General features: G+C 69.5%; 55 protein-coding genes (2 of these 55 only partly in view). 25 read left to right on the top strand and 30 right to left on the bottom strand.

Annotated elements, in window-relative coordinates; all coding sequences use genetic code 11:
- The 3 genes from ACQPY0_RS16995 to ACQPY0_RS16985 all read left to right on the top strand — a co-directional run.
- On the top strand, positions 1 to 559 hold the 3' portion of the coding sequence (locus tag ACQPY0_RS16995; RefSeq protein WP_432989830.1) for an ABC transporter permease. It extends 212 nt beyond the left edge of the window; 559 of the gene's 771 nt are visible here — the last part of the coding sequence; its start codon lies beyond the left edge, outside the window; it ends in the stop codon at positions 557 to 559.
- Positions 559 to 1,368, top strand: coding sequence for an ABC transporter ATP-binding protein (locus tag ACQPY0_RS16990; RefSeq protein WP_432989828.1), 810 nt, complete (start codon positions 559 to 561; stop codon positions 1,366 to 1,368). The genes ACQPY0_RS16995 and ACQPY0_RS16990 overlap by 1 nt, the downstream gene beginning before the upstream one ends.
- Positions 1,369 to 1,462: 94 nt before the next feature.
- Positions 1,463 to 2,428, top strand: a complete 966-nt coding sequence (locus ACQPY0_RS16985; protein WP_432989826.1) for an amidohydrolase family protein — start codon at positions 1,463 to 1,465, stop codon at positions 2,426 to 2,428.
- 214 nt (positions 2,429 to 2,642) lie between these two features.
- Here the strand turns inward: ACQPY0_RS16985 and ACQPY0_RS16980 are convergent, their stop codons facing one another.
- Both ACQPY0_RS16980 and ACQPY0_RS16975 read right to left on the bottom strand, forming a co-directional pair.
- Positions 2,643 to 3,368, bottom strand: coding sequence for an SDR family NAD(P)-dependent oxidoreductase (locus ACQPY0_RS16980; RefSeq protein ID WP_432989824.1), 726 nt, complete (start codon positions 3,366 to 3,368; stop codon positions 2,643 to 2,645).
- A 39-nt stretch (positions 3,369 to 3,407) separates the two neighbouring features.
- Entirely contained in the window at positions 3,408 to 4,226 is an 819-nt protein-coding gene (locus ACQPY0_RS16975) for a 3-keto-5-aminohexanoate cleavage protein (RefSeq protein ID WP_432989822.1), read from the bottom strand.
- Between the two features lie 160 nt (positions 4,227 to 4,386).
- On the opposite strand from ACQPY0_RS16975, the gene ACQPY0_RS16970 reads away from it, so the two are divergent.
- The 3 genes from ACQPY0_RS16970 to ACQPY0_RS16960 are packed head-to-tail and all read left to right on the top strand — an operon-like array spanning position 4,387 to position 8,129.
- On the top strand, positions 4,387 to 4,917 hold the full coding sequence (locus ACQPY0_RS16970) for a (2Fe-2S)-binding protein (protein WP_432995278.1): 531 nt from the start codon (positions 4,387 to 4,389) through the stop codon (positions 4,915 to 4,917).
- Positions 4,910 to 5,893, top strand: a complete 984-nt coding sequence (locus tag ACQPY0_RS16965) for an FAD binding domain-containing protein (protein ID WP_432989820.1) — start codon at positions 4,910 to 4,912, stop codon at positions 5,891 to 5,893. Before ACQPY0_RS16970 ends, ACQPY0_RS16965 begins: the two co-directional genes overlap by 8 nt.
- Entirely contained in the window at positions 5,880 to 8,129 is a 2,250-nt protein-coding gene (locus ACQPY0_RS16960) for a xanthine dehydrogenase family protein molybdopterin-binding subunit (protein ID WP_432989818.1), read from the top strand. Before ACQPY0_RS16965 ends, ACQPY0_RS16960 begins: the two co-directional genes overlap by 14 nt.
- A 308-nt stretch (positions 8,130 to 8,437) precedes the next feature.
- Here ACQPY0_RS16960 and ltrA read toward each other — a convergent pair whose 3' ends face one another.
- A complete protein-coding gene (ltrA, locus tag ACQPY0_RS16955; RefSeq protein ID WP_432989816.1) occupies positions 8,438 to 9,697 on the bottom strand; it encodes a group II intron reverse transcriptase/maturase in 1,260 nt (419 codons plus the stop codon).
- Between the two features lie 680 nt (positions 9,698 to 10,377).
- Here ltrA and ACQPY0_RS16950 point away from each other — a divergent pair.
- Positions 10,378 to 11,610, top strand: a complete 1,233-nt coding sequence (locus tag ACQPY0_RS16950; protein ID WP_432995276.1) for an IS4 family transposase — start codon at positions 10,378 to 10,380, stop codon at positions 11,608 to 11,610.
- 191 nt (positions 11,611 to 11,801) lie between these two features.
- Here the strand turns inward: ACQPY0_RS16950 and ACQPY0_RS16945 are convergent, their stop codons facing one another.
- The 3 genes from ACQPY0_RS16945 to ACQPY0_RS16935 all read right to left on the bottom strand — a co-directional run bounded on the left by ACQPY0_RS16945 (position 11,802) and on the right by ACQPY0_RS16935 (position 13,925).
- Positions 11,802 to 12,359, bottom strand: a complete 558-nt coding sequence (locus ACQPY0_RS16945; RefSeq protein WP_432989814.1) for a DUF1963 domain-containing protein — start codon at positions 12,357 to 12,359, stop codon at positions 11,802 to 11,804.
- 149 nt (positions 12,360 to 12,508) lie between these two features.
- Positions 12,509 to 13,384 carry a phytanoyl-CoA dioxygenase family protein gene (locus ACQPY0_RS16940; protein ID WP_432989812.1) on the bottom strand — a complete coding sequence of 292 codons (876 nt, stop codon included), beginning with the start codon at positions 13,382 to 13,384 and terminating at the stop codon, positions 12,509 to 12,511.
- Positions 13,385 to 13,409: 25 nt separating this feature from the next.
- Entirely contained in the window at positions 13,410 to 13,925 is a 516-nt protein-coding gene (locus ACQPY0_RS16935; protein WP_432989811.1) for a hypothetical protein, read from the bottom strand.
- Positions 13,926 to 13,988: 63 nt separating this feature from the next.
- Here ACQPY0_RS16935 and ACQPY0_RS16930 point away from each other — a divergent pair, with 63 nt between their 5' ends.
- Entirely contained in the window at positions 13,989 to 14,483 is a 495-nt protein-coding gene (locus ACQPY0_RS16930; protein WP_432989809.1) for a SigE family RNA polymerase sigma factor, read from the top strand.
- On the top strand, positions 14,480 to 15,823 hold the full coding sequence (locus ACQPY0_RS16925; protein WP_432989807.1) for a hypothetical protein: 1,344 nt from the start codon (positions 14,480 to 14,482) through the stop codon (positions 15,821 to 15,823). Before ACQPY0_RS16930 ends, ACQPY0_RS16925 begins: the two co-directional genes overlap by 4 nt.
- A 36-nt stretch (positions 15,824 to 15,859) precedes the next feature.
- On the opposite strand, the gene ACQPY0_RS16920 is transcribed toward ACQPY0_RS16925, so the two are convergent.
- On the bottom strand, positions 15,860 to 16,522 hold the full coding sequence (locus ACQPY0_RS16920) for a response regulator (RefSeq protein ID WP_432989805.1): 663 nt from the start codon (positions 16,520 to 16,522) through the stop codon (positions 15,860 to 15,862).
- Positions 16,519 to 17,646, bottom strand: coding sequence for a sensor histidine kinase (locus ACQPY0_RS16915; RefSeq protein ID WP_432989803.1), 1,128 nt, complete (start codon positions 17,644 to 17,646; stop codon positions 16,519 to 16,521). The genes ACQPY0_RS16920 and ACQPY0_RS16915 overlap by 4 nt, the downstream gene beginning before the upstream one ends.
- 288 nt (positions 17,647 to 17,934) lie before the next feature.
- Here ACQPY0_RS16915 and ACQPY0_RS16910 point away from each other — a divergent pair, with 288 nt between their 5' ends.
- On the top strand, positions 17,935 to 18,801 hold the full coding sequence (locus tag ACQPY0_RS16910; RefSeq protein WP_432989801.1) for a CPBP family glutamic-type intramembrane protease: 867 nt from the start codon (positions 17,935 to 17,937) through the stop codon (positions 18,799 to 18,801).
- 45 nt (positions 18,802 to 18,846) lie between these two features.
- Here ACQPY0_RS16910 and ACQPY0_RS16905 read toward each other — a convergent pair whose 3' ends face one another.
- Together ACQPY0_RS16905 and ACQPY0_RS16900 are read right to left on the bottom strand one after the other, a co-directional pair.
- The gene (locus ACQPY0_RS16905; protein WP_432989799.1) at positions 18,847 to 19,101 is read right to left on the bottom strand and encodes a cellulose binding domain-containing protein; all 255 of its coding nucleotides are present in this window, start codon (positions 19,099 to 19,101) and stop codon (positions 18,847 to 18,849) included.
- Between the two features lie 333 nt (positions 19,102 to 19,434).
- Complete coding sequence (locus ACQPY0_RS16900; protein WP_432989797.1) at positions 19,435 to 19,806, bottom strand: DoxX family protein; 372 nt, start codon at positions 19,804 to 19,806, stop codon at positions 19,435 to 19,437.
- Between the two features lie 89 nt (positions 19,807 to 19,895).
- Here ACQPY0_RS16900 and ACQPY0_RS16895 point away from each other — a divergent pair, with 89 nt between their 5' ends.
- From ACQPY0_RS16895 to ACQPY0_RS16875, 5 genes are all read left to right on the top strand, one after another.
- Complete coding sequence (locus ACQPY0_RS16895) at positions 19,896 to 20,384, top strand: MarR family winged helix-turn-helix transcriptional regulator (RefSeq protein WP_432989795.1); 489 nt, start codon at positions 19,896 to 19,898, stop codon at positions 20,382 to 20,384.
- 427 nt (positions 20,385 to 20,811) lie between these two features.
- Positions 20,812 to 21,162, top strand: coding sequence for an MFS transporter (locus ACQPY0_RS16890; protein WP_432989793.1), 351 nt, complete (start codon positions 20,812 to 20,814; stop codon positions 21,160 to 21,162).
- A complete protein-coding gene (locus ACQPY0_RS16885) occupies positions 21,156 to 22,109 on the top strand; it encodes an MFS transporter (RefSeq protein WP_432989791.1) in 954 nt (317 codons plus the stop codon). Before ACQPY0_RS16890 ends, ACQPY0_RS16885 begins: the two co-directional genes overlap by 7 nt.
- Positions 22,110 to 22,249: 140 nt before the next feature.
- Positions 22,250 to 22,573: a PadR family transcriptional regulator gene (locus ACQPY0_RS16880; RefSeq protein ID WP_432989789.1), complete on the top strand. Its 324-nt coding sequence runs from the start codon at positions 22,250 to 22,252 to the stop codon at positions 22,571 to 22,573.
- A 1-nt stretch (position 22,574) separates the two neighbouring features.
- Complete coding sequence (locus ACQPY0_RS16875; protein WP_432989787.1) at positions 22,575 to 23,465, top strand: hypothetical protein; 891 nt, start codon at positions 22,575 to 22,577, stop codon at positions 23,463 to 23,465.
- A 116-nt stretch (positions 23,466 to 23,581) separates the two neighbouring features.
- On the opposite strand, the gene ACQPY0_RS16870 is transcribed toward ACQPY0_RS16875, so the two are convergent.
- On the bottom strand, positions 23,582 to 24,265 hold the full coding sequence (locus ACQPY0_RS16870; RefSeq protein ID WP_432989785.1) for an ABC transporter ATP-binding protein: 684 nt from the start codon (positions 24,263 to 24,265) through the stop codon (positions 23,582 to 23,584).
- Positions 24,262 to 25,350: an ABC transporter permease gene (locus tag ACQPY0_RS16865; protein ID WP_432989783.1), complete on the bottom strand. Its 1,089-nt coding sequence runs from the start codon at positions 25,348 to 25,350 to the stop codon at positions 24,262 to 24,264. The genes ACQPY0_RS16870 and ACQPY0_RS16865 overlap by 4 nt, the downstream gene beginning before the upstream one ends.
- Positions 25,351 to 25,497: 147 nt before the next feature.
- Here ACQPY0_RS16865 and ACQPY0_RS16860 point away from each other — a divergent pair, with 147 nt between their 5' ends.
- Both ACQPY0_RS16860 and ACQPY0_RS16855 read left to right on the top strand, forming a co-directional pair.
- Positions 25,498 to 26,700 (top strand): sensor histidine kinase, encoded by a 1,203-nt coding sequence (locus ACQPY0_RS16860; RefSeq protein WP_432989781.1) that lies wholly within the window; start codon positions 25,498 to 25,500, stop codon positions 26,698 to 26,700.
- Positions 26,697 to 27,332, top strand: coding sequence for a response regulator (locus ACQPY0_RS16855; RefSeq protein ID WP_432989779.1), 636 nt, complete (start codon positions 26,697 to 26,699; stop codon positions 27,330 to 27,332). The genes ACQPY0_RS16860 and ACQPY0_RS16855 overlap by 4 nt, the downstream gene beginning before the upstream one ends.
- 43 nt (positions 27,333 to 27,375) lie before the next feature.
- On the opposite strand, the gene ACQPY0_RS16850 is transcribed toward ACQPY0_RS16855, so the two are convergent.
- The gene (locus tag ACQPY0_RS16850) at positions 27,376 to 28,197 is read right to left on the bottom strand and encodes a TetR/AcrR family transcriptional regulator C-terminal domain-containing protein (protein WP_432989777.1); all 822 of its coding nucleotides are present in this window, start codon (positions 28,195 to 28,197) and stop codon (positions 27,376 to 27,378) included.
- Here ACQPY0_RS16850 and ACQPY0_RS16845 point away from each other — a divergent pair.
- Positions 28,105 to 29,256, top strand: a complete 1,152-nt coding sequence (locus ACQPY0_RS16845; protein ID WP_432989775.1) for an FAD-dependent oxidoreductase — start codon at positions 28,105 to 28,107, stop codon at positions 29,254 to 29,256. The genes ACQPY0_RS16850 and ACQPY0_RS16845 overlap by 93 nt on opposite strands.
- Before the next feature lie 151 nt (positions 29,257 to 29,407).
- Here ACQPY0_RS16845 and ACQPY0_RS16840 read toward each other — a convergent pair whose 3' ends face one another.
- The 4 genes from ACQPY0_RS16840 to ACQPY0_RS16825 all read right to left on the bottom strand — a co-directional run bounded on the left by ACQPY0_RS16840 (position 29,408) and on the right by ACQPY0_RS16825 (position 33,461).
- Entirely contained in the window at positions 29,408 to 30,433 is a 1,026-nt protein-coding gene (locus ACQPY0_RS16840; RefSeq protein ID WP_432989773.1) for a TAXI family TRAP transporter solute-binding subunit, read from the bottom strand.
- Positions 30,388 to 31,782 carry a sensor histidine kinase gene (locus ACQPY0_RS16835; RefSeq protein WP_432989771.1) on the bottom strand — a complete coding sequence of 465 codons (1,395 nt, stop codon included), beginning with the start codon at positions 31,780 to 31,782 and terminating at the stop codon, positions 30,388 to 30,390. Before ACQPY0_RS16835 ends, ACQPY0_RS16840 begins: the two co-directional genes overlap by 46 nt.
- 4 nt (positions 31,783 to 31,786) lie before the next feature.
- Complete coding sequence (locus tag ACQPY0_RS16830) at positions 31,787 to 32,497, bottom strand: response regulator transcription factor (protein ID WP_432989769.1); 711 nt, start codon at positions 32,495 to 32,497, stop codon at positions 31,787 to 31,789.
- A 73-nt stretch (positions 32,498 to 32,570) separates the two neighbouring features.
- Entirely contained in the window at positions 32,571 to 33,461 is an 891-nt protein-coding gene (locus ACQPY0_RS16825) for a glutamate ABC transporter substrate-binding protein (protein ID WP_432989767.1), read from the bottom strand.
- Between the two features lie 673 nt (positions 33,462 to 34,134).
- On the opposite strand from ACQPY0_RS16825, the gene ACQPY0_RS16820 reads away from it, so the two are divergent.
- Positions 34,135 to 36,810: a M14 family zinc carboxypeptidase gene (locus ACQPY0_RS16820; RefSeq protein ID WP_432989765.1), complete on the top strand. Its 2,676-nt coding sequence runs from the start codon at positions 34,135 to 34,137 to the stop codon at positions 36,808 to 36,810.
- Positions 36,811 to 36,869: 59 nt separating this feature from the next.
- Here the strand turns inward: ACQPY0_RS16820 and ACQPY0_RS16815 are convergent, their stop codons facing one another.
- Positions 36,870 to 38,051: a cytochrome P450 gene (locus ACQPY0_RS16815; protein WP_432989762.1), complete on the bottom strand. Its 1,182-nt coding sequence runs from the start codon at positions 38,049 to 38,051 to the stop codon at positions 36,870 to 36,872.
- Positions 38,052 to 38,099: 48 nt separating this feature from the next.
- Here ACQPY0_RS16815 and ACQPY0_RS16810 point away from each other — a divergent pair, with 48 nt between their 5' ends.
- Genes ACQPY0_RS16810 through ACQPY0_RS16790 form a run of 5 tightly spaced genes read left to right on the top strand, consistent with a single transcriptional unit; the run spans position 38,100 to position 43,444 of the window.
- Positions 38,100 to 39,122: a 3-oxoacyl-ACP synthase III family protein gene (locus tag ACQPY0_RS16810; protein WP_432989760.1), complete on the top strand. Its 1,023-nt coding sequence runs from the start codon at positions 38,100 to 38,102 to the stop codon at positions 39,120 to 39,122.
- On the top strand, positions 39,119 to 39,871 hold the full coding sequence (locus ACQPY0_RS16805; protein ID WP_432989758.1) for a glycosyltransferase family 2 protein: 753 nt from the start codon (positions 39,119 to 39,121) through the stop codon (positions 39,869 to 39,871). The genes ACQPY0_RS16810 and ACQPY0_RS16805 overlap by 4 nt, the downstream gene beginning before the upstream one ends.
- Complete coding sequence (locus tag ACQPY0_RS16800) at positions 39,868 to 41,043, top strand: cytochrome P450 (RefSeq protein ID WP_432989756.1); 1,176 nt, start codon at positions 39,868 to 39,870, stop codon at positions 41,041 to 41,043. Before ACQPY0_RS16805 ends, ACQPY0_RS16800 begins: the two co-directional genes overlap by 4 nt.
- The gene (locus ACQPY0_RS16795) at positions 41,040 to 42,572 is read left to right on the top strand and encodes a class I adenylate-forming enzyme family protein (protein ID WP_432989754.1); all 1,533 of its coding nucleotides are present in this window, start codon (positions 41,040 to 41,042) and stop codon (positions 42,570 to 42,572) included. The genes ACQPY0_RS16800 and ACQPY0_RS16795 overlap by 4 nt, the downstream gene beginning before the upstream one ends.
- Positions 42,557 to 43,444 (top strand): NAD-dependent epimerase/dehydratase family protein, encoded by an 888-nt coding sequence (locus tag ACQPY0_RS16790; protein WP_432989752.1) that lies wholly within the window; start codon positions 42,557 to 42,559, stop codon positions 43,442 to 43,444. The genes ACQPY0_RS16795 and ACQPY0_RS16790 overlap by 16 nt, the downstream gene beginning before the upstream one ends.
- A 22-nt stretch (positions 43,445 to 43,466) precedes the next feature.
- On the opposite strand, the gene ACQPY0_RS16785 is transcribed toward ACQPY0_RS16790, so the two are convergent.
- The 6 genes from ACQPY0_RS16785 to ACQPY0_RS16760 all read right to left on the bottom strand — a co-directional run bounded on the left by ACQPY0_RS16785 (position 43,467) and on the right by ACQPY0_RS16760 (position 50,156).
- Positions 43,467 to 43,871 carry a VOC family protein gene (locus ACQPY0_RS16785; RefSeq protein WP_432989750.1) on the bottom strand — a complete coding sequence of 135 codons (405 nt, stop codon included), beginning with the start codon at positions 43,869 to 43,871 and terminating at the stop codon, positions 43,467 to 43,469.
- The gene (locus tag ACQPY0_RS16780) at positions 43,871 to 44,944 is read right to left on the bottom strand and encodes an ABC transporter permease (RefSeq protein ID WP_432989748.1); all 1,074 of its coding nucleotides are present in this window, start codon (positions 44,942 to 44,944) and stop codon (positions 43,871 to 43,873) included. The genes ACQPY0_RS16785 and ACQPY0_RS16780 overlap by 1 nt, the downstream gene beginning before the upstream one ends.
- A gap of 12 nt (positions 44,945 to 44,956) precedes the next feature.
- Complete coding sequence (locus ACQPY0_RS16775) at positions 44,957 to 46,051, bottom strand: ABC transporter permease (protein WP_432989746.1); 1,095 nt, start codon at positions 46,049 to 46,051, stop codon at positions 44,957 to 44,959.
- Positions 46,048 to 47,604, bottom strand: coding sequence for an ABC transporter ATP-binding protein (locus ACQPY0_RS16770; protein ID WP_432989744.1), 1,557 nt, complete (start codon positions 47,602 to 47,604; stop codon positions 46,048 to 46,050). Before ACQPY0_RS16770 ends, ACQPY0_RS16775 begins: the two co-directional genes overlap by 4 nt.
- Positions 47,605 to 47,607: 3 nt before the next feature.
- Positions 47,608 to 48,603 carry a BMP family ABC transporter substrate-binding protein gene (locus ACQPY0_RS16765; protein ID WP_432989742.1) on the bottom strand — a complete coding sequence of 332 codons (996 nt, stop codon included), beginning with the start codon at positions 48,601 to 48,603 and terminating at the stop codon, positions 47,608 to 47,610.
- Positions 48,604 to 48,752: 149 nt separating this feature from the next.
- The gene (locus ACQPY0_RS16760; protein WP_432989740.1) at positions 48,753 to 50,156 is read right to left on the bottom strand and encodes an amidohydrolase family protein; all 1,404 of its coding nucleotides are present in this window, start codon (positions 50,154 to 50,156) and stop codon (positions 48,753 to 48,755) included.
- 119 nt (positions 50,157 to 50,275) lie between these two features.
- Between ACQPY0_RS16760 and ACQPY0_RS16755 the strand changes: the two genes are divergently transcribed.
- Entirely contained in the window at positions 50,276 to 50,470 is a 195-nt protein-coding gene (locus ACQPY0_RS16755) for a hypothetical protein (protein WP_432989738.1), read from the top strand.
- Positions 50,471 to 50,480: 10 nt separating this feature from the next.
- Here ACQPY0_RS16755 and ACQPY0_RS16750 read toward each other — a convergent pair whose 3' ends face one another.
- From ACQPY0_RS16750 to ACQPY0_RS16725, 6 genes are all read right to left on the bottom strand, one after another.
- Positions 50,481 to 51,122 carry a GntR family transcriptional regulator gene (locus ACQPY0_RS16750; RefSeq protein WP_432989736.1) on the bottom strand — a complete coding sequence of 214 codons (642 nt, stop codon included), beginning with the start codon at positions 51,120 to 51,122 and terminating at the stop codon, positions 50,481 to 50,483.
- 162 nt (positions 51,123 to 51,284) lie between these two features.
- Positions 51,285 to 52,259, bottom strand: coding sequence for a hypothetical protein (locus tag ACQPY0_RS16745; protein ID WP_432989734.1), 975 nt, complete (start codon positions 52,257 to 52,259; stop codon positions 51,285 to 51,287).
- Position 52,260: 1 nt separating this feature from the next.
- The gene (locus ACQPY0_RS16740) at positions 52,261 to 53,253 is read right to left on the bottom strand and encodes an LLM class flavin-dependent oxidoreductase (protein WP_432989732.1); all 993 of its coding nucleotides are present in this window, start codon (positions 53,251 to 53,253) and stop codon (positions 52,261 to 52,263) included.
- A 5-nt stretch (positions 53,254 to 53,258) separates the two neighbouring features.
- Positions 53,259 to 54,389: a peptidase dimerization domain-containing protein gene (locus ACQPY0_RS16735; protein ID WP_432989730.1), complete on the bottom strand. Its 1,131-nt coding sequence runs from the start codon at positions 54,387 to 54,389 to the stop codon at positions 53,259 to 53,261.
- Positions 54,390 to 54,391: 2 nt separating this feature from the next.
- Positions 54,392 to 55,582: a CaiB/BaiF CoA transferase family protein gene (locus ACQPY0_RS16730; RefSeq protein ID WP_432989728.1), complete on the bottom strand. Its 1,191-nt coding sequence runs from the start codon at positions 55,580 to 55,582 to the stop codon at positions 54,392 to 54,394.
- On the bottom strand, positions 55,576 to 56,460 hold the 3' portion of the coding sequence (locus ACQPY0_RS16725) for an acyl-CoA mutase large subunit family protein (RefSeq protein ID WP_432989726.1). It continues 708 nt past the right edge of the window; only the last 885 of its 1,593 coding nucleotides appear in the window; its start codon lies off the right edge, out of view; the stop codon is at positions 55,576 to 55,578. The genes ACQPY0_RS16730 and ACQPY0_RS16725 overlap by 7 nt, the downstream gene beginning before the upstream one ends.

The raw sequence follows: 56,460 nt of genomic DNA, 5'->3' as shown, positions 1-56,460 counted from the left end.
GGGCACGCTGGCCGGCGTGGCGGTGGGGGTGGTGCTGGGCCGGTTCCGGCCGCTCGGCCGTGCGTTGAACCCGGCTGTCCAGTTCGGCCGGTCACTACCGGGGGCAACGCTGGTCCCGATCAGCGTGCTGGTCTTCGGCATCGGCGACTTCGGCAAGATCGTGGTGATCGGCTTCATCGCGATGTTCCCCGTCCTGCTCAACACCATCGACGCCGTGCGCTCGCTGGACCCGCAGGTGGAGGACGTGTGCCGAGTTTTCCGGCTCACCCCGGCCCAGCGCCTGCTGTCGGTGCTCCTGCCCGCTTCGGGCCCGCAGATCGTCTCCGGCATGAGGGTGTCGCTGCAACTGGCGTTCATCATGATGGTCGTGACCGAGATGTTCGCCTCGACCAACGGAATCGGCCGGGTCACGGTCGAGGCCAAGTCGACGTTCGACATGCCGGCCATGTGGTCGGGGATGCTGCTGCTGGGGATCCTGGGGATCGCATCCAACGGCTTGCTGCTCATCTTCCAGCGCCGCGTTCTGCGCTGGCACAGCGGCCTGATGAAAGGTATCTGATGCTGACCTTGTCCCACGTAACGAAGCAGTACACCGTCGGCAACTCGACGGTCGAGGCCATCCGCGACATCGGGTTCACCGTTGCCGACGGCGAGTTCATCTGCATCGTCGGCCCATCAGGAGCCGGCAAGACCACCTTGCTCAGATGCATGTGCGGGCTGCTGCGATGCACGTCGGGCAGCATCCGGCTGAACGGCACCGAGGTCTGCGGACCACCGAGACAGCTGGCCTGCGTCTTCCAGGAGTACAGCCGTTCGCTCATGCCGTGGCTGACGGTCGAGCACAACGTCGGCCTGCCGCTGAAGAACAAGGTGCCGTCTCGCGCTGAGCGGGGCCGGCGGGTCCGGTCCGCGCTGGCACAGGTCGGGTTGGACGGCTTCGGCAAGCGGTACCCCTGGCAGCTGTCGGGAGGGATGCAGCAGCGCGTCGCCATCGCGCGAGCACTGGCCTACGAGCCCGAGATCCTGCTTCTGGATGAGCCGTTCGCCTCGGTTGACGCTCAGACCCGCGCCGATCTCGAGGACCTTGTGCTCCGCGTCCACGTCACGAGCGGCATCACGATGGTGCTCGTCACGCACGACATCGACGAGGCCGTGTATCTCGCGGACCGCGTGGTCGCCTTGTCGGCCCGTCCGAGCACAGTCCTCGAGACGATCGACGTGCCCCTGCCCAGACCCCGCGACCAGATCGCCACCAAGGCCGACCCCCGCTTCGCCGAGCTGCGTACGCAGGTGCTGGGATTGATCCGCCGTCCCGACACCGCACCGGGCGCCGACGCCGATCTGCATCCGGTGGGTGGGGCGAAGTGACGGACCGAGGCGACGGTATCGCGGCGCTGACCCAGCACGCAGGGTCCCGCTTCCTCTGCGGCCTGAAGGCCGGAGTATCCACGGAAGGAATCCGATGACCTACATCGCGCTGGAAGAGGCATTCTCGATCCCCGGCCCGGACGCCGGCACACCGCCGTGGGCGCGCAACACGCACCGCACCAGGCCCGACGTCATGAAGGACTGGGCTCGGCGGCTGGCCGACTTCACCGCCTACCGGCTGCCCGAGATGGACGAGCACGGCGTCGACATCCAGGTACTGTCGCTCACGGTGCCCGGCATCCAGGCGTACACCGACGTCGCCGAGGCGGTGTCCAACGCCACGGCCGCCAATGACTACCTGGCCGAGGCGATCGCCAACGAGCCGGACCGCTTCCGTGGCTTCGCCGCGCTGCCGATGCAGGATCCGAAGGCGGCGATCGCCGAATTGCGTCGGTGCGTTACGGAGCTGGGGTTCGTCGGCGCGCTCGTCAACGACCACACCAACGGGTCATACCTGGACGAGCCGGCATACGAGGACTTCTGGACCGAGCTCGAGACCCTGGATGTCCCGTTGTACATCCACCCGAGCATCATCGCCGCCGATCAGTGGCACGTGATGGAGGGCCATCCCGAGCTGCGGGGTTCGATGTGGAGCTTCGGAGTTACCGTGGCCGGGCATGTGCTACGGCTCCTCTTCGGCGGCGTATTCGACCGGCATCCCAACGCCACCCTGATCGTCGGGCACATGGGCGAGCTGCTGCCCTTCCACGGCTCCCGGATGGACTCCCGCTACCTGGTCCAGGAGTCCCTGTGGCCGCTGAAGCGCATGCCGTCGGAGTACCTCGGCAGCAACATCCTGATCACCACGAGCGGGGTCACCTCGCCCGCTGTGCTGGAGGGCGCGGTGCTGGCTCTGGGTGCGGACGGGATCATGTTCTCGATCGACTACCCCTACGAGTCGACGGCGAGCGCGGTCCGCGGGTTCGAGGCCGCCCGGCTCAGCGACGCCGACCGGGAGAAGATCGCGCATCTCAACGCACGCCGCATTCTGAAGCTCTGACCGTGAGCCCGGGCAGCGCGCTGCCCGGGCTCACGGCGGTATTCGCCAAGCTGGACACAGCCCAGCAGCACGGCGACGGCGATCTGCGGCGGCTCCTGCCCTGGGGCTTTCCCGATGGCCGGCGCGACCGGTGGCGATCAGATGTGGGGGTCGCGCCGGCCATCGGAGGTGTGAGGCGTGTCCGACTGGAGCAAGGCTTGTTCACAAACGCAGGTCAGTGCATCACCGATCCGCCGTCGACAACAAGCGTCTGCCCAGTCATGAAGTCGCTCTCGGCGGAGAGCAGGAACACCACGACGCCGTCGAGATCCTCGGGCTGCTGGTCGCGCGGGAGGCACCGTGAGGCGATGTTCGGGACGTTCATAGCCTGGGCTTCGTCGCCCCACTCGAGGACTCCGTCGCTCAAGGTGAAGCCCGGCGCGACGCAGTTGACCCTGATTCCGTCACGGCCGAGCTCGCGGGCCATCACCCGGCTCAGCGCGATTACGGCACCCTTCGAGGCGACGTAGTGGGCCTTTCCGGGCACGCCTTTGAAGACCGTGCCCGACGAGATGTTGACCACCTTGCCGTAGCCTTGCGTTCGCATCGCCGGCAGCACCGCCCGGGTAAGTTCGAAGACGCCGCGCACGTTCACCTGCATGACGCGGTCGAACTCGTCGGAGTCGATCTGCTCGAACGGCTTGCTCTCCGCAAGCGTCGCGAACAATGCGGCGTTGTTCACCAGTCCGTCGATCCGGCCGAAGCGATCGAGGACCTGCTGGATGAAGCCGGCCACGGCAGCGGGATCAACCACGTCACAGATGCTCCCCCAGGCGTTCCCGCCGATCGCGGCGACGACCTCATCGGGCTCGAGCACGTCGCACACGGCGACATTGCCACCCTCGGCCGCAACTGCCCGCGCGTAGGATGCGCCGATTCCACGGGCGCCACCGGTGATCACGACCGTACGGCCACTCAGCCGCCCCACGGTACGGCCCCCTCACAGACGCGGGAGGCCGAGAGCCTCCCGCGTCTGCGCGACGTCGGCCACGGTGTGCCCGAGATCTTCGGCGAGCCGAACGGCGCGTTCGACCAGTGGAAGGTTTCCCTTGGTGGGCGCCCCGGGTCCGAGGTGAAGGGTGTCCTCCATCCCGGCCCGGGCGTTGCCGCCGAGGGCCAGGCCGATGCCGGTCAGGGACAGGTTTGCCCGGCCGACCGCGATCACCTGCCAGACGGCGTTCTCGGGAATCCGCCGCACCATCGTGATCAGGTTCTCGGGCGTGGCGGCCATGCCACCACGCACACCAAGCACGATCGAGAACTGCAGCGGGTCTGTGCGGAGGTACCCCTCGTCGCGCAGGCGCAGCGCGGCCTCGAGATGACCGGTGTCGTAGATTTCCAGCTCAGGCTTGACTTCGAGGTCGCGCATCCGGGCCGCCAGTTCGCGAACCTTCCGCGGTGGGTTGAGGAATTCACCGTCGCCGAACGACATGCTGCAAGGGTTGAGCGTGGCCATCGCCGGTCTCAGGTCGACCAGCCGCGCCCGTTCCTCAAATGGCACCGACAGCCCGACTCCGGTCGACAGCTGCACCAGGATGTCGCACCGCTCGGCGATCAACTCCATGGTCCGGCGGGCGATGTCGCGGTCGGCGGTGGGCTGGTCGTCCTCGTCGCGTAGATGGATGTGGGCCACGGTCGCGCCCGCCTGGTAGGCCCTCAGCACCTCGTCGGCGATCTCTGGTGGCTGAGTCGGCAACGTCGGGTTGTCCGCCTTGGTAGCCAGGGGGCCGGTCGGCGCGACAGTGATGACGACGCTCATGGAACCTCCTCGGTCCGCGCCGCAGGCTCTGCCCGCGGCCACCAGACTATAGATAGTCGCGCCATAGTTAGGCAATCCGTTGCATTGTCAATTCTTCACATCTAGCATGATGGACGTAGCGCCGGTCGTCAGGCGTAACCCACGCAAGGGGAGCTCTTTGATGTCAGCAGAGGCGCTCGCATCGTCGACAGCGGACGGCGCCGTCATACAGGTGTGCCTGCGGGTCGACGGCGAGCACGTTGAACTCGTCTGCGATTCCAGGCTGACCCTCCTGGACGCGCTGCGCGACCATCTCCGGATCACCGGGCCCAAGAAGGGATGCGACCACGGCCAGTGCGGGGCCTGCACCGTGCACGTGGGCGGGCGCGCCGTCCTGTCGTGCTTGACCCTGGTCGGGACCGTGCGGGACGCGGACGTGAAGACCGTCCACTCGTTGGCGTCCGATCCACGCCTGTCCCAGTTGCAGGCTGCATTCCTCGCCCACGACGCGTTCCAGTGCGGATTCTGCACCCCCGGCCAGTTGATGTCCGCGGTGGCGGCGCTCGATCGGACTGATCTTCGGACCGACGAGGAGCTACGCGAGTTCATGTCGGGGAACATCTGCCGCTGCGCGGCCTACCCGAACATTGTCGCGGCCATCCGCGCGGTTCGGGACTCGCAGCTCGCGGAGGGTTCCGCGCCGGATGCGTGAGTTCGGCTTCGCGGTGGCGGGGACCGTGGCAGACGCGCTGGCGGCGGCGGAAGGCACCGCTTTCCTTGCCGGCGGGACGACCCTTGTCGACCTGATGAAGCTGGGCGTGATGCGACCACCCATGGTGTTGGACATCAACGGCCTGCCGCTGCGTGAGATCACGGTTGCCGAGGACGGCGTGATGATCGGGGCGCTGGCCCGCATGAGCGACGTCGCCCTGCACCCCGAGGTTCGGCACGAACACCCGCTGATCTGCGAGGCGTTGCTGGCCGGCGCCTCGCAGCAGTTGCGCAACATGGCAAGCGTCGGCGGGAACCTGCTCCAGCGCAGCCGGTGCGGCTATTTCCGCGACGTCGCTTCCCCCTGCAATCGGCGCGAGCCCGGCACCGGATGCGCGGCCATCGGCGGGTCGAACCGCATGCACGCCATCATCGGCACCAGTGCGGCCTGCGTGGCGACCCACCCGAGCGACCTGGCCGTCGCTCTGGTGGCCAGCGAGGCGACGGTCACTCTGGCCGGGCGCGGGGGCACCAGGACCGTGCCGGTTGGCGAGTTCTACCTCACCCCAGGCGACAGCCCGCATCAGGAGAACATCTTGCTCCCCGGAGAGCTCGTGACGCAGGTGCACATTCCTCGCGGGCCGGCCGAGGCCCGTGCGGCCTACGTCAAGGTCCGCGACCGGGCGTCCTACGAGTTCGCACTCGCCTCAGCGGCGGTCCGGCTCGCTGTCGAGGAAGGCGTCATCGCCGAAGCGCGGGTCGCGGTCGGCGGGGTGGCGACCGTCCCGTGGCGTCTCCACGACGTCGAGGCGGCGTTGGTCGGGCTTCCCGCCGTATCCGGTCAGATCGGGGCGGCCGCCGCGTTGGCGAGTGCGGGAGCGCGCCCACTCACCCACAACGCGTTCAAGGTGCCGTTGCTCGAACGGACGGTCGAACGTGCGATCGAGAAGGTGATCTCGGCCTATGCCAACCGATGACTCCGCAATCCTGGGTGCGCGAATCGATCGCGTCGACGGCCTGCCGAAGGTCACCGGGGACGCGCCGTACTCGATCGACCAGGCCTGTCCGGGCATGGCCTGGGGTTATCTGGTGACCAGCGAGATCGCCGCAGGCCGCCTCGATGCGGTAGACCTCAGCGAGGCGAAGGCCGCACCTGGCGTCATCGCGGTCTTCACACCGTTCGATCCGCTCCCGATCAAGCCGGTGCCCTCCCTGACCAACCCGAGCGGTCCCCGCTACGCACCGCTGATGGACCCGGTGGTGCGCCACTACGGCCAGGTGGTAGCCCTCGTGGTCGCCGAGTCGTTCGAACAGGCGCGCGAGGCGGCCGCCCGGGTCCGTCCGAGCTATCAGTGCGAGCAAGCCGAGGTCTCGCTCGACGTCTCCGGCCGGGACTCCGTACCCGCGCAGGTCGACCACGGCCAGGATGCCGACACGGGCTATGCCCCTGACGGCGAGGACGTTCAGCAGATCCTCGCCCGCAGCGAGGTCGTCGTGAGCGGCACGTATCGCACAGCGGCCCAGAATCACGTCGCCATGGAGCCGCACAACGCGCTCGCCTGGTGGAGCGACGACGGCAGGCTGCACCTGCGAACCGGGCATCAGTCACTACCCTGGCTGGTGGGAGAGCTGGCCGCGACGTTCGACCTCCCGCCCGACGACATCGACGTCGTCGCGACATACATCGGGGGTGGGTTCGGCGGCAAGACCCGCGCCGGCGTTGACGTCAAACTGGCGTGCGCTGCGGCCCGCGTGCTCGGCCGGCCGATCAAGATCGTGTTGACTCGCCGGCAGGTGTTCACGACCACGGTCATTCGCGCGATGACTGAGCAACACGTCGTCCTCGGAGCCGACCGCGACGGCCGGTTGACGGCGATCGAGCACCGCTCGCGGTCAGGCGAGTCGGCGCTGATCTCGGACCTGCTGATGGCGCCGGGCCACGCCACGACGCGGATGCTCTACCGCACCGACGCGATGTCGGTCAGCCAGCGCAGGGTCACGCTCAATTTGCCACGCACGGGATTCATGCGTGGCCCGGCCGAGGTCCCAGGATTGTTCGCGATCGAGACAGCGATGGACGAGCTCGCCGATCGGCTCGGCATGGACCCGGTCGAGCTGAGACTTCGCAATGACGCGGCCACCTACCCCGGGCTCGACGTGCCCTGGAGCAGCAAGCGCTTGGCGGAGTGCCTCCGGCTCGGGGCCAAGCGGTTCGGCTGGGCCGAGCGCAGCCGGCGACCCCGGTCACGCGTGGACGGCGATGACTATGTCGGCCTCGGCGTCGCGGCCACGGTGTATCGCGCGGCGCAGATATCACCGGTTGTCGTCGAGGTGACGCTGCACGCCGACGGCACCGTGGAGGTGGCGACCTCAGCGGTGGACCTGGGCACCGGGATGGTCACGGTCATAGCGATGTCGGCGGCCGACGCGCTGGCCGTCCCGGTCGAGCGGATCGTCGTACGACACGGCAATTCGGCCCTCCCGGCCGGCGGCGCGGCACTCGGCTCGACCGGGACGGCCTCGGTCGCGCCCGCCGTCCATGCCGCAGCACGGTCCGCGATGGCTGAGCTACGGGACCGGGCCGCCGGCGAACGTGACTCACCCTTCCAGGGCATACCCGCCGAGAAGATCGAGGTGTACGCCGGAACGCTGAGTCACGCCTCCACCACAATCGGGTTTGCCCAGCTGCTCACGGCCCTCGGGCAGCCCGCCCTCACCAGCCGCGGCCAGACCCAGCCCCGTGGACCCGTCCACGACGGCCGTGCCCACTGGTCGTTCGGCGCGCAGTTCTGCGAGGTCCGGCTCAACCGGTGGACCTTGGAGCCGCGGGTTCGGCGGATGCTGGGTGTCATGGATATCGGTCGGGTCGTGAACCGCAAGACCGCCGAGAGCCAGATCATGGGCGGCATGATCTGGGGCATGTCCACAGCACTGTTCGAAGGGCTCGAATTCGACTCGACAGGAGTCATCAGCAATGCGAGCCTGGCCGACTACCTCGTGCCCGTCAACGCTGATGTCCCCGCGGCCGAGGTGGTGCTGCTGGACATACCCGACTACAGCCACAACGAGCTCGGGATACGTGGCGCGGGCGAGATCGGCGCCGGCGGGATGACCGCGGCCGTGGGTAACGCCATCTACAACGCCGTCGGGATCAGGCTACGCAGCCTGCCGATGACGGTCGACCAACTCATGACCGCCGATGGTGCACCCTAGCGACTCTTGGGCTCATCCCGCCCAGTCGAAGCGGAGCCGAGTCTTGTCGAACCGCCGATCGGCAAGGTCCTGGTAAGTGATCACAAATGACAGAAGCGTATCAACGGTGTACATCGTGGTTATGCCCATGTCGGGAGTCAGATATATTTCGGCAAGAACGGTCTCGTTCACGGGATCGTCAAGGCAATCGCCGCCGCCGCCGATGAGGGTGCCGCCATGACCGCCGAGTAGCCCGGGGGAATCTCACCCCCGGGCCCTCACAGAACCGTACGTAACAGTCGCCCGTTATACGGCTCTTGTCGTTCTGGTCACCAGACCGTGGGGGCGTGGGTGACCCAGGCCCAGTGGGCGAAGGCTCCCGGTCGTTTTCGGATGGCTTTGTTCCACGCCGTCCGGGCTTTCTTCTTGCCCCGCAGCCGCTTGTATTTCCGGCGGACCCACCGCAGCAGGTAGGCGTTGATGCGTTCCAGGAGGGGATACAGGGCAGATCGGTAGAACGCCCCGTAGTGGTTCATCCAACCCCGGACGATCGGGTTTATCCAATCGGCGAGGTCCTTCTCGGTCAGGCTTGTGCGATGGTGCAGCCGCCACGACCGCACCTCGACACTGATTCTCTTCAGGGACTGTTTGCTGATCGCCGGCAGGAACGACACAAACATCGCCCCGTCCTTCGACCGGGCGGAACGCCGCCGGAAGCCGTAGCCAAGGAAGACAAATTCGGTGTGTTCGTACGAGCCACGCCGCTTGTCATCCTGGCAATACACTATCCGGGTCTTCTCCGGATGCAACTCAAGCCCTACCTGGGTCATCCGCTTCGCGATTTCCGCCAGCACATATCGGGCCTGACGTTCACTGACGCAGTGCACGACCACGTCATCCACGTAGCGCTCGAACGGGATCGTCGGAAACATGCGGGCCATCCACATGTCGAACGCGTAATGGAGAAACAGATTAGCAAGTACAGGTGAAACTGCGGACCCCTGCGGGGTTCCTCGGTCTCGTTCCTGCAGAGTGCCGTCGGGGAGTTGCAGTGGCGCTTTCAACCAGCGCTCCACATACAACAGCACCCACGGTTGATCAGTGTGCGCGGCGACCGCTTTCAGGAGCAGATCCCACGGGACCGTGTCGAAAAACTTCCGGATGTCCAGATCGATCACCCAGCCGTACTTCCAGCACCGTGTCCGGCACACCGCTGCCGCGTCGACCGGGGAGCGCCCTGGCCGGTAGCCGTACGAGTCCGGGTGGAAGATCGGTTCGACCTCCGCCTCGATGACCCGCGCCGCGACCGTCTGGGCGATCCTGTCCCCGACCGTGGGCACGCCCAGAACTCTGACGCCTCCCCCGGTCTTCGGGATCTCCACGGCACGCACCGGAGGCGGAAAATACGTCCCCGACGACATTCGGTTCCAGATCTTGTAAAGGTTGTTCTTCAGATCCGTCTCGAACTCCGCCAGCGACACCGCGTCCACGCCCGGCGCGCCCTTGTTCGCTTTCACCCTCTCGTACGCCTCCCAGACAGCCCGCTTCGCAATCACGAACGGCTTGCCCGATGCTTTCAACTCATTCACACGACTCCTCCCAGCCAAACTGCTGGTTGATCGGGTAAACCAGTCACGAACGACCCGACCCCTTCGCTCCACCTTCGTTACAAAGGCTTCGTCACTACTACGAGTCGGTCCGCCAGCGCGATCGGCAACGGTACTCAGTTCCTCACCGCTTCGGGCGGTCTGGAACGCTCCCTCTCACCCACCAGACAGCAGCGGATAGTGTCCTCACGCGCCTTCTCCCGTTCCGCACGAAAGCCGCAGGCCGGGCTCGCGTCGCCTGTATGCCGGACACCACCTGGCCAGTAAACTGGTCCCCGCCAGACTCATCCCGGGATCGCATTGACACCCCGGTTTCGATGTCACCTTCTAAGTTTCGACACGTCATCAGCGATTCGCTTCCGCTCGCCTTCCCGACCCCCACCTGACATCTCGAATGGACGCCTTTTCCTCATCGTTCACCACAACAGTCTTCAGCTAATGCAGCATGAGGTGGTTTGAAGCCTCCCCCAGCAGGGCGACTCCGAAGGGCCAAACCTTCATCTTCCGTACAGCATCGCTACAAGACAGACATTCCTACATATCTCCGCCCTTTCGCGTTCGGGACACAACAATGCCGTTCAGATAAGGCTTCTGCCGAGGTCAGCGTGGTGAGCTGACGTCGATTGTGGAGGCCGGTACGGTGGCTGGCCGTGACGTCATCGATGGCGGAGGAACGGCTGTGGGGTCGGTTGACCGACCATGTCGGGTTGGGTGTGGTGTCGGCCCGGTTCAGTCGCGACCTCCTCGAGGAGGTCCTCAACCGCACGCAGCGGCGGGAGCAGCGGTCCCGGCGGCTGCCGGCGCACGTGATGGTCCGGTATGTGATCGCGATGGGGTTGTTCTTCGCCGAGTCGTACGACGAGGTGATGCGCAGGCTGGTGGGTAACCTGCGCAAACTCGGTTCTTGGGACGACGATTGGCAGGTCCCGACCAAGTCGGCGATCACCCAGGCCCGGCAACGCCTCGGTGTCGAGCCAATGCAGGCGTTGTTCGAGCGGGCCGCGGTGCCCCTGGCCACGCCGGGCACGAAAGGCGCCTGGCTCGGCCGGCGCCGGTTGATGGCGATCGACGCGACCAGCTTCGACGTGGCCGACACCCCGGACAATGCGGAACGGTTCGGCCGGATGGGGTCCGGGCCGAAAGCGTCGGCGTACCCGAAAGTGCACGTCGCCGCCCTCGCGGAGTGCGGCAGCCACGCCATCATCGGCGCGGTGCTAGGCGGCTGCCGGACCGGGGAACGCACTCTGGCCGCTGGCCTTGCCGGCGCGGTCGGCCCGAACATGCTGGTCATGGCCGACGCCGGCCTGTATTCCTACGAACTGTTCCAGGCGTTCGCCGCCACCGGCGCTGACCTGGCCTGGCGGATCGGCGCGTCGGTATCGGTCGGGCACCTGCGCTGGCTGCCCGACGGCTCCTACCAGGCGCTGATCTACGCTCCCGGCCTGAGTGCTCAGCGGCGGGCTCGGCTGGTCGAGCAGGCCAGAGCCGGCCACGATGTTCCCGCGGACCTGGCCCGTCTGGTCCGAGTGGTCGAGTACACCGTCCCCGACCGCAACCCTGACGGCGACCTGATCGTCGTGGTCACCACCATCACCGACCCACACGAGGCCCCGGCCAGGGACCTGGCCGAGGCCTATCACCAGCGCTGGGAGGAAGAATCCGCGCTGGACGAACTGAAAACCGACCTGCGTGGCCGCGGTGAGGTCCTCCGCTCCAAGACCCCGGACCTGGTCGAACAACAAATGTGGGGCCTGCTGCTGGCGCACTACGCCATCCGCGCGCTGCTGCTCGACGCCGCCGACCCAGCCGGTTACGACCCGGACCGGATGTCGTTCATCAAAGGCCTTCGCGTCGTGCGCCGCCAGGTCACCGACCAGGCGGCCATCACCCCCTGAACACCTTTCCGACGCCCTGACCGACGCGCTCACCGAAATCCGCAGCCAGCCCAACCCACCCCGCCGCGACCGGACCTGCCCCCGCGTCATCAAACGCGCCCGACACAACTCCTACCGCGTCAAACGCCCCACCGACCGGATCACCTGCCATCCCGGCCCACCCACACCGTTACTGGCCTGCCCAGACGGCCTTATCTGAACGGCATTGCGCCATGACCCCCCATCGCGAACGGGTATTTACCGTCAGTCAGGTCGCCCAGGGCATCGTAGATGGGTTCCAGGATTTCCCAGCTGTCGTCCAGCTCAACAGTGAGGTCAGAGGCTCCCTGGGGCATTGACCAGCGCGGCCTGCCGCAGAGCGGGAAAGGGGTGATGACGTCGTCCAAAATTGCATCATCAGGCAGTTCTCGTTCGGTGACCGGAACGCCGGCCGGGACGTATACGACGTTGCAGTATTCCGGTATGTCCATCGTTTCTGCGAAGAAGATCAGCTGACCGTCTTGCGGGAGATCCAGATCGTGGCTGCCGCGCGGCACCAAGGCAAGGTCGATGGTCGCCATACAGGCCATGAAGTCCGGCCACTCCGCACCGTCCGGCATGCTGGGCTTGCCCCCAAAGCGACCGATGACGGGCCCTTCGTCCCGAACGAACGCCAGCTGGGGCCGCGCGAGATGGACCCACTTCTCGATCATCGCGGTGGCCACGCCCTTATCACGCGCTGCCCGACGAAACACATCTCTCGCGTCCACGGTCGGCATCCTACGATCCGGCGCACGGTCGTGGTGAAGGCGTATGCGATGGGCGGGATGCCGCCCTGGGCGGCCGGGCACACCAGCAGGGCGCCCCGCAGCACGGGCAGCTGGGCCCGCCCGAAGGACGGGCCCAGCACCGAAGCCATTCAGGACAGTAGGTCGTGTGCGGCAACGACATTCGAGTCCTGGCCCCGCAGCAGCACGTGCGGGTCCTGCAGTTCCCACCAGCCGCAGTAGGGCTCGTGGACGTCCCAGCCGAGCAGTCGCTGGATCCGTTCCGGGTACTTGAGCACCTGCTGCTTGGGCACGGCGAGGTACTGGTTCTCCTCCTGGCGGAGATACCCGCGCGCGAAGGCGAGGACCATCGCCAGCCGCGGCTCGTCCTTGGTCACGTTGGCCCCGCCGCCGTGATACGTCGACCCCAGATGGATCAGGCAGGAGCCCCGCGTCATCTCCGCCGGCACCGCCTCCTCGACCCGTGGCGGCCGGTCGTCGTCCCACTTGTGACTGCCGGGGATCACCATCGTGGCGCCGTTCGCGGCGTGGTAGGAGGTCCCGGCGAACAGCGCCTGCACCTGGCTCTCCGGCCCGGGGTGGACCCGGTGGTGGAGGAAGTCGTCGCGGTGCAGGGGTTGTGCGGTCTCGCCGGGGAAGATGTAGATCGCCGACGTGCACGAGATCTGCACCCGGCTCTTCGAGTCCAGTCGCTGTTCACCGACCCAGCTGTAGGCCTTCTCACGCCCCAGGATCGCCTCGGCCGCACCGAGAAGGTGCGGGGAGAGCACCACCTCGGCGTAGCTCGGCGACTTGGCCAGGATGCTCGACGTCCGGCGGGTGCGGGTTCCCATGAAGTCGCCCTCGCCCCACGGCGTCAGGTCGAGGTACGGCTTGATCTCGTCAAAGACCCGGCTGATGAGCTCCTGACTGACGGCGTCCTTCACGATGACGCCGCCGTCGCGGTCGAGGACCTCCACCACGTCGTCGACGGTGGCCGTGGCGGGAAGTGTGGTCAGACTTGGCATGCGCCTTCCTTCGGGTAGGGGTATCTCACGAGGTGCGGGTCGACGCATCAGCGTCCTGACTGATCGGTTCGACAGCGCCGGCTTTGCTGCGTCGTTCGGTGAGCCAGAAGGCGGCGAAGCCGACGGCGATGGTGACGAGGAATACCCAGGACATCGCGTCGATCGGCGATGCGGGCGGGTTCACGAGGTTGTTGACGTACAACCAGCCCATCGTCACCGCTCCGACGAGGGCGGAGATCACCAGACCGGCGGTGAGGCTACGCAGCCGCTTCATCAGCGCGACCGCGCCCGCCGCGATGAGCAGATAAGGGATGACCCAGAAGAAGACGAGCAGGGTGGCCAGCGCGGTGTAAACGGTGAAGATGCCCTGCCCGGTGACCCAGATCAGCAGGACCATCGCGGGCGGAGACCCCGCCCTTGACTGGTTGGTATCGATGGCCGCGTCGCGGAGCAACGGGATCGTCCGGCGGGTGGCGATGTAGGCGCGAACGGCGGGATCGGCGGGTCGCCATTGTCCTGGCGTAAACTGTGGCGAAAACACTCGGTCGAGCCTCCCTCCATGGCCGCCCGCTCGTGCGTCATAGCGGGTGAGGGAGGGATTGGGGTGACGTTCGACGACTTCGTCCGCGGGCAGCTCGACGCGCTGCTGCGCACGGCGTACCTGCTGACCGGCGACCGGCAGCACGCCGAGGATCTGGTGCAGACCGTGCTCGCCCGGCTGGCCGTGCGGTGGCATCGCATCGACGACCCGGCCGCGTACACCCGCCGCGCGCTCTACACCCAGTCGGTCAGCTGGTGGCGGCGCCGCCAATCCCGCGTGGTGGAGACGCTCACCGCGGAGCTGCCGGAGCGGGCCGGGCCGCCGGGCGGCGAGCCGGAGCTGGCCGTGCTCATGCGGCGGGCACTGGCCCGGCTCACCCCGAAGCAACGGGCGGTGCTGGTGCTGCGGTTCTACGAGGACTGCACCGAGGCCGAGACCGCCGCCCGCCTCAACTGCCGGGTCGGCACGGTGAAAAGCCAGACGCGCCACGCGCTCGCACGGCTGCGCGTGCTCGCCCCCGAGCTGCTGGACGAGTTCGAGATGGGGGTACTGCGGTGACCCGCCTGCACGACGGGCTGCGCACGCTCGCGGAACAGACCCCGCGAGCCACGCTGCCGGCCGACTTCTTCGACCTGGCCAGGGCCCGGCACCGCACCCGCCGGATCAGGGCCGCCGCCACCGCCACGGTGGCGGTCGTGGTCGTGCTCCTGGCCGTCGGGATCGGCTGGGCCGTGCGCCCGGCCGGGCAGAGCAGCATCCCTGCGGGGACCACCACGCCGGGCATCCCGACGACCCTCACGCCGCCGCCCTGGTACACGGCCGCCGCCGACGCCGCCGCGCTCGGCCCGGCCGCGGCGATCTTCGGTGGCGACGCGACCACCGGCGACTGGAACGAGGGCCGCTTCGGCGCGGTCGCCGCCAGCGGGAACCGGTACCGCGTGTTCAACGACGTCGTGTACACCCCACCGGGCTTCGAGGCGCTGCTCTCCCCCGACGGACGGTACATCGCCCGCAACCACCAGGTCCGTTCCCTCGTCACCGACGAACGGATCTCGGTACCGGGAGAGATCCGCGCCTTCTCGCCCGACGGCGCCCTCGTGGTCTACGAGACCGGCAACGGGGAGCCGCGGCAGAGTCGCGTGGGCGTGTACGACCTGGCCCGGCGCACCGACGTCGCGAGCCTCGACATCGGCGACCAGTGGTTGGTCCCCGGCTGGTCCGCGGCTCTGTCCGGCGACCATCGGCGACTCGCGTTGCAGGTCGGTGACGAGCTGCGGCTGTACACCGTGGGCGGCGACACCCCGGACACCACCATCCAGCTCTCGTCCGAGACCCTCGCCGGACCCGGCGCGTGGCTGCCCAGCGGGACGGCCGTCGTGACCGCGCACCGCGACGCCGACGACCGCTGGCGTCTCGTCGTCCGCGACGCCCGCACCGGCCTGCCGGCGGACACCGCGGCATCGGCAGACCCGGCGCTGCCCGCGGCGACCGACGCCCGGTACGTGCGGCTGCTCGGCTGGCGCCCGGACGGCACCGCGATCGCGATCACCGGCGTGCCCCGGGCTGGAGCGGGACCGGCTCAGCTGGTGTGGGAGCACGCCTGGAGCCCGTTCACCGACCACGGCTCGGCCCGGGCCCGGCTGGTCGCGCTGCGCCCCGGCGCCGCCACGCAGCAGGTGCTGCTGGAGACACCGGACGGTATCAGCGAGCTGGACGTGGCCGCGGACCTGGCCCTGGCCGGCGCCTTCCGGGACGCGACGGGAGCCACCGACTACGGCTTCCTGCACCATCCGCTGGGGTTCGTGGCGGCTGCCGCCGCATCGGTGGCAGCGGCGGCGCTGCTGGCTGCCGTGCACCACCGCCGCCGCGCACGCCGGCGCCCAGATCCTGGCCCCTGAGCGTGTGGGACCCCTCCACCGCGTACGGCCGCGTGCTCACGGGTTCGTACTCCGGCCTGCGCGCAGGTACGTCAGCACAGCGAGCACACGACGGTTTGCGTGCTCGTCGGGCGGCAGGTTCAGCTTTGCCAGGATGTTGCCGATGTGTTTGCCGACGGCGGGCTCCGAGATCTTCAGGCGCCGGCCGATGGCCGCGTTCGAATCGCCCTCGGCGACCAGCGTCAGCACCTCGTGTTCCCGCGCCGACAGCCGGCTCAGCGGATCGGTGGGCCGGCTGAGCAGCCGCCGCACCACCTCCGGGTCGATCACCGTGCCGCCGGCGACCACGCCGTGGAGCACGGCGGCGAATTCGGCTACGTCGACCACGCGGTCCTTGAGCAGGTAGCCGACCCGCCGGCCATCGCCGGAGTTCAACAGGTCTGCCGCGTAACGATCCTCGACGTACTGGCTGAGCGCCACCACGGCCAGCGCCGGACGGGTAGTGCGCAGGTCGATGGCGGTCCGCAAACCGTCGTCGGTGAACCCGGGTGGCATCCGAATATCGGTGACCACGAGGTCCGGGCGGTGCTCGGTAGCGGCCTGGCGTAGGGCGTCGGCATCGGCGACGGCGGCCAACACCTGGAACCCGAAGCGGTCCAGCAGCCCGGCCAACCCCTCTCGCAGCAAGGCCCCGTCCTCGGCGAGCACGACCCGGATCATGCCGGCGCCGGCTGGTACGGTAGCTCGACCTGCACGATGGTCGGCCCACCTGGCGGACTGGACAGGAACATCCGCCCGTCCCCGACCGCGACTCGGTCGGCGAGCCCGAGCAGCCCGGTGCCACGTGCCGGATCAGCGCCACCCCGGCCGTCGTCTGAGATCCGCATGCTCAACGCAGCACCGTCCTCATGCAACTGGATTCCGGCTGATCGGGCACCACTGTGCCGCGCGACGTTGGTCAGGGCTTCGGACGCCACGAAGTATGCGGCCGCCTCCACGTGAGCCGGCGGGCGTCGACTCAGCCGGGTCTCGACGGTGACCGGCACCGGCGAGCGGTCGGCCAACCGACGTAACGCGGCAGGCAGACCGAGATCGGTGAGCACCTGTGGGTGGATACCGTGGATCAGCTCGCGCAATTCGCCCATCAGCAGCTTCGCCTCCTTGTGCGCGGCTGACACCGCCTCGGCGGCAGCCGAACCGGCTGGCATGTCCAACTTCGCGAGACCGAGCCGCAGCGTCAGCCCGATGAGTCGTTGTTGTGCCCCGTCGTGCAGATCCCGCTCGATCCGCCGGCGTTCGGCCTCGAACGCATCGACCAACCTGGCGCGGGACCGGGTCACCTCGACCAGCCTGGCCTGGAGCCGTTCCACCGGGGCACCACCGAGCAGTGCGCGAACCAACTGCCCGTGCCCACCGGCCAGCAGGCCCAGTAGGTACGCCATGGCTGGCAACAGGGCAACGGCGCCGACCGCGTACGGTATCGATTCTCTCGGCCCGCGCAGCAGAATCGGGCCGAGCACGGCCGTGCCGTCGCCGCCACTGGCGACGAACGGGCTGCTGATCGCCGCGACGATTACCAATACAACCAGCGTCAGGCAGCCCAGCACCAAGGGTCCCGCCGTGGCCAGGATCAGGCTGTAGGCAACCGCACGCCAGGTCGCTCGCTGCGTGTACCGGGCCCGCACCCAACCGGCGGCGCTGCGACCCGACACACGATCTGTGCTCGGTAGCGGCCGTTCGTCGATGAGCTGTAACCGCCACCGCTCCAGCCGACCCAACGGAACGGCGAGCAACGGGCCGACCAGGGCGATCAGCACGACACCGAAGAGCGCGGCGAACGCCACCCTGGCCAGTTCCAGGCCGGACCGGCCGTGGTCGGCGGCCAGGAGCACGGTTGGAAGTGAACACAGCGCATAGGACACTGCCATGACCGTCGCAACCACGCCGGTCGACACCACGTGGCCGGCGGCACGCCAGGGCCACGGGGAAACCAGGTACCGCGGTGCGGTCAGCTGCCGCAGAAGCGTGTTGGACACACAGGGACGCTACCGGCCGGATCGACGCCGGCCCATCAGCACTCGTACCGAATTTGGGTATACCTGGCACTACCATGGACGCCCCGACCACCCGTAGTGACGCGGCCGGCCCTCCGCTGGTCTGCTCATCCCGTGTCGATTCGAACCAAGGGTGTCCTTGTCTACCTGGCCATCGCCTTCGGGGTGACGTGGCCGTATCTGTTCGTCGCCCGGCTGGTCCTGGGCCTGTCGCTGGTGAATCCATTGGTCCAGCTGCCTGTCGCGACAACGCCGGCGATCGCCGCGATCGTGGTGCGGCGCTGGGTCACCCGCGAGGGGTTCGCGGACGCGGGCCTGACGTTGCGGTTGCGCGCTGCATGGAACTGGTGGTTGCTGGCCTGGCTGGGACCGTTCGCGATCATCGGTGCCACGATGGGCGTCGCTGCGGTCTGGGGCTGGTGGCAGCCGGATCCAGCGCCGATCGGCGGCTGGGCCGGCATCGTGCTGTTGCTCGTGGTGCCCGTGGTGCTGACGCCCTTGTACTGGGGTGAGGAGTTCGGCTGGACCGGGTATCTACGAACCAGGATGGTCCCCGGACGGCCGGGATGGTCGGTCGCCGCCACCGGCCTCATTTGGGCCATCTGGCACTATCCGCTGGCCTACCTCGGCTATGTCGAGCTCACCGACCACTCCTTGAGCATGCTGCTGTGGACCGTCTCGTTCATGCTCCAGCAGGCGATCCTGTCCTGGCTGTGCGCGCGCAGTGGTTCGGTCTGGGTGGCGAGCCTGGCGCATGCGGGCAACAACATGATCATCGGACTGCTGTCGGAGCAGGTGCTCACCGACGCCGGCGGCATGAGCCAGCTTCAGATTCTGTGGTGCTCGGTGGTGGTACTGGCTGCCGCCTGCCTGGCTGTGCCGGCTTGGCAGCGGGTGCGCAATCCACGAGGCCGGGCAATCAGCCCCAGTCCAGGCTCATCCTGACGGCTCCGTTGCGTTCTACTTTGATCCAGGCGCGGCCCGGCTCCTTCAGCGCGGCGGACACATCGTTTTAGGCGACACCAGCTCTGCATCCCAGCCGAGGTCCCGGACGATGACGATGCCACCGGTCTGACTGACCAGCGCGGCGTTCCAGATGGCCAAGACCGGCTGCGATGTCGGCATGACCCAGCTCAGCGTCCAGCCGTTGACCGTCGCCGGGGCGATGTTCCTGACCCCCACCCACACCTCCGCGCCCCGGAACCAGTACCGCACCGCACAGGTGGACGCCAGCCCGGCACTCACGTTCGGACGGTGCGGAGTAGCTGCCGGAAACATCCACCGGCCACACCACAGCCAGGCGGGCGGTCCGTGACGTCAGTCCGGGGGACACGGACCCACCATCGGGCCGGTCGGGTCGGACGGCTGGGCACGGCAACCCCGTTCTGGACTGCTGACGTCGGTAGCCACCGACAGCTACACATCCATGATTCACGATGGATTGCCATGGCCGAGGCGAACGAAATGCCTGAGGGATGGAGTCGTTGCTGGGGGCGTGACCGCCATCGAGGCATGCTTGTTCGTTGCTGGCACAGGGAATCAATCACAGGGTCGCCGGGCCGCGGCCCCGTGACCGGGTCAGAACGCGTACGGCCCGAACCGGCCCCACGCCACCACCGCGGCCAGGATCAGCAGCACCCCGCTCGGCACCAGCGCCGGAAACTCATCGCGCCGCAGGTGCATCACCACGGCGCCGACCATCACCAGGGCCAGCCCGGTCGCGGCGAGCGGGACGAGGGTCGGCGCGACATTGACTGCGGCGGGCAGGATCACGCCGATCGCACCCAGCACCTCCAGCACGCCGATCACCTTGGGAGCCCAGTGCGGCGCGTCCGCGGCCCAGGGCTGAGCGGCGATGTACTTCTCGCGCGACAGGGCGAGCTTGAACACGCCGGAGAACAGGAAACCGGCGGCGACCAGTCCGGCGATAGCCCAAAGAACGATGTTCATGATTCACCACCAGGATGAGATGACTTAAACAGTGAAGTTGAAGCTAGCGCCACTGACTTAAACATGCAAGTCATTGCTATGATCTCGACGTGACCGACGAACCCCGCTGGCTGAACCAGGACGAGCTGAAGACCTGGCTGACACTGTTCTCCGTGCTGACGCGCCTCACAGGCTCGCTCGACACCCAGCTCCAGCGCGACGCCGGGATCAGCCTCTTCGAGTACATGACCCTCGCCGGGCTCTCCGTCGCGCCGGAGCGCCGGCTGCGGATGAGCCTGCTCGCCGCCATATCCGAGGGCTCGCTCCCCCGCCTCTCCCAGGCCATCGGCCGCCTGGAGAAGCGTGGCTGGGTGCGCCGCTCCCCCGACCCGGACGACGGCCGCTACACGCTCGCCATCCTCACCGACGAGGGCCTGGAGAAGGTCGTCGAGACCGCGCCCGGCCATGTCGCCGAGGTCCGCCGACTGGTCTTCGATCCACTGACCAAGGCGCAACCCCGGCAGTTGCACGACATTTGCGGGCGCATCATGCGCACCGTCGACCCGGACGGCCCGTACCCCGGCGCCCGTCCCTATTAGACCGCCCGGTTTCACCGCATACAGCTCAGCGCGTCGCCGCGGTCGCATTGGGGGCGACAGGCAGACCCGCGAGCACGCGGGGACACGCACCCGAGCACCACGATCGCCGGTCATCCGCGGCGTGTGCGAGGTCGTCGGTCGCGGGCCGGCTGGGCGACCACATCAGGGGCTGCTGGCCCGGCAGCAGTTGCCGCCACACCCAGATCGAGAAGTGCCACTGAGGTACCAGCTTCCAGGAACGGTTGCGAAGCGCGCCGGGCCGCCAGTCCGGCCTGTACATCTTCGGGCATGGCGGCCAGGCTTAAATCGATCGACGTTCCAGGCCCGTCGTGTGATCCTGCCCAGATGGTCGGCGGTCTGAGGCAACGGCTGCCCGGTCGATGATGTCGTGTCCGTCATCGGCGCGATCTTCAACAGGACGATCCGCATGAGCGCGGATGCCGTGGGCGCGGACGAGGGCACACCCGCGTCACAGGACAGGCCGGTGGGCGGGTTGCTGCGGACGCGGAATTTCGCCCTGCTGTGGATCGGGCAGTCCACCAGTGCTCTCGGCTCCTCGATCACGGCGATGGCGCTCCCGTTGGTGGCCGTCTCGACGCTGGACGCCGGTCCGGCCATGGTCGCCCTGCTGACGGCCGCCACCTGGCTGCCGTGGCTGCTGATCGGGCTTCCGGCCGGCGTCTGGGTCGACCGATGGCCGCGCCGGCGCACTTCGCCGACATCGTTTCGGCGGTCGTACTCGTCATCATCCCGATCGCGGCCTGGACCAACGTGCTGACCACGACCATGCTGCTGGTGGCCGCGCTGCTCGCCGGCACCGCAGGCATCTTCTCCAACGTGGCGTTCAACGCTTTCCTGCCTCATCTGGTCTCCACGGAAGACCTCATGGAAGGCAACGCCAAGCTGCAGACCAGCGCATCGGTCGCCCTGGTCGTCGGACCTGGCCTCGGCGGGCTGCTGGCCCAGGCGGCCGGCGCAGTCACCGGGTTCCTCGTCGACTCCGTCACCTTCCTGGTGTCGGCGGCCTGTCTGCTCGGCCTGCGGCCCGAGCCGGAGCCGCGCCCATCCGAAGGCGATCGCCCGGGCATGCCGCGCCAGATCGCCGAGGGCATCCGGTTCATCATGCGCGGACGCCTGCTGCAGGCCATGTTGGTGGTGGCAGCGGCGACCAACTTCGCGATGCTGGGCATCACGGCACTGCGCGTCATCTTCCTGGTGCGCACCGAGGATGCCGCGCCCGGAACCGCGGGATTCGTGATCGGCGTGGGCAGCCTCGGCGGCATTCTCGGCGCCGCACTCGCCACCCGCGCGTCCCGGCGTTTCGGCAGCGCCCGCACCTACCTGGTGGCCAACGTCGCGGCCGCCCCGTTCATCCTCCTGCTGCCGCTCGGCGGCCACGGCTGGCGCCTGACGCTGTTCGCGGCGGGATCCTTCGTCGCCCTGGCCGGAGCCACGATATCGAACGTGATAACCATGACGTTCCGCGGCAACTTCGTTCCCGCGCACTTACTCGGCCGGGTCACCGCAGCATCGCGGATCTTCGTATTCGGCACCATCCCGCTCGGCGCGACAACCGCCGGCCTCCTGGCCTCGGCCGTCGGGATCCGGGCTGCCATGTGGGCACTCGCCGTCCTCTACATCATCACGCCCCTGCCCCTGCTGGCCACCTCGGCCCGCACGCTGCGCGACTTCCCGGCCAAAGGCACTCAAGACCCTGCACCCTGATTCGCCGTACCTCGTAAACCCGCCCGAGCGACCGACACCGCCGCACCGATCGGGCGCGAAGGCAACAGTCTTCGCGCCGTTGGTGTCTTGCAGCTGACAGCCACTGGACGAGCTGTGCGGCCCACAGTACTGTGTGCCGCATGGTTAGCGACAAGTTGGAGCTCGAGCTTCGCCGGGGCGTGGTGGTCCTTGCCGTGCTCTCGCAGCTCCGAACGTTCCAATACGGCTACGAGCTGCGTCAATCGCTTACCGGCAAGGGCTTCCCGATCGAGGAGGGGACCCTCTACCCCCTGCTGCGCCGGCTGGAGTCGCAGGGCGTGCTGATCAGCGAATGGCGCACCAGCGAAGGTGCGCCACGGCGCTACTACCAGGCAAGCGCTGCGGGCCTGCGCCTCTACGAGCAGCTCATCTCCTCTTGGCGTGGCCTGAACGAGGCAATGGACCGGCTCTTGGAGAGTGATTGACGTGACGATGAGCGCTGAGGATCTCATCAACGCCTATGTGGAAGACGTGACCCGGCTGCTCCCCTACAAGCAGCAGGCGGATGTGGCACGGGAGCTGCGGGCCCTGTTCCGCGAGGAGCTGGGCGAACGCGACCCGGGCAACTCGCGCGAGGAGACCGCGCTGCGGATGCTGCAGGAGTTCGGCCGTCCGGCCGAGGCCGCTGCCCGCTACGGGCGGCCGGTCTCCGTGATCGACCAGGCCGACGCGCTCAGCTTCCTGCGCTGGAGCGTCATCGGGGTGGTGACGATCTGGCTGGCAGGCGCGATTGAGGCCGAGTCGATACTGCAGTGGTGGCTGGGCGTCGCGATCCCGGCGCTGTGGTGGCCCGGTGTCCTGGTGTTCTGCTACGGCCTGGCCGCATGGACGCGCCGCCGCTGGCCGAGCACCGCCGTCTGGAAACCCCGCCGCGGTGCGGATGGCCGCGTCAACCGTCCAGGTCGCGTCGCAGCCATCCTCTTCTTCATCGCCGGTACCCTCACCCTCGTCTTCGCCGCCCGGCTGCTCGACTGGGTCAGCGGAGGCAAGGCGGCCCCCGAGGCGATCAAGGCGCTCACCTTCGACGACGACTTCCTACGCCTGCGCGGCCCGCTGACGCTGCTGTGCATGGTGCTCGGGATCGTCCTGTTCGCGGTGGTGACCGTCGCCGGGCGATGGTCGCCGGCACTGCGAAAAGCAGAGATGGCGGGCAACGTCCTCACCGCGGCCGTCTATGCCCTGATCCTGCTGGGCGGCCCGATTCTGCAGGCGGAGGCCAGTGACGAAGTGTTCCGGGCGGCCCTGGCGCTGACCGTCGCGATCGGACTGATCGACGCTTTCATGCAGGCGCGGCGCCTGCGCCGGCAGACCGTATGACCCGGGCGGGCGCTGCTCACCTTGATTGAGTGGTGCCCCCAGCCCTGCTGAACCAATGTCCGCACGGCCTCATGACGCGATCGCGAAGCCCACCGCGTCATCTCCGCGGGGGTCGGCTACCCCCAAGCCGCGAGGCCGAGGAGGCGGCCGTCGCGGACCTCGGTGATGTGGTCGGCGGCGGTGAGGTGGGTGCGGTCGTGGGTGACCAGGATGGTGGCGGTGGCCTGCTGGTGGGTGAGCTGGGTGATCAGGTCGACAATCGTGGCGCCGCGTTCGTGGTCGAGGGCGCTGGTGGGTTCGTCGACCAGCAGGACGGTGGGGTCGTTCATGAGGGCGCGGGCGATGTTGACGCGTTGACGCTGGCCGCCGGAGAGCTGGTGTGGGCGGCGGTCGACTTGAGCGGCCATGCCGACGGCGTCGAGCAGGTCGAGGGCACGGCGGCGGGCAGCGGCGGCCGAACGGCCGTCGATGACGGCCATGACCTGGAGTTGTTCGGCGGCGGTGAGCGCGGGCAGCAGATTGGGCTGCTGGAAGACGATGCCGATGCTGCGGCGGCGCAGGGCGGCTTGGTCGTTGCGGCTGAGGTCGGTGATGGTGGTGCCGTCGATGGTGACGGTTCCGCTGTCCGGGGTGATGAGGGTGGCGGCGACGGCGAGCAGGCTGGATTTGCCCGAGCCGGAGGGGCCGACGACGGCCGTGAGGGTGCCGCGGGGCACATCGAGGCTGACGTGGTCGAGGGCAGTCAGGCGGGTGTCGCCGTCGGGGTAGGTGAGGGTCACGTCGGTCAGGTGCAGGGTCATCGGGCGCTCCCGAGGGCGGTCAGCGGGTCGACGGAGGTGATGCGACGGATGGACAGGGCCGCGCCGAGCACCCCGAGCGCGATCATGATCAAGGCGGGCCCGAGCATGGTGGCCGGGCTGAGCAGGAACGGCACAGTGGTGCCGGCGACGAGAGCGCCGGCAGCGGCGGCGAGGGCGGTGCCGGTCAGGGTGCCGGCGGTGAGCAGGACGGCGGCTTGTCCGAGGGCGTCGCGCAGCAGGACGGTGGTGGAGGCGCCCAGGGCTTTGAGGACGGCGACGTCGCCGCTGCGCTGGATGGTCCAGACGGTGAAGAAGGCACCGATGACCAGGGCGGAGATGGCGAACAGGAAGCCGCGCATCAGTTGCAGGGAGCCGTTCTCGGAGGTGTAGGAGCCGATCGCGGACAGTGAGTCGTCGCGGGTGACGGTGTGAGTGCCGGCCACTCGGTCGCCGGCTGCGATGTCGGTACTGCCGGTGGTGGTCAGGGCGATCACGGTCGCGGTCACCCGATCCGGCTCGCTGATGGGTGGGGTGGTCTGTCGCCAGGTGGCGAGGCTCGTCCAGACGACCGGGGTGTGGCTGAAGAACGCGTCACCGCGGACGGCGGCGACGGTCAGACTCCGCCCGGCGAGGGTGAGGGTGTCGCCGTCGTGGAGTCCGAGGTCGGCGGCGGCGGTGGTGGACACCACCACGGATCGGTCGTCGATGCGGTCGGCGGCCGGGGCGAGCGGGGAGCCGGGCTGGACGCCGAACACGGACACGGCGACGGTCGTGGTGCCGGAGGTGGCCCGGGTGGTGCTGATGCCGAGTGGTTCGGCGCTGGTGACGCCGGGCGTGCGGGCCCAGTGCTGCCATTGCTCGGCGGTGACGATGGAGTTGGCGTAGGACAGGTCCTGCCCTGCCGAGGGGGCGTTGAAAGCGATGCGATCGGCGGGCAGACCGGTAATCGCGGAGATGTTCTGCTGGCCGAGCCCGGCGGTCAGCCCGGACAGCAGCCCGACCAGCATGGTGATCAGCACGATGACGGCGCCCATCAGGGCGAAACGACCCCTGGCGAACTTCAGGTCACGCCATGCGACGAACACGGTATTCCGCCCCTTTCCTTCGGCGTGATGCGGCTGCTCCTACGATCGCCGCCGACCGGGGGTGCAGGCATCTGCCGCAAGACGAGATGCGCCTTGCATCTTTTGACAGAGGCCCACCGGGCGTGACTTCCGTACGCTGAACAGACCATGTCTTCGACCGCGTCCCACCTGCCGCGCACGGCCCGTGGCCTGCTGTGGTGCCTGCATCTGCTGCTCGCCGGGCTGCTGGTGCTGGCCGGCGGCCGGGCAGTCGCCAGCGGCGCGGCGCACGCCTGGCTGGTGGTCGCGGTAGCGGGCGTGCTCGCCCTGACCTATGGCACCGGGGTGTGGTTCGCGCGTGTTCGCGCGTCGCGCCGGGCGGCCAGGGTGTGGCTGGCCGCGGTCGTCACGGTATGGCTGGTCCTGCTGGCCCTGTCCGCGGACGGAGTGTGGGTGGCCTTCCCGCTGTACTTCCTGCAGCTGCACCTGCTACCACGCCGAGCCGGTGTCGTCGCGGTGCTCGTCACCGCGATCGGGGCGATCACCGGTTTCGCCGCCCACGCCGGGAACTTGACGCTGGCCATCACGGTCGGGCCGATACTCGGCGCGGCCGTCGCGATCGCCGTGGTGCGGGGCTACCAGGCCCTGTACCGGGAGAGCGAACGGCGCCGGCAGCTGATCGAGGAGCTGACCGCCACCCGCGCGGATCTGGCCGCAGCCCAGCACACCGCAGGAATGCTGGCCGAGCGGGAACGGCTGGCCCGCGAGATCCACGACACCCTGGCCCAGGGGCTGTCCAGTATCCAGCTGCTGCTGCGGGCCGCCGAACGCGCGCTGCCCGACACCGCGCAAACGGCCGCTCGTCATGTCGCTCAGGCCCGGCAGGCCGCCGTCGACAATCTCGCCGAGGCCCGCCGCTTCATCGCCGCGCTCACCCCGCCCGCGCTGGACGACGCCGGCCTGGTCGAAGCCCTCGAGCAGCTGTGCGCCACCACGAGCGCACGGCACCGGATCACCGCCCGCTTGCACCGCACCGGCGAACCGGTGCCACTATCCTCCGCGACCGAGATCGCGCTGCTGCGCATCGCCCAGTCCGCCCTGTCCAACGTCGTCCGGCACGCCAACGCCGAGACCGTGGACGTCACCCTGAGCTACCTCGGCGACCAGGTCGCCCTGGACATCGTCGATGACGGCACCGGCTTCGACCCCACCCGGCTCGCCGCCACGGAGCCGAGCAACGGCGGATTCGGGCTGGCAGCTATGCGCGCCCGCGCCCGCGCGCTCGGCGGCACCCTCACCATCGAGGCCACTGGCGGGCATGGCACCGCACTGGCGGTTCAGGTCCCCACCGGCACCGGGACGAACCCATGACCGGCACGGCGATTCGCCTGCTGATCGCCGACGACCACCCGATCGTGCGGGCGGGGCTGCGCGCCGTCCTGGAGACCGAAGCCGACCTGACGGTGGTGGCCGAGGCCGCCACCGCGGAACAGGCCGTCGCCCGGGCCGCGGACGGCGACATCGACGTCGTCCTGATGGACCTGCAATTCAAGGGCGGCATGACCGGCGCCGAAGCCACCGCCGCGATCACCGCGCACCCTGGCGCACCCCGCGTGGTGATCGTGACGACCTACGACACAGACGCCGACACCCTGCCCGCCATTGCCGCCGGCGCCACCGCCTACCTGCTCAAAGACGCCCCACCCGAAGAACTGGCCGCCGCGGTACGCACCGCCGCTACCGGCCGCACCACCCTCGCCCCTGCCATCGCGGACCGGCTGATGAGCCGCCTGCGCCAACCCGATACCGCGCTGACCCGCCGCGAGACCGAAGTCCTCACCCTGGTCGCCGAGGGCCTGTCCAACCAGGCGATCGGCGCCCGCCTGCACCTGACCGAGGGCACCGTCAAGTCACACCTGGCCCGCATCTACATCAAACTCGGCGTCGACTCCCGTACCGCTGCCGTCGCCACGGCCACCAACCTCGGCCTCATCCGTCGCTGACCGGCGGCATGCGAAGGTCGGTGCCGTGTCCGCGAGGAGTAGGTCACGTGTGGGGGTGGCTGGTGATGCCGTCCAGGATGGTGATCAGGTTGTGGTGGAAGGTTTCCTCGGCGTTGAGGTGGGCGCCGTCGATGACGAGCCGGGCGACGGTGGGGTAGCGGCCGGTTTCGAGCATGCGTGTCAGGTAGGGTCCGAGGGCGGCCTGCCAAGCGGACACGTCGGTGCCGGTCGAACGGGCGGTGCGTCGCTCGGTGATCTCCCTGCGGAGCGCTCCGACGATGAACGCGTTGAGGGCGCCCAAGGCCCGCTGGAGATCGTCGATACCGCGCACGCCGGGGGCCTGGCTGAGCGCCGCCGCGGTCGATTCGCCCACGGCGAGCGCGTGAGGTCCCAAGTGTGGCCTTGCGCCGAGCAGGTCGGCGAACCATTCATGATCAAGGGCGGCGTCGCGGGTCCGGTGAACGATGGCCAGTACTGTGGCGCGCCACTCGGAGTGCCGGCCGGCCTCGGCGATCCGGGCATAGACGGCGTCGACCATCAGATCGAGCAGTTCGGATCTGTTGAGCACGTAGTCGTAGAGCCGCATCGGACCGACTCCGAGCTCTTTGGCGATCTTGCGAACTGACAGTCCGTCGAGGCCGTGCGCGTCGGCGAGCCGGATCGCCGCAGCGGCGATCCTCGCGCGACTCAACGGCACCGGCGCCGCCCGCGGCTGAGGCTCGGGCCGTTCCCAAACGGGCAAGAGTTCGCTACCGTACGGCGTATCCACAAGATGCATCGTACGGTAACGGAGATGATGATGCGAATCGCGATCGCCGGCGGCGGCCTCGGCGGCCTGACGCTGGCCCGAATCCTGCACCGGCACGGCATCGGCGCGGTGGTGTACGAACGCGAGGCGAGCCGATCCGCGCGATCACAGGGCGGAATGCTCGACCTGCACCCGGAGTCCGGGCAACAGGCCCTGGCCGATGCGGGCCTCACCGGCCGATTCCGGTCGGAGGCACGGCCGGAGGGCGAGGAACATCGCATCCTCGACCCGGCCGGACGCACCCTCGTGCACCACAAGCCACAACCCGGCTCATTCTCCGGACGACCCGAGATCGACCGCAGCGCACTGCGTGATCTTCTGCTCGATTCGCTCCCCGGCGACGCGGTGGCCTGGCAGCACCAGCTCGTCACGGCGACGCCACGACCCGGCGGAGGCTTCGGGCTGACGTTCGATGGCGGCCACAGCGCCGACTGCGACATCCTCATCGGCGCGGACGGCGCGCGCTCGGTCGTCCGGTCGCTGCTGACCGACGCGAGACTGTCCTATGTGGCCACCTTGGTAGAGCTGAGCATCGGCGACGCCGACCGGCGCCACCCGGATCTCGCCGAACTGGTCGGCCCCGGGAACCTGTGGTGCATCGGCGTGAACCAGATCCTGGCAGCGCAACGCCTCGGCGATGGCAGCATCCGAGTCGGGATCTCAGTGCGCGCAGAAGATCGCGACATCGAAACATATCGTAGTAAGCGCGCCCTGCTGGACATGTTCGATGGCTGGGACCCAAGCCTCACCGCACTCATCGAAGCCGGCGACAGCGCGCCGACGCCTCGCCGGATCGAAGCCATGCCCATCGGTACACGCTGGGCCAACCAGCCGGGCATCACCCTCCTCGGCGACGCCGCACACCTCATGCCGCCGGTCGGCGAGGGCGCCAATCAAGCCATGCTCGACGCCGCCGAACTCGCCGCCGAACTCGCAGCCAACCCCGCCGACCCCGACTCGGCGATCCGGACGTACGAAGAGGCGATGTTCACCAGAACCCACCCGATCGCCGAAATGTCCGCACGGGTCCAGGCGATGATGCTCTCCCCCACCGCAGCCGACGACATCATCCGCTTCTTCACGCCGCGGCCCACCGAGCCGGCACCCGCAGACTGACAACACGCGACGCAGCCGGCCCACTACCGCCGTCGTGCGGCCTCGTCGGCCGGTGCACCCGGCTCAGCGAGAATCAGCATCGAACGGCATCCGCTCGACGGGGAGCGGCGGAACGCGATGGCGTGGCTCTCTGGGGAGGCGGATGTGTTCTTCAGCGCGCCACCTTGGCTGAGCGGTAGTACGCGCGGGCGCCGTTGTGCAGCGGGACCGCGCCGGTGAAGATCCCCGCATGGCGGTCGATCTGCCCGACGGCGGGGACCGAGTCGGTGATCCCCGCGGCACTCGCGAACAGGACGCCGGTCATCTGCTCGACGACGTCGTCCGGCGTGGCATCGGTGGCCAGCAACAGGTTGGGCACGACGAGCGTCGTGATCGGCCCGGTCATTCCTCGGTACGTGCCGGCCGGAACGTTGCCGGTCTGGTAGTAGGAGCCGTAGGTGGAGCGGAGTGTCGCGGCGATGTCGGCGAGGTCGATCAGGCGGATCTCGGACCGCCCGGCCAGTTCGAGCACCGCAGGCGTCGCCAGCCCTCCGGACACGAAGAACGCATCGATGCGACGGTCACGCATGGCCGTGGTCGCGTCGGTGAGGCTCAGCTCGACACGGTCCAGGTCACCGCTGGGGTCGAGCCCGGCGGCGCGGAGGACCCGGTCGGCGACGAGCGCGGTGCCGGATCCGGCGCTGCCGACGGACACCCGCATCCCGCGCAGGTCGGCGGCGGAGTGCACCGGCAGTTCGGCCCGGACGATCAGGTGGACGTAGTTGTCGTACAGGCGGGCCAGCGCGCGTACGGGCGCCTCGCCGGTCGAGGCCGACTGAGCGGCGTACGCCTCCACCGTGTCCGCGGTCGCGAACCCGAACGTCACACGTCCCCGGCCCAGCAGATGGAGGTTTTCCACGGCGCCGGCGGTGGTCAGGGTGCCGGTCGGGCCGAGCTCGCCGCCGGCGGCAGCCGCCAGCGCCAGGCCGTAGCTGTGGTCCACCTCGCCCGAGTCGCCGATGGCGAGCAGCACCGGTGTCGTCCGCCGGCTGCCGGAGCCGGACCACGTCCACGGTGAGCTCGTGTATCCGGCCACGCCGAGCAGGACCGCGGCGGCCGCGGCCAGGATCCACCGGCGGCCGGCCCGGCGGGTCACGCCCCACCGCCGGCCGGGCGTGGCAGCCGGATCGTCACGCACAGGCCGTGCGGTTCGACTCCCGCGAAGGCAAGCGTGGCTCCGGTGGTCTCCAGCAGCGCGCGGGCGATGCTGAGACCCAGTCCGCTCCCGGGGATGTTCTGGCTGGCGGCGCTGCGCCAGAACCGGTCGCCGACGTGGGTCAGGTCGTCCTCGCTGAGCCCCGGCCCGCTGTCGGTCACCTCGATGTCCACGGCCGTGGCCGCGGCCGTGACGGCGACGGTGATCCAGCCTCCGCCGGGCGTGAACTTCACCGCGTTGTCGAGTACGGCATCCAGCGCGGAGGACACCAGGATCGGATCGACCAGGGCGACGGCGGCCGTGGCGGGTTGCGGATCGCACGGGCCGGGCAGTTGCACTCCGCGCCGGTCGGCAAGCGGTTGCCAGGCAGCGATCCGGCCGCCGACCAGGTCGTGCACGTCGGTGAGGACCGGTCGCGCTGCCACGTGGACAACCGTGGCCAGTTCGAGGAGTTCGTCGAGGATCTCGCCGAGGCGCACCGCCTCGTCGCGGGCCAGGTCGAACTGCTGACGCTGCTGATCGTCGAGGCCCATGCCGAGCGCTTCGAGCCGCAAGACCAGCGCCACCAGCGGGTTGCGCAGCTGGTGGGACGCATCGGCGACAAAGGCCTGCTGACGCTGCATCGCCAGGTCGACCGCCTGCGCCATGCCGTTGAACGTGGTCGACAGCCGGCGCAGCTCGACCGGGCCGGTGACCCCGCCGATCCGGGCGGTCAGGTCGCCCGAGCTGATGCGGCGGGCCGCGGCGTCGAGCACGTAGACCGGCCGCAGCACCCACGTCGCCAGACGCGTCGCCGCAGCGCCGAGCAGGACCATCGCGGCCAGGTCGGCGACGAACAGGAGCAGCAGGTCGCGCCCGACGCTGACCCGCAGCCGCGCCGCGACCGAGACGGTGACCGCCACGGCGACGACGTTGTCACCGCGGATCACCGGCACCGCCACGACGATGGGCCGGTCCGACCAGGGCCAGATCGTCGGCGGTGCGGTGCTCTGGTGCCCGGCCGCCGCCTGGCGGATGCGTTCGACGACGTCGTCCCGGTCGAGATCGGCCAGCGCGCCGGAGATCGCCCACGTCGTGCCTCCCCGGCCGACCACAGCGACCGTGATGCCGTACAGGTCGGCGTAGCGCTCGAGGTCGTCACGAAGCGCCTCCTGCGCGACGGACGTGGTCGCCTGCTGCGCGATGGCCGCGAACTGGCTGGTGTCCTGCAGCCGGTCGACGAACATCTCCTGCTGGCGCCCGGCGGCGATACTCCGGCCGAAGGGCACGCTCAGCGCGGCCAGGACGCATCCAATGAGCAGCGTCAGCAGCACGACCAGCCGCGTGCGCATCGGCTCAGGCGTCCGCGGAGGGCAGGACCGGGAGCGTCAGCTGGTATCCCACGCCGCGAACGGTCTTGATGAGGCCGGGCATGGCGAGCTTCTGACGCAACGATGCGACGTGGACCTCCAGCGTATGTGCCGCGCCTTCCCATGCGGTGCCCCACACCTCACTCATGATCTGTTCGCGGCGAAACACCACACCGGGGCGGCGGGTGAGCAACGCGAGCACGTCGAACTCCTTGACAGTCAGGTGGATCCGCCGACCGTCCACCATGACGATGCGCGACTCGGGGTGCACGCTCACCGGTCCGAACACCCGCGGCGCGGAACCGGGCGCGGGTAGTGGGTTCTCGGCGGCGGCCACCGCCGAGCCCGCGCGCCGGGTGACGGCATGAATCCTGGCCACCAGTTCGGCCGGATTGTACGGTTTGACGACGTAGTCGTCGGCACCGAGATTCAGCCCGTGTACGCGCGAACGCCAGTCCGCCCGGGCCGTGACGACGATGATCGGCACGTTTGAGATCTTGCGCATCTGCATGCATACCTTGAATCCGTCACGGTCCGGCAGGCCCAGGTCGAGCAGAACGGCATCGGGGCCGTCGGCGACGAGTTCCAGCGCCTGCTCGCCGGTGCCGGCGCAGGCGACAGCCAGGCCATGCTGGACCAGGTAGGAACGCAGAGCGGCCATAACCCTGTCGTCGTCCTCAACGACCAACACCTTCATCGGCTTCTCCATCGATGAGTGCGGGTGTCTTGCTGCCTGAGCCGAAGGACCTCGTCCACCGACGTTTCCGGACTCAGTACCGGTTGACCGCAGGAGCTTCCGGCATGTTCGTGTCGTACTTCCCGGCGGTGCCGGTCCACGCCTTGGCGTATCGGCCGTCCTTGGCGATCTTCTCCAGGACGCCGTTGATGAACGCGCGGAACGTGTCGTCGCCCTTCTTCAGGCCGATCCCGTACGGCTCGGTGGTGAACCTCGCGCCGACGAGCTTGAAGTCCTCAGGGTGCTGGGCCACGAAGCCGGTGAGAATGACGTTGTCGGTCGTGACGGCGTCCACCTGACCGGCCTCCAGGGCGTCGGCACACTTGGTGTAGACGTCGAAGAGGATGAGCTGTGTCGCCTGGTCCTTGAGGTACGTGGTGATGCTCTTCGCCGGGGTGGATCCGATCGATGAGCAGACCTTCTTCGCACCGATGCGGAACGTCTCCGGGCCGGTGATCGAGTTGTCGGACTTGCGGGTCATGATCTGCTGGCCGGCGACGTAGTACGGACCGGCGAAGTCCACGTGCTCGAGCCGCTCGGCGTTGATCGTGTAGGTGGCGACCACGATATCGACCTTGTCGGTCTCGAGATGCTCCTCACGGAGCTTCGGCGTGGACTCGACCCACTCGATGCCGCCCACCGGGATGCCCAGTTCGGTGGCGATGATCTTGCCGATCTCCACGTCGAAGCCGGTGGGGATGCCGTCCGCGCCCTGGAGGCCGAAACCCGGCTGGTCGAATTTGGTACCAATCCTGATCTTCCCGGCGCGGTGGAGCCGGTCCATCGTGGTGCCGGCCTTGAACGCGACATCCGCGACCGGTCCGGTGCCGCGGCCGGAGCCGGTGTCACTCGCTCCACAGGCGGTCCCCACGGTCAGGGTCATGACCCAGGCAACCATGATCGACGGGATACGAGCTCGTCGCATGCGCTGCTCCTCGGTCTGCCGGTCGCGCGCACGCGTCGGCGGGGTGGGAATCGTGGTCGACGAACAACGGTGACCTTGACTAGAGCATCGGACAGCACCGGAGGGCAAGCTCTGGAGACGCTCAAGTCCTCGCTTCGAGGCGCCCTGTCCCTGGTTGACTCGGATCACCAGGCCCAGCCCGACCGGAGAGGCGCCGATGAAGCCGCTTGCCGCCGACGAATTCGAGGCTACGACCACCGCCCAGAACGTCGATATCATCACGCCGCCGCCTCGCGGTAGCATTGACGTACATAACTTTATGAATCTGGGGAAACCGTCTGGAAATGAGGACCATTGAAGTCTCGCATCACGTCAATGACGCGGCCCGGCTTCCGGTGGGCGCGGCACTCGGGGGCCGGGAACCTCAGGTTTACCTCAAGTGCGCGGACATCACGCACGGAGCATGCTAACTTCGCCTCCCGGTCGGGCGGTTCAGCCCGGCCAGGAATCCAGTAACAACACTCACCACAAATGGCTGTTACCTATTTGTGAAAGGCTACACCGCCGCGCGCGTTGAATGTCTCGCCGCCAGTACGGCGTGAACACAACGTGTAGACCCGATGGTCCTCTGATCGTGAACCCCGCCGCAGTTAACGGCCGGATCGGCACAGGCCGTGGAAAGGGATGTCGGCAAATGACCAGCACGGAGCAGAGCACAGAGCAGTCAAGTCTGTCCCGTCGAACACTCTTCAAAGCCGCCGCCACGGCCAGTGCCGCGGCAGCCGCGACCACGATCATCACGCCAGGCGGCGCGGTTGCGGCCCCGCCGAGCGACCTCGGTGCTGACTCGACACAGGTGCACAAGGGCGGCAACATCCCCACGCCGGCGCAGTACTTCGGTACCCGGATCGGGTCCGATGGTTACCTGGCGCAGTGGAAGGACATGGTGCCCTACTTCCAACTGATCGGGCAGCGCAGCGAGCGGGTCAAGTACCAGGAGATCGGCAAGACCACCCTGGGGCACCCGTACATCCTGCTGACCATCAGCTCGCCGCAGAACCTCGCCCGGCTCGACCACTACACGTCGATCAATGCCCGGCTGGCCGACCCGCGCGGCCTGTCCGACAGCGACGCGAGGAAGCTCGCCGGCGAGGGGCTGCCGTTCTACTTCGTGCAGGCAGGCATCCACTCGACCGAGGTCGGCAACTCCCAGGCCGCCATCGAGTGGGCCCACCGGCTGGCCACCGATCAGTCGAAGTACATGAAGGAAATCCTCGACAACCTGATCATCCTGATGGTCCCGTGCCAGAACCCGGACGGGCTGGTCCTGGTCAACGACTACTTCGCCGCCACCGCGAAGACGAACCTCGCACGCACCTACCCGGACCTCTACAACAAATACAACGGCCACGACAACAACCGCGACTGGATCATGCTGACCCAGATCGAATCGGGCTACAACATCTCGATCGTGAACAAATACCACCCGCAGGTGTTCCAGGACTCGCACCAGGCAAGCTCCAACTCCCCACGGCTGTTCACCCCGCCGTACCTGGCGCCGTACGACGTCAACATCGATCCGATCATCGTGCAGCAGACCAACGCCGTGGGCATGGCGATGCAGCGCGGCATGACCGCCGCGGGCATGAAGGGCAACGGCTGGGCCGATCAGTACGACTACTGGACCCCGTCGCGGCAGTACTGCGTTTACCACGGCGCGGCACGCATCCTCACCGAGGCCGCCACGTGCTCCAACCTCGCCTACCCGCTCGTGGGCAACGGCCCGCTGGGCCGGCAGGACAAGGCCATCAACTTCATCGAGCCGTACGACAGCAACACCTGGACGCTGCGCAACGTCATTGACTGGGTGTCCGAGGCCTTCTACGCCGGCCTGGAGACCGTCGCGTACGACAAGTACAACTGGCTCTACAACTTCTACCGCGTGGGGCACAAGGCGGTCACCCGCACCGGCCCGTTCGCCTACGTCATCGAGGCCGGCCAGCGAGACCCGCAGGCCGTGTTCGACGCCCTGACCATCTTCCGCAAGGGCGCGGTGGAGATTCACCAGGCGCAGTCGGCGTTCACCGCCGGCAGCAAGACCTACGCCGCCGGTTCGTACATCATCTACATGAAGCAGCCGTACGCCGTCTTCGCCAAGACGCTGCTCGAGGTCCAGGACTACCCGATGCTGCTGCAGTACCCGGGTGGTCCGCCAGTGCGGCCGTACGACGTCACGGCGCAGACCCTGCCGATGCTGCTGGGCTTCAAGGCCGACCTCATCGAGGGCCAGTTCAACGCCAACGCGAAGCTCATCAGCTCGGTCGCGCCGCCGTCGGTGAGCGTCCCGACACCCTCGAACACCGGCGCGTACGCGTTCGGTCCGGAATCCTACGGCGTGTTCCGGATCGTCGCCGCATTGCAGCGCAAGAACGTCCCGACCTTCCGCGCGGCGGCCGCGTTCACGGACGGCGGCCGCTCCTATCCGGCCGGTACCTTCCTGGTCCCGCCGAGCGGCGCCGCGAAGCAGGTGCTGCAGGACCAGGCGAGGGCGACCGGCATCCCGGTCCACGCGATCGGCACCGTACCGGCCGTGGCCGGCGTCCAGCTCAAGCAAGGTACCCGCATCGGCCTGCTCAAGCCGCCGGGCAACATGCCGTCCGGCTGGCTGATGTGGATGTTCGACCAGTACGGCGTGAACTACTCCGTGGTCGTGCACGACGACTACGCCAACCTGGCCGGCAAGTACGACGCCATCATCATGCCGCACGGGGTCAGCCGCACCAGCATTGTCACCGGCCTCGACTCCAGCCGGTACCCGGCGGAGTGGTCCTGGGCGTTCGGCGTCGGTACCACCGGATTCACCGCCCTGCACGACTTCGTCACCGGCGGCGGCACGCTGGTCGCCTACGGCAGCGGTACGACCACGGCGCAGACCCTGTTCAACCTGCCCATCACGTCGGTCCTGCCCAGCGACCGCAGCGCGTTCTACTGTCCGGGGTCGATCCTCAGCCAGGAGGTCGACTCGAACAACCCGGCCGCGTGGGGCATGGAGGCCAACCATCCCGTGTGGATGGACGCCGACCCCGCGTACAAGCTGACCAGCACCACCACCTACCCGGTGAGCGTTGTCGCCAAGTACCCCGACAGCGGCAACCAACTCCAGAGTGGCTGGCTCATCGGCGGCCAGTATCTCAACGGCGCCGTCAACGGCCTGTCCTGGACGATCGACAAAGGCTACGTGCTGACCTTCGGCAGCGAGATCGGCTTCCGCACCTGGAACCGCGGCGAGCAGAAGATGTTGTTCAACGCGATGTACTACGGCCCGTCGCAGAAGCTCGCGGCGGAGCAGTTCAAGCGCCTGGGCCGGTAGCCCACCACTGCGGTGGGGCGAGGCCCCTTGGTCCCGCCCCACCGGAGCCGGCGCAAGCGTCAGGTCAGGGCGATGCGCAGGCGGGCGTACGTCGGGATGAGCACCCGTCGCCCGTAGCGGCGCTCCACGATGCGCCACGGGCGGCCGGTCGCCAACAGGGCGCGCAGCAACGCGGTCAGCTCCGCCCGGGCCACCGGCGCGCCGAGGCACAGGTGCCGGCCGGCGCCGAACCACAGCTGGCGGTTGTCCGGCAGGTACTCCCGGTCGAGGTCGAAGCCGCCCGGCGCGTTGTTCGCCGTGTACGTCAGCATCAGCACCCGCTCCCCCGCGCGCAGCCGCCGGCCGGCCACCTCCACGTCGGCGCTCACCGAGCGGCCGATCACCGGGGCGGGGGTGGTGACCCGCAGGCCCTCGCGGACCGCGTCGGCGATGCGGTGCGGCTCGGCGCGCAGCCGCTGCTGCGAGGCGGTGTCGTGCAGCAGCGCGACCGTACGCGCCATCGCGCTCGCCGCGGTTTCGGTGCCGGCCACCATCAGCAGCACCGCCAGGCCCTCGGTCTCGCGCAGCCCCAGGCCCAACTCGCGGCAGCGGCCCAGCAGCCGGTCGGCGGGCGCGTCGCGCCAGGCGGCGGCGACCCCGCCGGTCATCCGGGCCACCATGTCGCGGGCGGCGGCGACGGTGGCCTCGGGCAGGTGCGTGGAGGCCGTGCTGCCCAGGGCGAGCGCGGCCAGGCGCTCGCCGGTCTCGAAGATGTCGCGGTACGCCGTGTCGTCGTCCGGCGCCGCGACGTCCAGGCCGAGCAGGTCGGCCACGATCCGCCCGACGACGACCCGGCCGAGGTCGGCGACGTCGACGGTTTCGCCGGCGACCAGGGCGGCGGTGCATTGCTCGAGCCGCGGCCCGGCGACCCGGGCGACCAGCGCCGCCGCGTTGTCCTCGGTGAACAGCTCGCGCGCCTTCGTACGCAGCGCGTGGTGCCCGGCGCCGTCGAAGGCGTCGTACACCCAGTCGCCGAGCACCTGGGCCCACAGGTGGCCGACGCCGCCCTCGCCGAGCAGCGTGAAGTGCTCAGGGTCGTTGAGGATGCGCCGTGCGGTCACCGGGTCGGCGACCAGCCAGCCCAGGCCGGGCATCCGGCGGATCGGGCGGGCGAGGCGTCCGAGCGTCAGCAGCACAGGCAGTGCGGGCCGGCTCGCCGCCAGTAACCGCAGCTCATGGCGCCGGGCAAGATCGAGTGCCACACTGCCAGGCTAGTACAATGACGCACTGGCCGAAGTGGGGGTACGGGTGTGGAGCGACGGGTCACCGCGCTCGGCGGGGTCGCGGTCCACCTGCCCGAGGACCGGCTGTCCAGCAATGACGTCGAGCGGCGCGTCGCCGCGCTCAGCGACGGGTTCACCCCGCCGGCCGGGCTCATCCGCCGCCTCACCGGCATCGAGCATCGCCACCTGATGCCGGCCGGATGGCAGGCCTCCGACCTCGCCGTCGCCGCCGCGCAGAAGGTGCTGGCCGAGACCGGCATCGGCCCCGCCGACGTGGACCTGCTCATCTTCGCCTCGGCCAGCCAGGACATGGTCGAACCGGCGACCGCGCACATCGTGGCCGAGAAGCTCGGCCTGGGCTGCCCGGTGTTCGACGTCAAGAACGCGTGCAACAGCGTCCTCAACGCGATGGAGGTCGCCGACGCGTTCATCGTCTCCGGCCGGTACCACCGGGTGCTCATCGCCTGCGGCGAGTCCCCGTCCCGGGCGACGCGCTGGCGGGTGCCGGGCATCGCCGCGTTCCGCACCGCGTTCGCCGGCTACACCCTCTCCGACGCCGGCGCCGCCCTGCTGCTGCACGCCACCCCCGCCTACCCGGACGGCCCCGGCGTCCTCGGCTTCGGCGCCGCCGCGAACTCGCGCGTCTGGGACGTCGGCACGCTGCCCGGGGGCGGCTCGGCGCACCCGCGCGACGAGGAGTACACCTATTTCCGCATCGACGGCGACCGGCTCCGCGACGCGTTCTCCGCGCTCGGCCCGCAGATGCTGCACGACACCGTGGACCGGCTCGGGCTGCGCTGGGACGACTTCGCGGTCGTCGGGATACACCAGGTGTCGCTGACGTTCCTGGAGGCGGTGCGCTCCGGCATCGGCGTGGCCGCTGACCGGCTCGTGGTGACCCTGCCCGAGCACGGCAACCTGGCCTCGGCGAGCCTGCCGCTGCAGCTGTCGCTCGCGCTGCGCTCCGGCCGGGCCGGCCCCGGCGATCTCGTCGCCCTCGTCGGGCTCGGCGGCGGGATCAGCCTCGGCATCGCGGTGATCCGGCTGTGAGGCTGTGGGTGGTGGTACCAGCCTACAACGAGGCGCCGGGCATCACCGCGACGCTGCGGGCGCTGGCCGCGCAGACCGACCGCGACTTCACGGTGGTGGTCGTCGACAACGGCTCCGCCGACGGCACCGCCGACGTGGTCCGCGGGTTCGCCGGGCCGGTCGGCGCCGGGCCGGTGCAGGTCGTCGCCGAGGCGCGCAAGGGCACCGGCGCGGCCGCCGACACCGGCATGCGGCACGCGATCAGCCACGGCGCCACCCACCTGGCCCGCACCGACGCCGACTGCCTGCCCGACCCGGACTGGATCGCGCGTATCCGCGCCGCGTTCGGCGACGGCCTCGAGCTCGTCGCCGGGCAACTGCTGCCGCGCACGGACGAGGGGCCGCTGCCGCGCCGGTACCGGTGGCTGCTCGTCGGCGCCGTCGAGGTGGCGACCTGGTTCGGCAAGTTCCGTCCCGGCAACCGCGGCCCCGCCTTTCTGGGCCCGTACGTCATGGCGCCCGGCTGCAACATGGCCATCGAGGCTGGGCTGTACGAGCGGGCCGGCGGCTTCCCGCGCACCGCGATCGAGGAGCTGCACGAGGACCGGGCGCTGGTCAACGCGGTGCGCCGGCTGACTCCCGCCTACGGGCTGCGCCGTGACGTGAAGGTCCGCGGCTCGACCCGGCGGGTGCGGGCGTGGGGGCTGCGCCGGACGCTGGCGTGGTACGCCGACCACCGCTACCGCCCATCCATTGTAGACATTCGATGACCGCCCGGTGGGAGCGGCGGATCCAGCTCGCGGCGCACCCGCTGACGTACCCGCTCGCGCGCGGCCTGGCCCGCCTCGGCCCGGTGGTGCGGGTGCCGGGGCTCGGGGTCGTGGTCAACGACGCCGCGACCGCGCGGGCGGTGCTCACCGACACCGACACGTTCAGCAAGGCCGCGCCCGGCTCACCGGCCGACCTGTGGACCCCGGTGCTCGGCCGCAGCGTGCTGCTGAACATGACCGGCCCCGACCACGCCCGGCTGCGCCGCCAGCTGTCCGGCCTGTTCACCCCGGCCGCGGTGCGCGGGCTGTGCGAGCGGGTGCTCGCCGCCACCCTGACCGACATGACCCGCCGCCTCGCCGGCGGGGCGGGCGTCGACGTGGTCACCGAGGTCCGCCGCTGCGCGGGCGCGGTCATCGCCGATCTGGTCGGGCTGCCGACCGGCGAAACCCCGAACTCGGCCCGCTTCGACGAGATGTTCGCCCGCGGCACGGAAGTCACGTCGATGGTGCGGCTGACCCGGCGCGGCCTGACCCCGCGCCAGGTCGTACGGGCCCGAACGGTCATGGCGGAGCTCACCGCGCCGGCCATGGCCGCGTACCGCGCCGCCGACGGCGGCACCGTGCCCGGCCGGATGCGCGAGCTGGGCCTGACCGAGGACGAGGCCCGCGGTGCCGTCGCCGCGTTCGTGCTCACCGGCACCGAGACCCTCGTGTCGTTCGTGCCCCGGCTGGTCGCGCTCGGCATCGACAGCGGCTGGCTGGCCCGGCTCGCCGATGACCCGTCCCGGTCGGACGCGGTGGTGTCCGACGCGCTGCGCTACACGGTGCCCTCGCCGGTCATGCTGCGCGGCGTCGCGGCCGCCGGCCGGGTCGGCCGGGTCGCCGTCGCCCCCGGCGACCGGGTCGTCATCATGACCCTGTCGTGCGCCCGCGCCCACGGCCCGTTCGACCCCGAACGGCCGCACCCGGCCGAGCTGCGCCAGCTGTGGTTCGGTGCCGGCGTCCACTACTGCCTCGGCATGCCCCTCGCCCTGGCCGAGATCCACGCCTTCCTCGGCGCGGTCCTCGACGCCTGGCGGCAGGCCGGCCCGCTCGTCATCCGCGGACGCCGGGCCGCCGCGCGCGTGCTCATCCCCGGGTACGCCCGGCTCGTCCTCGGCCGCCCGTCGTGACCGACCTGATCACCGCCCTGCTCGCCACCTGCGACGCGCGCGGCGACGCGCCGGCGCTGCGGGCGGACTCGGCGCGCCTGACCTACCGCGGGCTGGGCGCGCGGATCCGGGCGACGGCGGCAGGGCTGCGCGCCGCCGGGCTGGCCGACGGCGACCGGGTGCTGTTCTCAGTACGCCCCGAGCCCGCCGGCGTCGTGCTCGCCCTCGGCATCGTCGCGGCCGGCGGCACCGTCGTCTTCGCCGACCCCGGCGCCGGCCCCGAGCTGTTCGCCGCCCGCCTCGCTCACACCGGACCCCGCTGGGCCGCCGCCGAGTCGCTGCTCTACGGCGTCAGCGCCTGGCGGGCGACCCGCCGCCTCGCCCGCCGCCGCGGGGTGCTGCTGCCCGCGTACGACCGCTTGCCGGTCCGCCACGTGTACGCGGGCCGATGGCTGCCCGGCGTGCCCCGCGGCGCGCTGAGCGCGGCGCGCCTCGCCCGCTTCCCCGAGCTGTCCACAGTGGACGATGCAGCGGACCGGGAGGCGCTCGTCGTGTTCACCTCCGGCACCACCGCGGCACCGCGCGCGGTCGTGCACACCCGCGGCTCGCTCGGCGCCGGCCTGTCCGTGCTCGCCGGCCGCTGCGCCCTCGGCCCACCCGACGTGGTGCACACCGACCAGCTGATGCTGGGCCTGCCCGCGCTGGTCGCCGGTGCACTGTGGACGATGCCGCCGTACGGCCTCGCGCCCGCCGCCGACCCGGTCCGCTACGCCGCCGGCCTGACCGGGGTGAGCCACACGTTCTGCGTGCCCGCCGACTTCGCCGCGGTACTCGACGCGATCGACGCCGGGCGGGTGGCCGCGCCGGGCGGCCTGCGCCACATCCTGCTCGGCGGCGCTCCCGTGGGCCCGTCGCTGCTGCGCCGGGCTCGGCAGGCGCTGCCCGGCACCGAGATCCTCAGCGTGTACGGCATGACCGAGATCCTGCCGGTCGCCACCGCCTCCGCCGAGGACAAGCTCGCCCATCCCGGCCCCGGCGACCTCGCCGGCGCACCGCTGCCCGGCGTGCGGGCCCGCCTCGCCGACGACGGCGAACTGCTGGTCTCCGGGCCGAACCTGTGCCTTGGGTACCTCGGCGAGCCCCCGCTGACCGAGCACGCCACCGGCGACCTCGCCCGCCTCGACGGCGACCGGATCGTCCTCATCGGACGGAAGAAAGACATGATCATCCGGGGCCGGGTGAACATCTACCCCGGCCTGTACGAGCCGGCGATCGCCCGCCTCGACGGCGTCGCGCAGGCCGTCCTCGTCGGCCTGCCGGGCCCGTTCGGCGACGAGCGCGTGGCCCTCGCGGTGGTGCCCGCCGACCCGGCCGCCTCGCCCGAGCGCCTCGCCGCCGCGGTGCGGGCCGCGCTGCCTGGGGTGGTCGATGCCGGCGCGCTGCCCGACGCGGTGTACGTCGTCGCGGCCATCCCGGTCGCGGGCCGCACGAGCAAGCCCGACCGCGACGCCCTGCGAACCTTGCTGGAGGCGCAGTGCGCATCGCGGTGACCGGCGCGACCGGCTTCGTCGGCGGCGCCGTGGCCCGGGCCGCCGCCGACGCTGGCTGGCAGGTGCACGCGTTCGGCCGCGGGCAGTGGGACATCGACCGCGGCCCGCTGCCGGACCCGCCGGCCGTGGACGCGGTCGTGCACTGCGCCGCGGCCGTCAACGACTGGGGCCCGGCCGCGCCGACCTGGCGCACAAACCTCGACGGCGCCTGGCACGTGGCGGAGAGCTTTCCCGGCGTACGCCTGGTGCACATCTCCTCCGCCAGCGTCTACGACCCGTTCGTGCCGACGGTGTACGCCCGCGAGGAGGCGGCCCCCGTCTCGCGATACCTGACGGCCTACGCCGCGTCGAAGGCCGCGGCCGAACGGCTCCTCGCATCCCGCTCGGCCACGGTGGTGCTCCGCCCGCACGCGGTCTACGGCCCCGGCGACCGGGTGCTGCTGCCGCGGATCCTCGGCGCGATTCGCGGTACCAACCTTTGGATCGTCGGCGACGGCCGCGCCCACCAGTCGCTGACCGCGATCGGCAACCTGGTGGATGCCGCGCTGCGCGCCTGCGAGCCCGACGCCCCGCCCGGCGTCTACAACGTGGCCGACGCCGAGCCGGTCGCCGTCGCCGACGCGCTGCGCGAGCTGCTCGCCGTCCGCGGCCTGCGGGTCGGCGTCCGCACCCTGCCGGCCCGTCCGACGTGGGCGGTGGCGGGCGCGGTCGAGGCGGCCTGGCGCCTGGCCCGCCGCCCGGAGCCGCCCCGGCTGACCCGGTACGCAATCGCACACCTGGCCATGGAGCGCACCCTCGACCTGACCGCCGCTCGCACCCGCATGGGCCTGCGACCGGCGCCGACGTCGTTCGCCGGCGCCGAGACCTGGTGAGCTACCGGGGCGCCCGCCTGGGTCAGGTCGGCTCCTCGACGAACTCCACCAGCACTCCCCCAAAGCTGCGCGGGTCGGCGAACGCGATACGGGTGCCCATCCCGCCCGGGCGCGGATTCTGGTCGACGAACCGAACGCCGCGCTCGCGCAGTGAAGCCATCGTGGCGTCGATGTCGCTCACCTCGAACGCGATGTGGTGAAAGCCCTCACCCCGCCGCCGCAGCGACCGGCGGACCACGCCGTCGCCGGTGGCTTCGAGCGCCTGCAGCCAGCAGTCGCCGATGGGCACCATGCGCTCTACGAACCCCGGGGCGCTCTCCGTGTGCTCGACGGTGAGGTCGAGCAGTCCGCACAGGAGCCGAACCCATTCGGCGCCGGTCTCCTCCGCGAATGCGACATGGTGCACCTTGCGGATCGTCACGGACATCACAGGTTCTTCCGGTCGAAGGGTTCGGCCAGCGCGGAGGGGACCCGAGCCTTACCGACGAGGCCGGCGAGTGCGGCGAGGCTCAGAATGTAGGGCAGGGCGAGCCACAGCTGCGCGGGCAGCGACACGCCCACCCCGAACAGCACGGGCGATGCGATCGCAAGCGCCGCGATCGCCGGCACCAGGCCGAACCAGGTCACCCCGTGCCTGCGCACGTGCCGAGCCAGGAACACGACGGCTACCGCGGCTGCAGCCAGCCACACCGATGCCGGCACCGTCTGCACGCTCTGCAGCCGCAACTGCAGAGCGTCTGCGGCCCCGAAGAGCAGACAGGCCAGGACGGTCCCGCGTGGGTGCCACTTGCCGAACACCACCGCGGCCAGTGCGAGGAAGCCTCGGCCACCGGTCATGCCCTCGAGAAAGAGGCCGACCTGGCCCACGGAGAGGAAGGCGCCACCGAGGCCGGCGAGGGCACCGGCGAGCAGTACGCCGCCCCAACGGACCTGGTTGACATTGATGCCGGCGGTCTCGATGGCCTCCGGAAGTTCACCCGCGCCGCGTACGGCGAGGCCCCACTTGCTGCGGTACAGCGCCCAGGCGCTCGCCGGGACGATGACGTAGCTCAGGTAGACGATGGGCGACTGGTTGAACAGTACCGGCCCGATCACGGGGATGTCGGCCAGCAGCGGGATCGGCACCCGACCCATCCGCGGGATCGTGACCTGCCCGCCCGACTGGTAGAGCACGCGGTTGAGGAAGATGGTGACGCCACCCGCGACAAGGTTGATGCCGACACCGACAACGATCTGGTCGGCCCGCAGCGTCACCGACAACAGGGCCATGACCGTTGCCAGGACGGCGCCGGCGGCGACGCCCACGAGCAGGCCGAGCCACGACGAGCCGGCCTTGTCGGCGGCCACGAACCCGAAGAAGGCGCCGAAGAGCATCATGCCTTCGAGACCGACGTTCATGACACCGCTGCGCTGTGAGATCAGCTCGCCGGTGGCGGTGACCAGGATCGGCACCGCGAGAATGACGGTCGTGGCAAGCCACGCCGCATCAAGAGGCGACATCGCCGGCGCTCCTCAGCTCGACTCGGAGGCCACGGAAACGGCCGCCGCCGGGGTGGGCGTAGCGACCCGCGTGGCGCGGTGCCGCTCGAAGAGATATCCGGCGCCGGCGACCAGGATGATGACCAGGCCCTGCGTCACCTGCACCAGGCCGGAGGGAACCCCGACGCGGGCCTCCATCAGTCCGCCACCCTGTTTGAGCGTGGCGAACAGGAGTGCAGCGGGAATGCAGGCCAGCGGAGAATTGCGCGCGAGCAGTGCCACCACGATCCCTTCGAATCCGTAGTTCGCCGAGAAGTGGTCGGACATGTTGCCGGACGTCCCGGCCCCGATGAGCGACGATCCGGCCAGACCGGCGAGGCCACCCGAGGCGACCAGCGCCAGCACCGAGACCTTCTTCGTCCTGATGCCCGAGTAGGCGGCGAACGTGGAGTTCGCTCCGGTGGCGCGCAACCGGAACCCCGCCGTGGTGTTACGCAGCAGCAGTGAGAGCCCGATCGCGGTCAGCGGCAGGAGGAAGAAGTCCAGACGTAGCGGCGTGCCCGGAATGAGCACGGGCCAGCGCGCCGTGGCGGCGATGGGTTCGGTCTGCCCGAGCGTGTGGGTCGGCTCCTCGAGCGGGCCGGAGACCAGCCAGCTCACGACCTGGAACATGACGAAGTTCAGCAGCAGGGTGGAGATGATCTCGTTGACGTCCCGCTTGGCCCACAGCCACGCGGCCACCCCGGCCCATAGACAGCCGCCGACGATGCCGCCGATGAGCATGAGGGGCAGATGGATCACGGTGGGAATGCCGCTGATCAGGAGTCCGACCATGGCAGCGACGACACCACCGGCGAGAATCTGCCCCTCGAGACCGACGTTGATCCGCCGGGCCGAGAACGCGAGCACCCAGCCCAACGCGGCCAGGGTCAGTGGCACCGACTTGGCCAGCATCGCTCCGAATCGGCTCGTGCTGCCGAACGCTCCGTCGAACAGCGCCTGGGCGGCCTCCGCGGGCGAGTTCCCCGCGATCGCCACGACGATCAGGGAGGCCGCGAGCGCCAGCACGACGGCACCCACGGAGACCGCCCACGCCACCAGCAATCCACGGGTGCGCTCCGACATCATGCCGCCTCCGCCGCTGCCGACATCAGGTGCCCGATCGCCTCCGGGGTGGCCTCGGCGCCGGTGAGACTGCCGACGATCCGGCCCCGCACCATGACCAGTACCCGGTCCGACAGGGTCAGGATCTCATCGAGCTCCGAGGAGACCAGCAGCGTCGCTCCTCCTTGTTCGCGGTGCCGGTTGATGCACTGGTACACGAACTCCATCGCCCCGATGTCGAGCCCACGGGTAGGTTGTGCGGCGATGAGCACGCGCGGGTTACGGTCCATCTCGCGGGCCACCACCGCTTTCTGCTGGTTGCCGCCGGACAGTTGCCGCATCCGCACGTCCATGTTGGACACCCGGATGTCGTACTTGGCGATCAGTTCGCGGCAGTGCTCCCGGATGGTTCGCCAGCGCAGGATCCCCGATCGGGCGAGACGGGGTTCGTCGAGGCTCTTCACGACGAGGTTGTCGACGACCGAGAGGGACAGTGCCACGGCGTCGCGGTGACGATCCTCCGGGATGACGGCGACACCCAGGCCGGCCACGAGGCAGGGATCGAGCCGGCCGGCCGGCGATTCACCCACGCGTACCCATCCGGCGGTGGGCTGACGCACACCGGCGAGGACGTCCACCAGTTCGGGCTGGCCGTTGCCTTCGACGCCGGCCACCCCCACCACCTCGCCGGCGCATATCCGCAGGTTGATGTCGTCGAGCCGGACCCTGCCGTCCGGGTCGCGCAGATGCACACCACGCGTCTCCAGCAGGACCGGGCCAGGCTCGATGTCCGCCCTCGGCACCCGCAGGAGCACGTCGCGTCCAACCATCATCCGTACGAGATCGGTGACCGATGTCTCCGCCAGCGGTGTCGTGCCGATGACCCGGCCGCCGCGCAGCACGGTGCAGCGGTCGGCCACCTCGAAGACCTCGCCGAGCTTGTGGGTGATGATGATGATGGTCCTGCCCTGTGCGGCCAGCGTGCGTAGAACGGTGGCCAGGTGCCGCCACTCGTCGCGGGTCAGCACCGCGGTGGGTTCGTCGAGGACCAGGAGGTCGGCGTCGCGGTACAACAGCTTGATGATCTCGACCCGTTGGCGTTCGCCCACCGACAGGTCGCTGATCCGAGCGTCCGGATCGATGGCGAGCCCGTGTCGCCCGGCCAGTTCGGCGACCCGGGCCCTGACCTTGGGCAGGCCCGATCGGGCGGCGAGGTGGCCCGGTGCGGCCAGCGCGATGTTCTCGGTGACCGTCATGTCCGACACCAGCATGAAGTGCTGGTACACCATGCCGATGCCGAGTTCCTGTGCGTCTCGCGGCCGGCGGATGGCGACCCGGTTACCGTCGATCCAGATGGATCCCTCGTCCGCCTGGACGGCCCCATCCAGGATCTTCATGAGGGTGCTCTTGCCAGCCCCGTTCTCCCCGAGCAGGGCGTGGATCTCACCGCGTCTGATCTCGATGGTGATGTTGTCGTTGGCGACAACGCCCGGGTAGCGCTTGGAGATGCCCTGCATCTTCAGGACGACGTCCGGGGCGACGCGCCGCGATTCGAGGTTCGAGGGCTGGCGAGTCATCGATCAGCCGCCCGTGGGCATCGTGATCTCACCGGCGTTGATCTTCGCCGCTACTTCATCCGCCTTCGCCTGCAGGCCGGCCGAGCCCGGGCACATCGTCAGTTTCTGGATCTTGGGATCCTGCAGGGCGTACTTCTTGGTGCCGGTGGGGAGCTTCTTCGCGAGGTAGTCCTGCAGGATCACCGTCACCAGCTGCTGGTTGTTCTGGTAGTCGAAGCCGACGATGTGCTGGGACTCGTTGCATCGGTCGGTGGTGGGGTTGAAAACCTTGACGTCCTTACCGGACTCCTCGATCGCCTGGATCACACCGGGCAGACCGGCATCGACGAACGCGTAGATCACGTCGACGCCCTCGGTGATCTGCGCTGCCGCGGCCGCCTTGGCCTTGGGGGCGTCGCTGAAGCTGCCCACCGTGACCGTCGCATACCCGATGTTCGGGTTGACCGACTGAGCGCCGGCCTTGAAGTCGATGTCGGACTGGCTGGTCGGCGGAATCTGGGCGCCGCCGATGAAGCCGACCTTCCCGGACTTGGTCTGGCCCGCTGCGACGGCGCCGGCCACGTACGCGGGCACGCCCTGCAGCATCATGTAGGCGTGCAGGTTGGGGATACCCTCCTTGACCGCACCGGACATGACGAAGGTCGTGTCCGGGTAGTTGGCGGCTATGGCGTTGGCGCCGGCGACCAGCGCACTGCCGCCGCCGATGACGATGTCGTTGTCGGCCGCGAGGTTGGTCAGCGCGTCGGTGATCTGTTGCGGGTCGGTCAGGTTGTCCACGACGGACACCTTGAGGTGCATCGCCTCGGCGTTCTGGGTGACGCCCTCCAGGTAGGTCTGGTAGAACGCCTTGTCGTTGCGGGGGCCGGCGAGTGCGACACCGACCTTGATGGTCTTCTTGTCGCCGCCGGCGCCGCTCGACTCGCCGGCGCCGCAGGCGCCGGTCAGCAACAGTGCCGCCGCGAGGGCCGTCCCGGCGACGGCTCGGTAACGCCTCTTCACAAGTGACTCCATCTCAACAAGGAGCCGACACGGGCTCCGGCTCTGCGGGGGTCGCGTGGGGGTCGCGTGGGGGTCGCGCCGCGTGGGGGTCGCGTCGTGTGAGGGTCACGTGTAGGTCGATTTGTGGTCGGAACTCGACGGAACCGACGTCAGTAGATGGGCCAGGTCCCCCGAGGATCGATACCGATCTCCTTCAGCACGCGCCGGTCGATCTTCTCGACCTCCTCGCGCAGGGCACCTTCGTCAACCTTGGTGTGCTTCTTGTTCTCCAGCAGTACTTCGCCGGCGACGAGCACCGTGTGCACGGAGTGTCCGGTCGCGCCGTACACCAGGTTCGCGACCGGGTTGTGCAAGGGACGCCAATCGAAGTCGGTCGCCTCGTAGATGCAGATGTCTGCCTGTTTTCCGACCTCGATACCGCCGACGACGTCGTCCCAGCCGAGGACCCGCGAGCCGCCGAGCGTGCCCATCTCCAGCGCCTGCTCGGCGCTGACGGCGTTGGGATCCTGACGGGCGTCGCGCGGCAGCAGCGCGGCCAGCGAGATGGCGCGGGTGATGTCCTGGTGGTTCGAGCAGTTCTCGGCATCCGTGCCGAGGCAGACCGGCACGCCGGCGCGGAGCAACTCGGGCCATTTGCCGAACTGGGTGGTGCCCTTGGCGAGCTTCAGCGCGGTGCTCGGGTTCTGCGAGATCCGGGCGCCGGAGTCGGCGATGACCTCGACCTCCCAGTCTGCGAGGCTGGTGACATGGTTCATCATGACCCGCTCGTTGAGCGCGCCGATCTTGTACATGTGCTCGACGGGTCGGTGGCCGAATGCCTTGAGTTCCAAGGCCACCTCGCGCTCGCTGGTCGACTTGTGGATCACCATCAGCGACTGGGCCTCCAGCGCCAGCCGCGCCGCGCCGACCGTCAGCTCGTCCGAGCAGGTGCCGACGCCCTCGATCGTGACGGCGTCCCGGATGCGCGGGTTCTTGAAGGCCCGCACGGTCGCCACGCCGTCCTCGAGCCGCTTGATGGCGTCCGGAGCGCTGAACTTCAGCCAGTCCGGCAGGTCTTCCGGGCCGGCCGAGCCGTTCTGGTCCCATGTCCATGGGCCGATGCGGCACCGCATGCCCGACGTGGCCACCGCGTCCAGGACCGCCTCGAGGTGGTTGCAGCCCGGCTCTTCGAAGCTGGTCGTACCGAAGCGCACCATCTCCGCGGTCGCATGCAGCGCGTACGTGTGCATGTCCTCGGCGGTCAGCCTGGAGAAGGACGGGTAGATGAATCGCCGCAGCGCATCGAGGGTGGTGCCGCCCTCGGGCATCGCGCCCTTGGCGCAGCACAGCAGGTGCCGGTGCCCGTTTGACATGCCCGGGATGGTGACCTTGTCCTTGCCGTCGATGACCCGCTTGGCGCGGTAGCGACCGGTCAAGTCCGCGCGGCGGCCCACGTCGACGATGGTGTCGCCGGTGATGGCGACGTAGCCGTCAGCGAAGATCCGGCGCTGCGGGTCGAGACTGAGAACCCAACCCCCGTCGATGACGACATCGACGTCCACCGGCGCTGACATGGATTGCTCTATTGGCATGGTGCTGGCCCTTCCCGAGCAGTGACGCCTGTCGCATACCAGAGGCCCCGGCCAAGATTGGAATCTGAGATCTGATATCGCGTTACCGCAATCTACGACGGGTGGAGCGGGTCGTCAACCACTTCCGGCAGCCCGTGACGGCGTCGAGAACCGGCGCCGCCGAGCGGGCCGACGCGCACTGGCAGTCCGCCGGGTTCCGCACGCTGAACAGCGCAAACGTCAGCGCGCGCCCCGTTGCTGCGGACACGACGAAGGGGCCCACCATGGGCAGGCCGAACGAACTGCGAACACCCTGACGCCGAAGCCTCAGCTGCGGTCGTCGCCGAAGTTGTTCAGTTGGTCAGCCATGACCGAGGCTACGTGCATACGCATCAGCTTCTCCGCGTCCTCGGCGTCATGGCGCGAGACGGCGGCACTGATCCGCGCGTGTTCTTCGGCCGACTGCGCGAGCCGGCCGGGGATGCCGACCGTGAGCCGTCCGATGCGGCGCTGGTGGCCTTCCAGGTTCTCGATCAGGTCGTCGACCCACCTGTTGCCGGACTGGCTGTAGATGAGGCGATCAAACTCCTCGAAGAGGCGCACCACCTCAGGCACGTCGTCCGCGGCGAGGGCGGCCCGGCTCGCGCGCACGTTCTCCTCGAGCGCGGCAGAGAGAGCCGGGGGCGCCGTGGCCGCCGCGTTGGCCGCGCACGCGCCCTCGATGAGTTCGCGGACCTGATAGATCTCCTTCAGGTCCTGCCGCGTGTAGCCCGCGACGACGGCTCCCCGGTATGGAATCAGCTCGACGAGCCGGTCCTTGTGCAGGCGTACGAAGGCCTCCCGGATAGGTGTCTTGCTGACCTGCAGCAGCGCGGCGAGTTCGACCTCACGGAGGGCGGCCCCGGTCTCGAACTCACCGTCCAGGATGCCCTGGCGGAGCCGCTCATATACGCGGTCCTTGAGCTGCATGGGAGGCAGCCCGCTCTGACCAGAGCGCTCGGGCAATGCCATCTGACCCTCACCTGAAGTGTCGTTTTGATGGAATGCGTCGTGCAGCGCACGGGGGCAGACCTTCGGCCTGGCGACCAGCCGAGCTTCGCACATCGAATATGATATGCCAAACCGGGGCCGTCACGCCGGTACCACGCCGTTGACCAAGACGGGGCGGCCGTCGAGTTCGAGTGTCGCCTGACGCATGACGCAATCGAGGTGTGCCGGCGCGTCGACCGTCCCGCCGTAGGCAATCGAGTTGCCCAACGCGATGTGAGCGCTGCCGAGGGTCGACTCGGTCTCCATCGCGACACCGCACACACGTCCGTTGGGATTGAGTCCCATCGACACCTCGGCGAGATTGCCCATCCGGTCATCATGGCATCGGCCCATCATCTCGATCAGCCGGTCGCACTCGCCGCCCTCGATCGAGACCAAGCGGCCGTCGACGAAGTGCATCGCGACCGGCCGAGTCACCGGCCCCTGCCCCATGAACAGGAAGTCGGCGTCGATCACCACGACGCCTGTGGAGCTGCCCTCGACGGGCGCCGTACCCGACTCCACGTCCGGAGGCGCCATGTACGCGCCTGGCTCCCGCGCCACCCCGTACAGGGCACGGCCGCGGCGTCCTGCCACGGAACCGGACAGCTCGGTACCGCCCGGCGTGGTCAACCGGTACGTGCGGGCCTCGCTCCACGCCTGAGCGAGGCGCTCGGTCACCGTCCGGAGCCGGTCGAAGTCGACGTCGAACGGTCCGCCCAGCCGGAAGGTGTCGGCTACCACCCCGGGCATGGCGAGGTAGCGCACGCCGTTCGCGGTCGCGCGCTGCCGCGCCCGGCTGGAGCCGATGAACGTGGAGGTCAGCTCGATCGCCGCCGCCGCCCCCATCAGCAGGCCGGCGACTGCCGCCGGCGGTTCACTGCCCGGCACTTCGTATCGGGGCAGCCGCGCAACGATCGGGACGCAGCGCCGCCGCTCGAGACCTGCGACCAGAGCCGCGACGACCGCGGCGTCGACGCCGTCGTCGGTGAGCAGGACGACCTCCTCACCCGGCTGGGCGCCGAGGCACTGCTCGAGCGCCGTCGCGACGGTCCGCTCCGGGATCGTCGTGCTCATGTCAGCTCCCCGTCACCGCGTCGAAGCACTCCTTGAAGTACCGGACGGTCTTCATCCGGTCGTCGCCGAGTGGGAAGACGCTGACGCAGTCCACGCCGACTTCGAGCATGTTCTTGATGTGGCCGCGGGCGCGGTCCTTGCCGCCGGCCAACGACATGCGGTGCACGAAATCGTCCGGCAGCAGCCGCGCGGCCTGCTCGGCCTCCTGGAACTCCCCGCCGGCGTACAGGTCCCGCACCTGTTTCACCAACTCGCTCGACAGACCGGCCATCTCGCAATAGACCGGTGTGGTCTGCGGGAACCACGCCGCGATGGTGCGGCCGGCGGCCAGAGCCTTGTCCTCGTCGTCGTCCACGGCGCCGTAAGCGAAGACCGTCACCTTCGGCCGAGCCGCCCGATGTGCCTTCTCCACGCCCCGGTCGATATGGTCGATGGCCCACTGCACCCCCTCCGGATGCAGTCCCGCCAGCAGGATCACACCGTCGGCGATCCGCCCGGCGAGCTCGAGCGTCTTGGGTCCGCTGGCGGACATGTAGATCGGGATCTTCGATCCTCCGTGATCGCGGAGGTGAGCGTCGTCGAGGACGAACCCGGGCGCCTGCATCGTCACCGTCTCGCCGCTCCACAGCCGGCGAACGGCGTCGATGCCCGCTTCGAGCTGCTTGAGCGGCGCCGGCTTGGAACCCAGCGCGAGCAGTGGACGGTCACCAGCGCCGATACCGAGCACGGCGCGGCCGTTGGAGATCTCGTCGATGGTGAGGATGGCGGTCGCGGTGATCGCCGGGTGCCGGGTGATGGGGTTCGTCACCGCCGTCCCGAGCCGCAGTCGCCGGCTGTGCCGGGCGGCCAGCGTCAGGTATGCGTAGACGTAGCGGGCGTGCAGGGACGAGTCGGTGAGCCATAGCTCGTCGTACCCACCGCCCTCGATCTCCTCGACCATGGACTCGAACGTCGATGGCGCGTCCACGGGCTGCAGTGCCACTCCACTGAGCATGAGTCCTATCCTCCTGAGGAGACAAACGTACTGATGGTGACAACGAGTGCTTGCAGGCCGAGCGGGACCGGCCGCGTCTCGATCCATTCCCGCTCGGTGTGGGTGCCATCGCCATAGGTGATGCCGAGGGTTATGGCGGGGATGCCGCGTTCGTAGGCGGCGTTGGCGTCGGTGCTGGCGGCCGTGAAGCGAGGTTCGACACCGACCTGCCGCAGTGCGCCGACGGCCGCCTCGACCAGCGGATGGCCGGGCTCGATCCGGCCCGCCGGACGCTCACCGAGATCCGCCACGGTGACGCCGACCCCGGCGGGCGCCGACTCGAGGATCGCCGTCGCCGCAGCGGTGAGCGCGAGCAGCGCCTGCGGATCCTCGGAGCGCAGGTCCAGGTCGAAGACGCACCGCGGGGCGCGCGCGTTGATGGACTCCCCGCCGTGCAGCGTGCCGACGTTGACGGTCATCTTCGCCGGGTGGGCAACCCGAAGGTGGTGCAGGTCGCGGACCATCTCGGCAGCGACGTGGACCGCGCTGGGGATGTGCGGGTCTTCCCAGGCATGGCCGCCGGGCGCCGTAACGGTGACCCGCCTGCGGACCGACCCGACTCCGATCGTGTTGACCCGGCCAAGGTAGTTGCCTTCGAGCGCGATGAGGACGCCCACGTCGACCGGCGAATCGGTGACCGCGGCCCGGACTCCCCGCAGATTGCCCAGCCCTTCCTCGCCCACGGTCGCCACCACCCATACCGCCCGTTGGGAGGTCTCGGGCAGCAGCCGGTGCAGGCTGGACAACGCGGCCACCGCGACGGTGTCGTCACCGCAGCCGGGGCCGACCAGGCGCCCGGCGCCGTCGTCGACGAGCCCGTGTACGACGTCAGGGCCGAAGACGGTGTCGAGGTGCGCGGCGACGACGACCGCGGGTGCGCTGCCGTCCCGCGCCATCCCCCACACGTTGCCCGTGGGATCGATCGCGACCCGGTCCAGGCCGTCCTCGCGCCACCACTGCGCCACGCGTGCGGCTCGCTGCGCCTCACCCAGCGGCGGGGCTGGTATCACTGCCAGCTCAATCGTGCGGTCGATGACCTTCGCGGCCTCGGCCTCGCTGCGGGCGGCCAGCGCCGCGGCGCCGTCGTTGATGGACATCTTCACGCCTCCGGCACTTCCGTGATCGAAGCGCCGTGCGGGTCCAGACCCAGCTCCGCCAGCACCTCATCGGTGTGCTCGCCCAGGTCGGGCGCTGCGCGCGGATAGTCGAGCACACCGTCCACCTGAAACGGTGGACCGATGTGCCGGTACGCTCCCCCGCTCATCGGCACCTCCCGTACCTGACCCAACGCCGCCACCTGTGCCGAAGACAGTACCTGTGCCAGGTCCCGTACCTTGGCCGACGGGACGCCTGCCTGCGCCAGGCGCGCGAGCCAGTCATCCACATCGTGACGGCCCAGCACAGCCTCGATCGCCTCGATGAGCGCCGGCAGGTGCCGCACCCGATCGGCATTGGTGGCGAACCGCGTGTCGGTCCGCAACTGCGGTGCCGCGATCGCCGTGCACAGCCGGTGCCACAGGTCCTCGCTGCCGGCGCCGGCGATCGCCAGGTAGCCGTCGCGGGCCCGGAAGGCGCCATACGGGGCGAAGGTCGGCGAGTGGCTGCCCATCTGCCGCGGCACCTCGCCGTCGACGAGGTATGCCGGCGCCACGCTGGTGAAGGTGGCCACGGCGAACTCCAGCAGCGACGAGGAGACGTGGGCCGCCCGACCGTGCCGCTCCCGGCCGAGCAGGGCGGCAACCACCGCCAGCGCGCAGGACACCGCGCTGCCGATGTCGAGCACGGGGACGCCGACCTTGACCGGCTCCCCACCGGCCACCCCGGTCACGCTCATGAGGCCGCCCTCGGCCTGCATGGTCAGGTCGAACCCGCCGAGTGAGGCATCCGGTCCGACCTGCCCGTAGCCGGAGATCGACCCGTAGACCAGGTGCGGGTGGCTGGTCCGCACGGACGCAGCGTCGAGGCCGAACCGGCGCAGCGAGCCGGGCCGCCCGTTCTCGACCATCACGTCGGCCGTGGCCAGCAGCGCCTCCATCACCCGCAGGCCCGACTCGGACCTGAGGTCGACACTGATACCGCGCTTGCCGGTGTTGAGGGCCTGGAACAGCGCACTCACCCCACCGACGAACGCGGTCCCCTGGGCCCGGTACGGGTCGCCGTCGTCGCCGACCTCAACCTTGATGACGTCCGCGCCGAGCGACGCGAGCAGCATCGTGGCATAGGCCCCCGAGACAAACCGCGTCAGGTCCACCACCCGGATGCCCTCCAGCGGGCGGGCCTGGCTCACCACGGCTGCGGCTCCCGGTAGACGCCGAACTCAGCCCGCATGGCGTCAGCGATCTCGCCCAGCGTCGCGCCGGCCCGGCCACACTGCATGATGTACGGCATGCTGTTGGCGCCGCCGGCCAGCGCGCCGGCCAGCGCGTCCAGGGCCGCCGCCACTGCCGCGGCGTCACGGGAGGCCAACCGATCCCGCAGCCGCTGCCGCTGGCGGTCGCCCGCCGTCTCGTCGAACTCGAACAATGGCGGAACGACGTCGGAGTCGTCGACGTATTTGTTCACGCCGACCTTGATGCGCTCGCCGTCGACCACCTGACGCTCGTAGGTGTAGGCGGACTCGGCCACCCAACGCTGCGGCACGCCCTGGGCGAGCATCTCGACCAGGCCGCCGCTGGCGTCGACCTGCTCCACCAGTGCCCAGGCCCGCTGCTCGATCTCATCGGTGAGGCTTTCGACGAAGTACGACCCGGCGAGCGGGTCGATCACCTTGGCGACCCCGGATTCGTGGGCGATGATCTGCTGGGTACGCAGGGCAAGGCGTACCGACTCCTCGGTGGGGATGGCCAGCGCCTCGTCGTAACCCATGACGTGGATGGACTGAGCGCCGCCGAGTACTGCGGCAAGGCACTGCAGGGTGGATCTGACCACATTGTTGAGTGGCTGCTGCGCGGTGAGGGTGGCCCCGGAGCAGCCGGAGAAGAATCGCAGCCGCGCCGAGTTCTCCTTCTTCGCGCCGAAGCGCCGGGTGGCGATACGGTGCCACATGCGGCGCGCGGCCCGGACCTTCGATGCTTCTTCGAACAGGTCGAGCTGGCTGGAGAAGTGAAACGACAACCGGGGAGCGAAGAAGTCGAAGTCGAGGCCCCGGGCCATGAACGCCTGGCTGTA

Origin of the sequence: Dactylosporangium sp. CA-233914, from assembly GCF_050942935.1 — a bacterium.
Classification (GTDB): domain Bacteria; phylum Actinomycetota; class Actinomycetes; order Mycobacteriales; family Micromonosporaceae; genus Dactylosporangium.
The sequence above is the reverse complement of the archived record's forward strand: the minus strand, read 5'-3'. Positions and strand labels throughout refer to the sequence as shown.

Bases quoted from the DNA above. Each gene is read 5' to 3' on its own strand.
- ACQPY0_RS16990 (WP_432989828.1), top strand. From the start codon at position 559: ATGCTGACCTTGTCCCACGTAACGAAGCAGTACACCGTCGGCAACTCG.
- ACQPY0_RS16985 (WP_432989826.1), top strand. From the start codon at position 1,463: ATGACCTACATCGCGCTGGAAGAGGCATTCTCGATCCCCGGCCCGGAC.
- ACQPY0_RS16975 (WP_432989822.1), bottom strand. From the start codon at position 4,226: ATGAGCGTCGTCATCACTGTCGCGCCGACCGGCCCCCTGGCTACCAAG.
- ACQPY0_RS16970 (WP_432995278.1), top strand. From the start codon at position 4,387: ATGTCAGCAGAGGCGCTCGCATCGTCGACAGCGGACGGCGCCGTCATA.
- ACQPY0_RS16965 (WP_432989820.1), top strand. From the start codon at position 4,910: ATGCGTGAGTTCGGCTTCGCGGTGGCGGGGACCGTGGCAGACGCGCTG.
- ACQPY0_RS16960 (WP_432989818.1), top strand. From the start codon at position 5,880: ATGCCAACCGATGACTCCGCAATCCTGGGTGCGCGAATCGATCGCGTC.
- ACQPY0_RS16950 (WP_432995276.1), top strand. From the start codon at position 10,378: ATGGCGGAGGAACGGCTGTGGGGTCGGTTGACCGACCATGTCGGGTTG.
- ACQPY0_RS16940 (WP_432989812.1), bottom strand. From the start codon at position 13,384: ATGCCAAGTCTGACCACACTTCCCGCCACGGCCACCGTCGACGACGTG.
- ACQPY0_RS16920 (WP_432989805.1), bottom strand. From the start codon at position 16,522: ATGATCCGGGTCGTGCTCGCCGAGGACGGGGCCTTGCTGCGAGAGGGG.
- ACQPY0_RS16900 (WP_432989797.1), bottom strand. From the start codon at position 19,806: ATGAACATCGTTCTTTGGGCTATCGCCGGACTGGTCGCCGCCGGTTTC.
- ACQPY0_RS16890 (WP_432989793.1), top strand. From the start codon at position 20,812: ATGAGCGCGGATGCCGTGGGCGCGGACGAGGGCACACCCGCGTCACAG.
- ACQPY0_RS16880 (WP_432989789.1), top strand. From the start codon at position 22,250: ATGGTTAGCGACAAGTTGGAGCTCGAGCTTCGCCGGGGCGTGGTGGTC.
- ACQPY0_RS16870 (WP_432989785.1), bottom strand. From the start codon at position 24,265: ATGACCCTGCACCTGACCGACGTGACCCTCACCTACCCCGACGGCGAC.
- ACQPY0_RS16860 (WP_432989781.1), top strand. From the start codon at position 25,498: ATGTCTTCGACCGCGTCCCACCTGCCGCGCACGGCCCGTGGCCTGCTG.
- ACQPY0_RS16855 (WP_432989779.1), top strand. From the start codon at position 26,697: ATGACCGGCACGGCGATTCGCCTGCTGATCGCCGACGACCACCCGATC.
- ACQPY0_RS16845 (WP_432989775.1), top strand. From the start codon at position 28,105: ATGCATCGTACGGTAACGGAGATGATGATGCGAATCGCGATCGCCGGC.
- ACQPY0_RS16835 (WP_432989771.1), bottom strand. From the start codon at position 31,782: ATGCGCACGCGGCTGGTCGTGCTGCTGACGCTGCTCATTGGATGCGTC.
- ACQPY0_RS16830 (WP_432989769.1), bottom strand. From the start codon at position 32,497: ATGAAGGTGTTGGTCGTTGAGGACGACGACAGGGTTATGGCCGCTCTG.
- ACQPY0_RS16825 (WP_432989767.1), bottom strand. From the start codon at position 33,461: ATGCGACGAGCTCGTATCCCGTCGATCATGGTTGCCTGGGTCATGACC.
- ACQPY0_RS16820 (WP_432989765.1), top strand. From the start codon at position 34,135: ATGACCAGCACGGAGCAGAGCACAGAGCAGTCAAGTCTGTCCCGTCGA.
- ACQPY0_RS16800 (WP_432989756.1), top strand. From the start codon at position 39,868: ATGACCGCCCGGTGGGAGCGGCGGATCCAGCTCGCGGCGCACCCGCTG.
- ACQPY0_RS16785 (WP_432989750.1), bottom strand. From the start codon at position 43,871: ATGTCCGTGACGATCCGCAAGGTGCACCATGTCGCATTCGCGGAGGAG.
- ACQPY0_RS16780 (WP_432989748.1), bottom strand. From the start codon at position 44,944: ATGTCGCCTCTTGATGCGGCGTGGCTTGCCACGACCGTCATTCTCGCG.
- ACQPY0_RS16775 (WP_432989746.1), bottom strand. From the start codon at position 46,051: ATGATGTCGGAGCGCACCCGTGGATTGCTGGTGGCGTGGGCGGTCTCC.
- ACQPY0_RS16770 (WP_432989744.1), bottom strand. From the start codon at position 47,604: ATGACTCGCCAGCCCTCGAACCTCGAATCGCGGCGCGTCGCCCCGGAC.
- ACQPY0_RS16760 (WP_432989740.1), bottom strand. From the start codon at position 50,156: ATGTCAGCGCCGGTGGACGTCGATGTCGTCATCGACGGGGGTTGGGTT.
- ACQPY0_RS16750 (WP_432989736.1), bottom strand. From the start codon at position 51,122: ATGCAGCTCAAGGACCGCGTATATGAGCGGCTCCGCCAGGGCATCCTG.
- ACQPY0_RS16745 (WP_432989734.1), bottom strand. From the start codon at position 52,259: ATGAGCACGACGATCCCGGAGCGGACCGTCGCGACGGCGCTCGAGCAG.
- ACQPY0_RS16740 (WP_432989732.1), bottom strand. From the start codon at position 53,253: ATGCTCAGTGGAGTGGCACTGCAGCCCGTGGACGCGCCATCGACGTTC.
- ACQPY0_RS16735 (WP_432989730.1), bottom strand. From the start codon at position 54,389: ATGTCCATCAACGACGGCGCCGCGGCGCTGGCCGCCCGCAGCGAGGCC.